We start from the raw sequence: 57,671 nt of genomic DNA, 5'->3' as shown, positions 1-57,671 counted from the left end.
ATCTTCTTCTGGAACTATAACCAATGTTGCCCCAGTTAATAAGGTAGGAAAGATTTCCATAACAGATCCATCAAAAATGTAATTAAAGAATTGCAAGACCTCCGTAGTTTCCGTATATTTACCTGTATTCTTTTGCCACTCAACTAAATTTATAACATTTTTATGTCCTACAATAACTCCTTTTGGCGTTCCTGTAGTTCCTGACGTATAAATCATATAAGCAGCGTCATCTGCGCTTGATATAATAGATAAGTTATTTTTATTACTTGAATAGCACTCCTCTATATCTAAGAAACTTATATTTTCAAATTTTTCTTTTAAATCTTTAATATGAGAACTTGTTATAACTAGTTTTGTATTACTATCACTTAGCATGAAGTTAATTCTATCCATTGGATATCCTGGATCTAAAGGTAAATAGCCAGCACCAGATTTTAAGATACCCAAAATTCCAGCAAACATTTCGAATGACTTTTCAGAAATAATCCCTACAAAATCATTCTTACTTATTCCTCTATTTCTAATTTCTTCTCCAATTGAATTTGCCCAATGATTAAGTTCCTTATAGGTTAATGTTTCTTCCTTGTATCTTAGTGCAATTGAGTCAGGATAATTAGCAACTGTCGCTTCAAATACTTCAATAATATTTCGATCATTCAAGTATGTCATCTGAGTATTATTAAATTCTGAAAGTACAATCTGTTTTTCTTGTTCCCCAATCATTTCAATATTTTTTATCTGTATATCCGGTTCCTCTATAATACTCAAAATGATCGAATGTAAATTTTCTAACAGCCTAGCTGAGAAAGTATTATTATATATTTGAGCGTCGTACATTAACTTCAATGTAAGATTCTCTTCATTCAATACATCTAGACTAAGTGGATAGTTTGTTTGCTCTCTTAGTTTCTCAAAATAAAGGGAGAAATCCTTAGTCTGCTCAATATTAGTCTCATAATAATTCTCGAAACCAACTATGGTAGTGATTAAGCTATCATTATCAGTACATTGGCTTTGAATTTTATTTAAAGGACAGTAATCAAAATTCCCACTTTCAAGTGCTTGATTTTGTAGACTTGTTAATAATTCAAGGAAAGTGTCATTACGATCTGTTTTTACCCTTACTGGTATTGTATTAATAAATAAACCGACCATTTTATCAATATCTTTTAGCTCTACATTCCTACCGGATACGACTTTTCCAAAGACAATATCATCTTGATTGGTATATCGTTGCAATAGGATTCCCCAGACAGCTTCAATAATCGTATTTAAAGTAACTCCATGTTTCCGACTCAATTCTTCTAATTTTTCTTTTTCATCTTTTCTAAGATGGATACTGGCCAATCCAGTTTCATCATTATTTTGTTCAACTTCCCCACATGGTAAAATCATTGCTTGGTTATCATAATCTTCTAATAACTCTTTCCAATACTCAATTCCTTTGCGAATATTTTTTTCTCGCATTAGATACACAAAATCTTCATAAGTTGAACCAATTTTCTCTAAATTATTGATTTGGCAAATTTCTTTCCCTGCACTAATTTCAGTATAGAAATTAAGCAAGTCATTAATAACAATTGATGTGCACCATCCATCCATTATTATATGATGGAAACTAAGAATCAAACGATACTCTTCCTCACTATATTTTACCAAAATAGCTCTAATTAAATTATCATCTTCTAAATCAAAGCCTTTTTCCATGTCAAAACGGCAAACCTTATCAAAATCACTATTTATATTTACAGATGTACTTAAATCAATTTCATTTAATTCTACGGATCTTCCTGTAATTACCGCTTGTCTATACTCACTTACTTCCTTATGAATAATACTAACTGATAGTGCAGGATATTTTTCTTGCAATAAATTTAAACTTCTACTTAGGTGTTCTTTATTTACTTTTCCTTCTAGTCTAAATATATTTTGAACAAAATAAACAGATGAATCAGGATTCTCTAATTTATGGAAAAGCATTCCTTCTTGTAAAGAAGTGAGTGGATAAATACGATTTAATCCTTGATTTTTGCTTTTCAATTTTCTTTCAACATTTTTATACTCAGATAGTGACCAAGATAATTCACCTTTATCTGAAGGTGTAGAATGTACATCAGAGGACATACAATGAGAAACAACTTCATCTAATTCATTCATATAATAATCTTTTAACTTATGAATGAAGCTCTCTTCAAATAGTCCAGAATTATATATTAATGTAACATTCAATTCCTTTTCGATGACTACACAATCTACTACTATAGGGCTTCCAAATCGATTAAACTTTGAAACTTGCTCACCGTGGTCAGTATCTTTAATTTTAAGAACTAACCCATTATTTTCTTGAGAAAAATTTCCTAAATAATTAAACGTAATATCTGGAATTTCATCTTTTAATACTTTATCGCCACAATATTTAAGTACCGAATAACCAAATCCATGATTGGGGATTTTCCTGAAATTTTCTTTCGTATTGCAAAGATCATCTGATATGCTCTTACCTATATCTTTTATAGAAACAGGATAAATTGTAGTGAACCAACCAACAGTTCTATCAATTGGTACGTATTTTCCAATCGACTCCCTTCCATGGCCCTCCATCAAGATAGAAATATCTGTTTGCCCTGTCAATTTGTTAACTGTACGGAAAAGAGCAGTTAACAATAAATCATTGATTTCTGTATTATATGCTTTATGTGAATTGTACAAAAGATTATTTGTAGTCTCTTCGGATATTTGAAATACTTCATACTCAGTTCCAACTTTTTCGGTAACTGCTTTATTATCAAAATGACTGTTTGGAATGTTCTTTTCCACTTCTAACCAATAAGGAATTTCTGAAGATAATTTATCTGAATTTCTGTATTTATGTAATTCTTCACTCCACTCTTGAAAGGAAACAGTCTTATTAGGAAATTCAATTTTTTCACCATTTCTAGTTTTTTGATAACCATAGTTTAAATCCTCAGCAATAATTCTCCAGGAAATACCGTCTATTACTAAATGATGAACACAGATAAGTACATAGTCTTTATCTTTAGTTCTAAAAATAGCCCCTTTTAATATCGGCCCTTCTTCTAGATTTAATAACTTTTGAATATTATTCCCTTCGCTTAATATCATTTCATTTATTTTATTTTGTTCATTTAAATGCATAAGGTCAAACAAAAGAAAATTAAAGTCATTTTCATCATAATCAGAAATAGGCTTTATAATCTGATTACCGTCTTTACTATACTTTGCTCTTAACATATCGTGATGTTTAACTAAGCAAAAAATAGTTTGACTTAAAATATCTGAATCAACTTGTTCTTCGCTCTCAAATAAGACAGACTGATTAAAGTGATTTGGCTCTTCCATGTCGGATTCAAAAAATTGACTTTGAATAGGAGTCAGTTTAACATTCCCCGTAATTTCAGATTGATTAATTGTATATTTTTGAATCTTTTCGATAGTCTTAGCAATATTCCCAACAGTTTTTTCCTTAATTACTGATTCCATGGATAAGTTAAAACCTTTTTCTCTTAGGCTGGATACCATACGAATCGCTTTTATTGAATCACCACCGTAATCAAAGAAATTTGAATTTAGGCTCACTTTTTCAACCCCAAGAACTTCTGAAAAAGCATTTGCTACACATATACTTTCAACAGAGTCTGGTTGAATATACTCTTCACCATATTCAAATATTGGTTTTGGTAATGATTTTTTATCTATTTTACCATTTAATGTAAGAGGGAATTCATCTAGTTTTATAAAATGTGCAGGAATCATATAATCCGGTAAATTATTATTTAATTTATCTTTCAAATCAGTAATAGCAATCTCTGAGTCTTCAATAATGTATGCACATAGATATTTTTCCCCTGCATCCTCAGTCAAAATTACAATTGCATTTTTCACCTGTGCAATCTCTTTTAATCGACTTTCAATTTCCCCGAGTTCAATTCTAAATCCTCTAAGTTTTACTTGATCATCAATTCTACCTACATATTCAATATTGCCATCAGGTAATTTTTTGACTAAATCTCCAGTACGATATAAGCGCTCTAAATAATTTTGGGGATGACAAACAAATTTTCCTTGAGTTAAAACGTCTTGATTTAAATAACCTCTAGAAATTCCTATCCCACCTAGATACAATTCACCAATTTCACCGACTTCACATTCAAATCCTTCTTGAAAGATATATGCAGTTGTATGGCTAATTGGTTGTCCAATAGGAGTTTTATTACTAGTTTTCTCCAATTTTTTTATTGGATGAAATAATGAAAAGGTAGTTGCTTCAGTCGGTCCGTATATATTGTAAAAAGCCAAATCATCACTTTTGTATGTTAAAAATAGCTTCACATGTTCTTCTGACACAGCTTCCCCACCAACGTATAATTGTTTTAATAAATTGAATGCTTCTGCATCTAAACTGACAAACTGATTAAATAGGGCCGTTGTAATAAACATAGTATTTATTTTTAAGTTTCTAATTACATCTTTGAATAAATTTATATCACCTAACAACTCTTTTTCAGCTATATGAACATGGCCGCCATTTAGTAAAGCACCCCAGATTTCAAAAGTAGATGCATCAAAAGATAAGGATCCTGTTTGTAAAATAGAAACATCCTCAAAATTACAATAATTAGTCTCTTTTACTAATCTAATAATATTCCTATGCTCAACCATTACTCCTTTTGGCGTTCCTGTTGTTCCAGATGTATAAATTAGATATGCCAAATCTTCTGGTCTCACAAGAGTAGAATTATTCTCATTAATCAAATCATCAGAATAATCGATTTTGTTCAAGTTTAATATTGGAGTTTGAAGCATTAAATGCTTCAAACTCTCTTCATGTTGCGTCAAAATATAATTGGTTCCACTATCTTTCAACAAATACTTAATTCTATTGTCTGGGTATGATTCATCTATCGGCATATAGGCAAAACCAGCTTTAATAATGCCTAATATTCCAATGATAGTTTCTGCTGTTCTTTCAGCTACAATTCCAATGTATTTTCCATCCCCAATAATTTCATTTCTGATTTTATTGGCAACTATTTCTGATTTCATATCTAATTCTTGATAAGAAATCTCAGTGTTTTTATCAGAAACAGCAATTTTTCCTGGATGCTTTTTTACTTCTCTTTCGAATAAAGTTATTAAATTATTTTGGAAAATAGACGAATTTTCTTGGCTATCAAATACTTCAGGATTTTGTATATTTAATGTTTTCTCGGACATTTTTTTCACTACCTTCAGTTTAGTTAATTTGTAAATATGGGTTAACTTTTTCCTTTAAAAGATCTTTGATATTTTTATTACAGTTCTCAAATACTGGGTAACGAACTATTAATTTATCTTCATATTTACTGAAAGTTATCTCTCTTGCTGCTTCATAATTATCAGAACTTATGTCTTCAATATATTCTTTGTAATTCATTTCATAGAGACCTAAATAATTAATTAACAAAACTCCGTCCATCAATTTAAAGTTTTCTCTAAAGATATTGAGCCAATTTAAACCAAAAACTTTTTTCATTACCTTAACTTGATTAATTTGGTCTAGTATTGAGAAATTTGACTTTTTCATTAATGGAAGCATATCAATTATAGGTCCAGTTTGATTCATAAACTTATGGTCAATACTGCTTCGTTCTTCTTGCACGAATTGCAATGGAACTACATCACTTCCATTAGTAAGTTTATTTTCAAAAACTATTACATCTAATATCCTTTCCATTAGACCCCATATTTCTTCATCAAAATTAGTTAATATCTCTTCTGGAATTTTTACAACAGCAAGTTCTGCACGAACAATTTTATTTTGATAATTTAAACGAGAATAAGTTATCAATGAATTCTCATACTCTGAAATAAATTTAGTTAGTTCTTGATCCTCATTTTCTACTAATTGATTAGAAAGTTGTGCATAATCAGAATACCTACTTCTAGAAATATTAGGTTTTAGTCCATTCTCTAGTATTTCGATAAGTTCATTTTTTAAGATCAATGAACTTGCCTTGTCCCAAACACTATGATGTGATGAAATGTGAATACTAAATGTAACTTCATCTTCATGAACAATAAAAATATTACTTAATACATCCCATTCATTCATATTTTTATAATGATCAATAGACTTAATTTTTTTCATTGTTTGATCATAAGTTTCTAAAGAACTGTATCTCAAATCAACATATTCAATACCTTGAACTTCATCACTTGAAATTTCACCTATTAGATTTAATCCATTAGCTTTTAGCAATACACTTCTTAATGAACCATGCTCTTTGATTAAATACTTTGTAGCTTCAATGAAATCTTCAGCATGATAAGCTCCTCGAATAGTAAATTCATCTTGAATAATTGAATAAGGAAATGTTAAAAGATACTCCTGTATTGGAGATGGCGAATAAAGATCAATTTTATCCATGTCAATTAGTTTTTGTAAGCTGTCTCTATCAAATTTCTTATACCTAATAATATTTTCGCTAATCTCATTATCAGAAAGAGTCATTTTAAATTCCGACCTTGACATATTGTCCTTAACTTTTTCATAGTCTTTCATATCTAGAATATAATTAGGAAAAACTTCCGGCTCCATATTCAAGTTTATCGCCTCTAAAACTCTGTTCTTTAAATTTAAGGTGATATTTTCCACAAACAGAATACGGTATTTAACTTTATCAACCAAAACGACTTTTTCTTTACTATGAATATATGTTCCATAATTTTTTGAGATATATTCATCTAAATTGAAATTTACATTTACTTTTGTTTCTTTTGTAAGTAATAATTTTTCATTTTCAAAGAATTCACTGATTTTTCGCGCTGATTTCCTATCCATTATCTCTCTAATGTTGCAGTCATAACCTTTTTTCCTAAGCATTGAAATGACTTTAATAGCTTTTAGTGAGTCACCACCATAATCAAAGAAACTATCAGTAACACTTATTCTTTCGGAAACCTCTAGAACTTCTTTGAATATATCAACCACTACCTGTTCGATACTATTTCTAGGTTCTTCATACTTGTTCTGTACGATCAATTGAGGAACTGGCAATGCTTTTTTATCAACCTTCCCTGACTTGGTTTTCGTGAATTCTGTTACTGTCATCATATAGTGCGGGACCATATAGTCAGGTAAATCTCTCTCTAAACTTTTACGAATGTAATCAAAATCAATTGTTTGTTCACTTAAAATATATGCACATAATTCATGATTGTTATTAATCATCTTAGGTATCACGATTGCATCTTTTACACCATTAATTAATCTGAGCTTTCCTTCAATTTCACTAAGCTCAATTCGATAACCCCGAATTTTTACTTGCTCATCAATTCGACCGAGATACTCAATATTTCCATCTGAAGTCCATCTCGCTAAATCTCCGGTTCTATAAATACGTTCTTCAGGGTTATACGGATTCTCAACAAATTTTTCTTCTGTAAGTTCAGGTTGATTGACATATCCTTCACTAACACCTTCACCTGCAATACAAAGCTCTCCTTCAATCCCAACACCACATAGTTTATTCCCTTTCAAAATATATAACTTTGTGTTACCGATAGGCTTACCAATTAATACTTCTTTGATTTTTTCTTTTGAATTAAATCTATAGTAAGTTGAACAAACTGTTGTTTCTGTTGGACCGTATACGTTAAATACATCATCAATCTTTCCATTAGAAATATTTTGATATTTTCTTATCACATCTAAAGGAAGACTTTCGCCTGCTAGAAATAATTTATCGAATGAATTAAATTGTTCTATCATTTTATTTTCAATTGCATAATCCATTAATGCTATAAAAAGAGACGGTACTATTGTCAATTGGCGATCTTTGAACATATTAATTAAAGATGAAGGTTCATTTCTGTACTCTTCGGGCACAATTTCTAAGGTAACACCTGATAATAAGGCCGGGAATATTTCCCAAACTGATCCGTCAAATATATAGTTAAAATACTGTAAGACAACCGTTTTATTATTAAACTCCGCATTATTTTTCTGCCATTCTACTAAATTTAGTACATTCCTATTATTAATTTTTACACCTTTAGGATTCCCAGTTGTCCCGGAAGTATAAATGATATAAGCTAAATCTTCTATATCATTTATATGTGGTAAGTTTGGGATACTTTCAACACTAATATCATCTATAGTAATCGATCTATATTTATTTAAAATTTCTGAACTCAATGTTTTTCCGGAACCTTGCAATATTACATTAACTGACGCATTATCAAGCATATAATTCACACGTTCATTTGGATGAGATGCATCAATAGGTAAATATGTTGCCCCCGATTTCAATATTCCTAATATACCAGCCACCATTGCATTACATTTTTCTGTCACAAATGCCACTACATCATTTTTACCTACCCCGGAATTTCTTAAACTATAGCCAATACAATTAGCCCAATTATTCAACTCTTTATAAGTAACGAGTTCGTTTTTAAATTTTAAAGCTACTTTATCGGGATTATTCTTCACTACATCTTCAAATAATTCTACAATTAATTTAGAATTAGCAAAATTCATCGTAGTATTATTAAAGCTATTAATCACCAGATTCTTTTCTTCTTCATCAATAAAATCAATTTCATCAATTAAAATATCATTTTTAGTGATTGCTTCTTTGATAATTGTTACGAAATGATTAGAAATTGAAATAATATCATTTTCTGTAAACTTATCTGTTTGGTACATGAAACCAAACTTTAAAGCTTCATCTTTATAAGCTGCTACAGTTAAAGGATAATTAGTCTCTTCTCTACCGCTTAATAATTCCAATTTAAGCGATGTTTCTTGTGGACTTTCTTGAGTGTAATAATTTTCGAAAGCAATTACTGTGTGAACTAAATCATTCTCTAAATTTGTACATTGCGATTGTATTTCTGCTAACGAACAATAATCAAATTCACTACTTTTAATGGCTTGTTTTTGTAGCCTTGATAGCATACTTAAAAAGGTCTCTTTGTTTTTTGTTTCAACTCTAATTGGAATTGTATTAATAAACAACCCAACCATATCTTCGATACCAGGTATATCAATATTTCTACCTGATACAATTTTCCCATATACAACATCATTTTGATTTGTGTAATGTTGCAATAATATTCCCCATGCAGCCTCTACAAAAGTATTTAATGTTAAACTTTCAAATTGACATAATTCTTCAATTTTTTGGGTGTCTTCTATACTTAAATGCACTTCATGTACTTGAATTTCTCCATCAATTGAATTGTTTTCTATAGATCCTTTGATTATAGACTCATTGTCATAGTTCTCTAATAATTCTGTCCAATAGTTTCGCGCGGCTTTTTTGTCATTTTTTTGCGTTAATCGAATATAACTCTCATAATCATATCTAGATGATAAATTCTCATGAATTGTATTTTTTTGTACCCCTGACTCCAATTGAGAATAGAACTGGATCAGATCATTCATCAAAATTGAAGTACACCAGCCGTCCATTATAATATGATGGAAGCTAATTACTAATTGAGGCGATTCATTTTCTAAGTGAATGAAAGCTACACGAATTAAACTATCGTTTTCTAAATCAAAACCTCTTCGAACATCCTCTTTTAAGAAGGCTTCTCTTTCCTTTTCTTGATTTTTTGACTGTGAAAGATCTATTTCATTAAATTCAATATCTCTTCCTTTTAACATCACTTGCCTTGGCTCACTTACATTCTGATAAGCAATACTCGTTTCAAGCACGCCGTGCTTTTCTTTTAATAAATCCAAACTCATTTTCAAATGCTCGACAGAATGTAAGCCACTAACAGAATACACACTTTGAACAACATACTCACTTGACTCTTCATTTAACAATTTGTGATACAACATTCCCTCTTGCATCCCTGTCATCGGGATAATGCGATCAACCTCATATCCCTTTTCCGCGTATTTTTGAACAACATTGTTATATTCTTCAAGTGACCAATTTTCTTCCCCAAGGTCAAAAGGCGTTCGGATCGTTTCTTTTTGTTCCAAACAATGTTGAATGACTTCTAATAATTCATCTTTAATTGTTTGGATGAAAACATCCATCTCCTCCTTTACGTACTCTGAACCATTGAAGCTTAAAACTACACTTAATTTTTTATCTGAGATTGCACCATCTAAAGATAATTTGGTATGGAAAGTATCCTTTTCTGAAACATCTCTTCCATGTGAAAGACTGCTCTCTGAAAAATCTTCTCCAGATTGACTAAATTGAAACTCGCCAAGATAATTAAAAGTTAAATCAGGTTCCACTCCTTCAAGAACAGTCGCTCCCAATTCATTAAGAATGCCATAACCGATTCCATGATGAGGAATTCTCCGTAAAGTTTCTTTCGTCTTACTAATATCCATTCCAATAGAATCGCCAAGTTCCTCTAAGACAACTGGATACGTACTCGTAAACCAACCGACAGTACGATCAATGACCATAGAATCCACAATTGCTTCACGTCCATGCCCTTCCATATGAATGGCTAAAGAAGTTTGACCTGTGATCTTGTTCACCGCACGACCAACTGCCGTTAATAATAAATCATTAATTTCAGTTGAATAAGCTGTGCCGGCTTTTTGTAGTAGGTTCTCAGTCTCTTTTTTAGATAAGGACATTGTTACTTTTTGAGGCTCTAAGTATAATCCCTCTTCTTTTACAGGTAATAACAATTTTCCTATATTCACCTTAGACTCAACAGTCTTCCAATAATTCACTTCAGACTGTAATTGAGAGCTTTCGCGATAAGATTGCAGTGCCAAGCCCCACTCCTTGAAGGAGTGAGTTTTAGGAGGTAACTGAATCTCCTTTCCATTTTTAGCAGCTTCATAGGCTACTTTAAGATCCTCTATCAAGATTCTCCAAGAAACTCCATCTACCACTAAATGATGAATACTTAATAGAAGATAATCACCATCTTGTAGCTGAAAGACTCCAGCTCTTAAAAGCGGACCGTTTTCCAAATCCATACTAGCTTGAATTTTAGTAGACTGTTCATCAACCATGGCATACGCTTTTTCCAATGGGAATGCGGTGTAATCATAGCTTTCTACCGCTACAAATTCACTATCCGCTACAGATAGAATGATTTGTTTCCCCTCTCTATAAGTAGCTCTTAACATATCATGATGAATGGTCAGCGATCTTAACGCTTGCTTCAAAGGTAGAAGCGCTAATCCCGTAGGGATTTGTAAGAAAACGGATTGGTTAAAATGATGCTTGTCCATTCCTTTGTGAGCCATAAACGCTTTTTGAATTGGAATCAGTGAAACTTCTCCTATAACTTCCGATTGGTCAATCTCTAGCACTTCCTCTTTCACTTGAACGCTTTGTGCGATTCTTCGAGGTGTTTTTTTGTCCATAATATCTGGAACTTTTAAGCTATATCCTTTTTCTCTTAACTTCGAAATAATTCGGATGGCCTTAATAGAGTCTCCACCTAATGAAAAGAAATTCGCATCGATTCCGATTAATCCATCAATATTTAACACATCTTGAAAAACTTGTACAATAGCTTCTTCTCTCTCATTTCTAGGTTCAATATATTCTTCTAGGTCTGTAAAACTAGGGTCTGGTAAAGCTTTACGATCTAATTTACCTGTTCGAGTTCGTGGAAATTCTTCCAACTGAACAAAGCATGCAGGTATCATATATTCTGGTAAGTTTTGACTTAGTTCTTCTTTTAAATAAGCAGGTTCTACAGAAGATTCTGTAATAATGTACCCGCAAATGATCTTCGATCCATTATTTTCTTTCACCAATACTGCAGCGTCTGACACTTCAGGTAGTGCTCTTAGCTTACTTTCAATTTCACCTAATTCAATACGGAAACCTCTAATTTTTACTTGTTCATCTATTCGACCAAGATAATCAATATTTCCATCTGGCGTCCATCTCACTAAATCACCTGTTCGATACATCTTTCGTCCAGGAAGATATGGATTTTCTACAAATTTTTCTTCTGTTAAATCCGGTCTATTTAAATATCCCCGGGTCATCCCATCACCACTAATACACAACTCTCCAGGAACCCCAATTCCGCATAGCTGATTCTCATTTAAAACATATAATTTTAAATTGGATATTGGTTTACCAATCAATACTTTCTCTACGTTATTCATGCCTGAAAAATCATAACAAATAGCAGAATCTGTTGTTTCAGTTGGTCCATAAATATTGTAGACCTGATCTAAATTCCTACCAGTACTATTCATATAGTCTTTTAGTAATTCTATTGGTAATGCTTCTGCAGCTAAATACAATTTGTCAAATTGTATTAATTTATCAATTAAATTATGTGCTTTTGCATACTCTAAAATTTCTCTAAACATTGAAGGGACACAACAAAGTTGCGAATTAACCAATAATTCCAAATACTTACCAGGGTTCTTTTTATCCTCTTCCGATAACATTAATAAAGTTCCCCCTGCTATTAAGGTAGGAAAAATTTCAGAAACAGAAGCATCAAATATATAATTATAATTTTGTATAACTCTAGTTTTATTATCAATCTCTCCATTTAAAATTTGCCAATAACTAACATTCACCACACCCTGGTTCTCTACCATTACTCCCTTAGGGGTACCAGTAGAGCCTGAAGTAAAAATGATATAAGCTAAATGATTTGGCCTTGATAAAAGAGGTAAATTAATACTAATTTCAGTTTTATCACTACATAAATCAATTGTTTCTAACTCATTAAACTCAACAAGTAATTTATTTAGCGTTCTGTTTCCTCCTTGGCCAAATAAAATTACCTTTGCCTCACTATTTTGAACCATATAGCTAACCCTATCTATAGGATGCTTCGGATCAATTGGCATATAAGCAGCTCCAGATTTTAATATCCCTAATATTCCGACAATCATTTCCACTGAGCTTTCACTTATTAAACCTACTATGTCATCCGGTTTTATACCTAAATTCCTCAATTTTGCACCAATAGCATTAGCTTGACCATTAATATCCTTATAAGAATAATTTTCCCCTTCAAAAACTACAGCTACACCATTAGGGTTTTGCATCGCTTGTTCTTCAAATAATTGTATGATTGTTTTCTCTTTAGGATAATAAGCTTCTGTTTTATTAAATTCTTCTAAAATTAATTTTTCTTCAACCCTGTTAATCATGCTTAGTTCACTAATTAACGAACCAGGATTATTCAAAACGTTCTCTAACAATGTTTCATAGTGCTCAGCCATAATCTCAATTGTTTCTTCTTTAAATAGATCTGTACAATATTCCCATCCCACTGTATACCCATCATTTTTTGATATCATAGTTAAAGATAAATCAAATTTTGCAGTAACTATTTCTGGATTCATTATTTTTGCCTCAAATTCATCGAGGTAAATCGTTTCAGAAGCACTCTCTTGAGCAAACATAATATCAAATATCGGATTTCTAGAAGAATCCCTAGTTAAATCAAGGTCTGATAATAAATTTTCAAAAGGGTAATTTTGATTTTCATAGATAGAAAAGCACTTTTCTTTTACTTGTTCTAAATAATTCAGGAAATTTTCGTTGCTCTCAACTACTGTCTTAATAGGAAGAGTATTGACGAACATTCCTAGCATATTCTGTAACTGAGCATTAATTCTTCCTGAAAACGGTGATCCAATAATAATAGCTTTCTGTCTAGCATATTTGCTCAAAAGGATATTGAACACTGCTAAAAAAAAGATAAACTCAGTTGAACTATTCTCTGAACAAAACTTAGCGATTTTAGGATTTAATACCTTATTAAGATATTTGATTTTTACTTTTCCATTGTAACTTTGTTTATTTTTTCTCGGGAAATCAGTAACTAATTCAACTGTTGGAACTTCTTCCATAAATTCATTTATCCAAAATTCCTTTTGTTTTGTTAAATCAAGCTTATTTTCCCAGGCACTAAAATCTTTATATTGAATTTTAGGTCTTTCTAATTCTTCACCTGCATATGCTTTCGATAAGTCCCTCCAAATTAGTCCAATTGATTCACCATCAGCGATTATATGATGAATATCAATCATTAAATAAGTCATTCCATCGAATTCTTCAATCAACTGAATTCTCATCAAAGGACCGCTTGTTAAATCAAACGGTCGAATAAAATCTGCATAATAGCTTTCTATATCTTCTATTTTTTTAATGCTACAGTAATCTAATGTAACTAATTGTGAGTCACTAACAATCTGAACAAACTCATTATTATGGATAGCAAAATTGGTTCTCAATAGTTCATATTTTTCGGAAAGGCCTTTAATTGCATGTTGTAACTTATCTTTTTCTATTTTCCCCTCAAAACTCATCATTACAGGCATATTATATGAAGTTCCGACATCTTGCGATTGATCAATTGCAAATAATCTTTTTTGAGCAGAGCTCATCCTATATTTTTTTACCATTTCTATAGCTCCTCCGCTTCACCAATTAACATATTTTCCATTTCATATGAAGTATCAACATTTCCTTTTAATACATCTTCAATTTTTTCACTAATTTTTCTAATAGTTTTCAGTTCTAAAACATCTTTTATGTTGAATTTAATATTGAAACTTGTTTCTATTGAATTTACTACCTGAATAGCTTTTAATGAATTTCCTCCCAAATTAAAGAAATTATCATCTAATCTGATTCGTTCTACACGTAAAACATTTGTATAAATTTCTTTAACTAATATTTGAGTCAAATCATATTTTTCTTCCACTGCATCATCTCGAACTGTTGATAAATTACCGAGCATTGATAAAGCTTTTTTATCAATTTTCCCACTCCCTGTTAGCGGATAGTTATCTACTACTAAATAGAAACTAGGAATCATATAGTCTGGTAAACTTTCTGATAAAACATCGTTTATCTGATTTATTAATATTTCTTCCTTTAGCAATAAATAAGCTGCCAAATATTCATTACCAGTATCATTGTTAATCATAACAATAGCATCTAAAATATGTTCTATTTTCCTTAATTTTTGTTCTATTTCACCTAATTCAATTCTAAAACCCCTAAATTTTACTTGATCATCAATTCTTCCAAGGTATTCAATATCTCCATTCTCATTCCATCTTCCCAAATCACCAGTTTTATATAAAATTTCTTTAGAATCAAACGGATTTAGAATAAATTTTTCATTTGTCATAGTACCTAGATTCAAGTATCCACGAGCAATCCCGATACCAGATAAACAGATTTCACCTACTAAACCGACTCCGCACCTTTGATTATTTTGAATTATTAAAACTTTCGTTCCAGTAACCGGTTTTCCAATTGGGATACTATTTTCATTTTTAAGTGAGCCAAGATTATAACCCGTTGCACATACTGTATTTTCTGTCGGCCCATATAAATTATAGATATCTTTTATTTTTTCTTTACTTAAACTTTTTATTTTTCCCACCAAATCTAGCGATAACACTTCGCCTGCTAAATAAAGTTTCTTAAACTTAAATAGTTCTTCTACCATATTATTATCAACTGCAAAATCAATCATTGTCCTAAACATAGAGGGGATAACTTGAAAATGTTTATTAACTAAAACTTTAATAAGCTCTCTTGGTTCTAATCGTATTGATTCAGAAATTACCTCTAATGTACATCCATTTAGTAAAGCTGAAAATATTTCTGAAACAGAGCCATCAAATATATAATTAAAATATTGTAAAACAACGTCTTCAGGATTATATCCGCCAATTTCAGCTTGTGCCTTAGCTAAGTTAACAACTCCCTTATGTTCAATCATTACTCCTTTAGGATTTCCAGTCGTTCCGGAAGTATAAATTACATAAGCAAGATTATTTGGATTACATTTTATCTTTTGATTCTCTTCTACTCCTTCGTCTCTTAAATTTTTCAAATTAATTATTTCTTGTATCATTTCAAGTTCTTCCACTTTTACATTTGATGAATGAATAGGTCCTAGAATTAGAGTCTTAACAGAACTATCCTTTAACATATAATTTACTCTTTTTGCTGCATGGGTTGGATCAATAGGCAGATAAGCTGCTCCCGCTTTTAGAATCCCTAGCATCCCAATAATCATTTCAATTGATTTATCTGTAACCAATCCAATTATTTCCTCTTTTTTCGTTCCAATATCATGCAATTTATTACGAACAATACTTGATTTCATGTCTAGTTCTTGATAAGTAATCTCTTCTTCACAATATTTCACTGCTACTTTATTTGGATACTTCTCAACAATTTTTGAAAATACATCGATAATTGTTTCTTCACTGTCTAAAGAATTTTTTGGATTATTAAAGACTTTCTCTAATAACTCCAATTCTTTTGTATTCGTTACATTAATGTCGTTTAATTTTTTAGAAGGATATAGAATTAATTCTTTAATAATTTGAATGTATTGTTCTGAATACCTAGAAATAGTAGAATTTTTAAATAATTCAACGCAGTATTCCCACGATAATTTATATTCTTCGGTTAAATCTTCTATAGATAAGGTTAAATCAAATTTTGAAACTGTATTTTTAATATCGAGCATTTCTAATTTTAAATCACCCAAAATATATTCAGGCATTTCATTATTTTGCAGCACAAGCATAGTATCGAAAATTGGGTTTCTTGAACTATCAGACTCAAATGGGATTTTTTCATATAATTTTTCAAATGGATATTCTTGATGTTCAAAACTCTCTAAGCAATTCTTATGAACTTGTTTTAAAAAATCAATAAGAGATACGCCCTCTTCAATCTCCATTTTTAAAGCCAATGTATTTACAAACATACCCATCATATTTTGAGTTTCAGGATGATTTCTTCCTGCTGTTGGAGTACCAACTACTATTTCCTTTTGTAAAGAATTTTTGTTCAAGAGAATATAGTAAGCACCTAAAAAGAAAGAATACTCACTAATTTTGTTCTCTTTGCAAAATCTCTTTATCGAAGAATAGATTTTAGTATCTAAAACAGTTTTTAACTCTTTCCCTTTATATGATTTATTCTGTCCCCTAGTATAATCTGTATATAAATTTAATACCGGTGCTCCATCTGAAAATTTATCAGTCCAAAACTTTTCATGCCTTAATTCATTTTGACTGTTTTTCCACAGCGTATAATTTCGGTACTGTATTGTTTGTTTTTTTAATGTTTCACCTTTATATAGTTGTGATAATTCATTGAAGAAAGGTCTCATTGAACCACCATCAAAAATAATATGATGAAAATCCAATAGTAGGTAGTCACATTCATTCATATGAAGTACTTTGACTCTAAACAATTTACTGCTAGATAAATTAAAAGGTCTAATAAATGATTCAATTTCAAAATCTAATTTGGAACAAATAGAACTTTCTTCAATAGAAATTTCATAGGGATTATCAATAACTTGATAGTACTGACCATTTTCAAATTCAAATGATGTTCTCAAAATTTCGTGTCTTTGAATTAAATCATTTAACGACCTTTTCAATTTAATGATATCTATTTTCCCATCAGATTTTAAAATCATCGGCACATTGTAAGTAATATTTTCATTTTGTGATTGATCGATAACAAATAACCTTTTTTGTACTTCTGACATTAAAGTTTTCATTCTTTTCCCCTCTTCAAAAATAATTAAATTTAAAACCAAATAATGATTTTTGTATAATAAATTCCCTATTCTACCTATATATGTAAGTATGCATATTTTTTTATGTTTTCAATGTTTTTGTCCCTTAAATGTATGTTTTTGTCCTTTAAAATTTACATATTCTAATGTTATTGACTGAGCTTTTAAGCGCATGGTATAAATACATACAACATGACATACAACATGTATCTAAACTAAGGAGGAAAGCAAATGGCAGTAATAAAAACCCTCAAACATACTTACAAATTGATTCTTGAAGTTGCATCTAATCTTTTTTTAGAAAAAGGATTTAAAAATGTTACTAGTGATAATAAATGAAGACCTAGAACTTTATTTAACAATCAATAACCGGCTTTTCAATTCTGAATTTTCAATTCTTTAATTCACTGTAACTGATGCCTACTTTTCCGATGGATCTACGTCAATATCCTGGATGCTAAAAAGTTAAGTCTTTAGGCAATCTTACGTGCTGCCGCTTCCATCGTTTGAGGTGTATGATAGCCAATGCCACTGTAAATTCGTCTTCTGTTGTACCAACCTTCAATATATTAAAGGAGTGCTGGTTTTGCCTCATCAAATGTCACATACCTTGTTTGGTACACTTCTTCTTTCTTTAAAGAGGCGTGAAAAGATTCGATGCAAGCATTGTCATAAGGGCTGCCTTTTCAACATCAATGAACTCAATTCATTGCGTATCGCTTATTTTCTGGCACATATGGTCATAGCCTTTTTTTAAATCTCATTCTCCTCTTTGAGACGAAACATCTCTTTTTGCATTTGTTTTACATCATTTGATGTCAGTTCCTTTTCGTCTACTATACAATGGGAGAATATTTGTGATCCATTTATAGACGGTCACCTCTGATACGACATATTCAATACTTATTTACTGTTCTTCCAGGACAATAGAATTCGACCATCATTGTTTGAAATTTGTTGTACTATGGACACTCCTTTGTAAGTACATTTTGCTGAATTAACTTAGTTGTGTCTATATGACGATACTAACTCGAGATGATAAAAAATAGTTAAAAGAAGAATTCAATTTCTCTGAAGAACAACTAGAATATATTGATAAATTCTCACAATCATTTGCTTTACTAATAGATCTCTGGTATAACTTATCAATTTATAAAATGAATCATACTAAATTTTATACTAGATTTATTTTTTTATAACATATCAGACACTCTTGGATTTCATATTATTAATATTACTTGTTCGTTATCACAAATTATATTAATTAAAGGAGATTAAAATGAAAAAACAAAATAATGCTCCATTAAAAATATCGAATGTTATTAAAACGTTCAATGGTCATGATGTAATTAAAAAAATTAATTTAACTATTGAAGAAGGCAGTATATATGGGTTGTTAGGACCTAACGGTGCAGGAAAAACTACCTTATTTAAACTCATTACAGGGCTGCAACAAGTAACTAACGGAAAAATTGAGGTATTTAACAGAAATATTGCAACGCAAAAAAAGGAAATATTAAAAAACATTGGTAGTATTATCGAAGTTCCTATTTTTATTGAACATCTTTCAGCTACTGAAAATCTTGAAATTCATCTTAAATATATGAATTGCTCTAACGGTGATATTGCTAAAGCACTTGAAGATGTAGGTCTTGAACCTACAAACAATCAACCGGTCTCTAATTATTCTCTTGGAATGCGACAAAGATTAGCAATTGCTAGAGCAATTGTTCATAATCCAAAACTACTCATTTTAGATGAACCTATTAATGGGCTTGATCCAATGGGAATTCGAGAAATGAGACAACTTTTCTTGGACCTAGTTCAACTTAAAAATATGACTCTCATTATTTCAAGCCATATTTTAAGTGAGATTGAACATATCGCTGACAAAATAGGAATTATTGTAAAAGGCGAATTAAAAACAGAAGTAACTATGAATGATGTAAGAGATGAGCACCCTGAAGGATTAGAGGAACTTTTCTTAAATATCGTAACAGGAGGAGCATTAAAATGCGCGAACTAATTAAGCTTGAACTGAAAAAAGTAGACTTAAAAACATATTTAATTGCTACTGTTGCTATAACTGCTGTTTTGCTTGGGCTAATTACCCTGTTGGGCTATGTTTCCCATAATGAAGGTGATGTTGAAATGCAAAATTTCACCTTTTACAAATCCTTAATTCCGCTTGGTCAATCAATGATTCTAGTTGCTTTTGGTGTACTAAGTTCAGTTATGTATTCCAAAATAATTGTTGAAGCTTACAATGCAAAACAAGCCACACTACTCTTTATGTATCCAATAAGCAGAAGAAAAATGATGATTGCTAAATTAGTAAGTGTTTATATTTTTGTATTCTGCGCTTACCTATTAAGCTCATTATTTATCTTTCCTTGTCTTATTCTTATAAATTCTATACTTCATTTTATGTCCGATTCATTCGTATTATCCTATCTTTTAAATAGTTTGATTCAATTTTCGTTGTTAGCAAGTAGTATTGGTGTCATTTCAGTAGGTATTGGTTTTATTAAAAAAAGTGTGCCAACAACAATTCTTTCTTCTGTGATCTTAGGTTCAATATTTTGCAACATTGTATTTAATCTAACTAATAGTGCCAATGTAGCAAATTTATTTAATCTCTTTTTGGTTCTAATATTAATTGGAGCTGTAGTATCAACTTTCTTCCTAACTAATAATGTAAAAAAAATGGAGGTATAGGGTATGGAAAACTTTATTGATAAGAAATTAGATGACTTTTTTGGAGGAGGTAATTCTACACTATTAGGTGCAAATATTATGTTTAGTATTATTTTAATCATTATTGGAATGGTATTAATTAAAAGTAGAAAAAAGGCTACATTTGGTTCTACCCTTATTGTCATTGGACTTGCCATAGGCGTATTTAATCTAATAAGGATTGTACTTTAAAAGTACGATCCTTCGAAAGGTGAAAAAATGAAAAAATACATTTTAAAGAAACCTATTATCTCTCTATTGACTATTCTGTTAACTATTATTAGTTCTTTGGCTACTGTATATGTCGCTTTACTCTTACAAGAAGTTATTGATCTAGCTACAAAAAAAGATTTTAATCAATTTGGAACGACAATCATTGTGGCGCTAATCTATTTCATTTTGCTTGGAGTATTAAAATACCTTAGTACACTATTTGGAAAGAAAATGATTCAAATTATTACACAATCTATGAGAACAGACATTTTTTTAGGCATCATGAACAAAAATACAAACGAGTTTGCCAAAGTTAATTCTGCTGATTATATCTCTTTATTAAGTAATGATATTAAAATAGTTGAAGAGAATTATCTGCTTCCTATGTTAGAAATTTTATCTAATATAGCTGTCTTTGTAGGTACTTTAGTGCTCATCCTAAAATTCAGTCCTATTGTCGCTGCATATTTATTTGTTGCTCTGTTTGTTATGTTTATAGTTCCAAGTCTGATTGGAAAAAATATGCAAACTAAACAAAACGAATTAGCTGCACAATATGCTTTATTTACAAAATCAATAAAGGATTATTTTTCAGGGTTTGAAGTAATTAAGTCCTATAATATGAATAAATTCATTAAAAATAAATTTTTGGATGAAAATAAAGAGTTAGCGCAAGTAAAATATAATGCTGATAAACTTCTAACATTAAATGCAACAGTATCAGACGTTCTTGCTACTGTTTCTATGCTATCAGTAATATTCATTGGTGCTTATTTAGTATTAATCGATAATATTACTGTTGGAACATTAGTTGCGCTTATTCAATTAAGCAGCTTTTTTGTAAACCCAATTATGATTATTATGCAAAGTGTACCTAAAATAAAAAGTACTAAGCCTATTTTAGAAAGAATTGAAAATAATGCTTGTATTCAAAATGACAATATCTCAGGAGCTCCTGCAACATATGAAAATGAAATCATTTTTAATAATGTATCCTTTTCATATGACAGTGATAGTGAGAAAAATATTTTGAACAATATATCTTTACGTTTTGAGAGGGGAAAAAAATACGCAATTGTTGGCCCAAGTGGATGTGGGAAAACTACTTTAATAAAGCTCTTAACGGGAAATTATCAAAATTATTCTGGTGACATTTTTTATGATGAAACTAGTTTAAAAGATTTAAACAAAACAAGTTTAAATAATCTATTATCAGTTTTACATCAAAACGTTTATCTTTTTGATTCTTCTTTTCATTTTAATATTTGTCTTCACAATAATTACAATATGGAAAAATTTAGAGAAGCTATTCTATTCAGTGGTTTAGATGGACTTATTGAAGAAAAAAACTCAGATGTTCACTTTTTGGTTGGAGAAAATGGCGCCAATTTGTCAGGTGGTCAAAAACAACGTACTGCATTTGCAAGATCCATTATAAAAAATCCGCAACTATTAATCTTAGATGAAGGTACATCTTCATTAGATATTAAGACATCTAGAGAGTTAGAATCAAAACTCTTAGCACTTAAGGATACTACTGTAATTTCAATCACACACAAAATTGATGAAAGTATCCTAAATCAATATGATGAGATTATTTATATTGAAAAAGGTTCCATCATTGAACATGGTTCATTCAGTGATTTAACAGTTAAACAAGGTTCTTTCTACAACTTCTATAATAACCAATTAGATACTATTCCTGAAAAAGTTTTAGTAACTAATTAGTCAGAAAATTTGGTATAAAACAACAAAAATAACATAATTGAAAGGATATAATTATGAAGTTATTTTGTTTACCTTATGCAGGTGGAAGTTCATCCATTTTTTATCATTGGGAAAAAAATCTATATCCTAAAATTGAACTCACCCCTATTGAACTTCCTGGTAGGGGAAGAAGAAGTAATGAACCACTAATTGAAAATTACAATTTACTTATTAACGATTTATTAGATTTTATTGATACAAATACTAAGTATGGTGAAGAAATCCAATTGTTTGGGCATAGTTTGGGTGGACTGTTAGCCTATTCAATAGCAAAATACGTTGAAAAAAATACATTTTCTAAATACAAAATTAAGCATCTATACTTGTCAGGTACTAGACCACCAAACGTTATTTGGGAGGATTCTTATTCTATCTCTTCACTTTCAAATAAGGAATTTATTTCGAAACTTACTGAATTGGGTGGAATGGATGAAGAAATCCTGAATTGCCAAGAATTAATTGACTACTTATTACCTTCAATTAAAGCTGATTTTCTTGTTTTAGAAACTTTTAACGATATTAATAATGATTACAAATTGAAGTGCCCTACTACCTTGATAAATGGAATCAATGACAGCTCAGTTATATTTCATGAAAAAAAATGGGGAAATTATTTAGAAAATATTGAGAATATCACCCACTTTGAAGGGGGACATTTTTTTATTAATGAATATCCTGAATTGATATGTAAACTTATATTAAATAATCCAATTCATACTTATCAAAAAACATCATATTGAAATATGATGTTTTTTGATGTTTCGCACAACAGAAATTCATTTCTCGTATAAAATAATTAGGTTCATAGCATCACTCTTTTTAGCATTACATCTCTCTTCATATACTTATTACTTTCTTTATTATAAAAATATATAAAATGTTTTCTATATCATGTTAAAGAATTATAACTTCATATTTAATTGATAAAGTGAAACTTCCATCAGTAAAGAGTTTTTCATCTCCTACTGACGGAAAGCTCTCACCAATAGGGCGCTTGCCAGCAGTAAGCCCCTACCTTTATTCCTCACTTTTCTCTGAATCTTAAGGCGGGGGCTTACTGCCCATTAATGTGGGATAAAATAAGTAATAATATCATCCAAAGCTATTTCACTAACTGTTTCTATTTCTGCTGCTAAATAACATACCGCAGCTTTATAATCATCGCTGATAGAAAGCAAAGCGAATTTTTCTTTTTTTTCTTCATTTGATTGAATCACTTTTATATTTTTATCTACTATTTCAAAGCAAAATGAATTAAGAGGAATTGTTAATCCTTTTCCAATATATTTTATATAACTTTCTTTCAAACACCAGTATGAATAAAAATACTCATATTTTTTTGACTCAGGTGCGGAAACAATTTCATCATATTCACTATCGCAGAAAAAATTGCGTGCTATAGCTATATCTATATCCTGAATTTTCTCTATATCTATTCCGATATTTTGATTACTAATAGCACATATGAGATAAGATCCAGAATGAGACAAGTTAAAATATATGCCATAATTACAATCAATATATGGTTTTCCAAATTCATTTTTTTTAAAAGAGATATTAGAGTTTTCAATATTTGAATTCTTACAAATTGTATATCTGACAAGTAACTCCCCTAAAATTGAGCGTATTTTATCTTCCTCAAATTTAAACTTTTTTATTTGATTAACTTTCTCAGATGAAATAAATTGTTTCAAAGCTAATAGCTTATTAATAGTCACATTCTCATTAATTTTTACGTAATTTATTATCAACATAATTTGCACTCCCCTTTAAATAAAGTGAAACTTCCATCAGTGGAGAATTTTCCCACCTCCCACTGATGGTTAGTTGAATCAATCGGGCACATGCCAGCAGTTATCCCCCACCTATCCTCCTCGCTTCTCTCTGCATCTTGAGATGGGGGTCGTACTGTCCTTGAATAGCGGGATAAATATGGAGGATTTGTCAGAAGACAGGAGGCGTTACTTAGTTACAGTAACACCTCCTGTCTTTTCTTAATTATGTATTACACATTTTCCTTGCAAAGACATGATTAATCAGTCGTTACAGCAATAAACATGGAAAGATTACCCGTGACTTTTTCCCCTACTCGTAAAAATACACCTGCTGCTTCTCCGCCAATTAAGTGGGAACCAATTAACAATTTCCCTGTATAATCTCCGTCCCAAGTATCAATTGTGCAATCTGGCATTTCTGTATATTTTTGATAAATTTTATTTTGGTTATAGTAATATTCCGTTATATCTTCTTCAATAATTGTTCCATTATTAATAATAGAAACACCCCCGCCTTCACGTCCAAAATATGCTTTAGATACATAATCCCCATTTTTGAGGGGTTCGTTCGTAAAATATGTAGGTAAAAAATATTTTTCAATTACTTGCTGTTCTTTTGTTGTAAACCATTCATTCTTTTCATACAATTCCCAAATCAATGCAAGTATTGCTTTATTTTGCATCAAAAATGCAGATGGTGGATTAATAATTTTAACCCTTCCTTGTGCAATGTGATCTAAAAATTGTAATCCTATTTTCTTTCCACCTTCATCCGTATCATCTACCAAATATTCTAATGGATATAATCGATACAAATAGTTAATTTTAGTACCGTCTGTTGTATATAACCCCTCTTTCGCTACAATAATACTTTGAATTCCAACGTAATCACTTTGCACAGGACAATGCTTACGTATAAATTGTACCGTTTGATAATCTTCTTCATGCCAATCGTAGCTGGTAAAATGAACTTTTTCATAGGACTGAATATTGTAATCCTCAACGATTTGTTCCCACGTTTGTTTCAATTTTATCTCAATTGTGTTCGGATGTGATACTCCATGATAATCACATAGTACTTTATTTGCAACAGATGGTTCTAAATAACCTGTAGGAGTATCTGAATTCATTTCAATTAGTTTAATATCATAATCATTAACAATAAAATCGAAACGAGTAAAATATGAAAATATATTTTTATGTTCCATTCTAGCCACTTCCCATGTTTCAATTGGGAACTTTAGCTTTAAAAAACTTTCCCTATGCTCACGTAAATATTCGTATGTCCTTTGAAAAATATCCCTTACATGAACTGTAGCAATTTGGATAGCTTCAAATTGGGTAGCTGACATTCGGTATATACCTGTAGACATGTATTGGCACCATTCATCACTTTCTCGTAAACTCGGCCATGTAAATCCACCTTCAGCTGCTTTTTCAGAAAGTGAAAACCATTTTTTCATATATTGTTTTTCTTCATATTCAGACAGCATCTGTTTTCCTCCTTAATTTAAGAACCAGCTGGTGCTTTCGAATTCCCTATACCACTCGAACCATTTGGTGTAGTCGCCCCAGGTGTTGATGTTTGCCCTCCTTTAGTAGTTGTCTCCGTACCGTTTGAAGATGATTGTGTAGATTTATTCAAATCTACTTTATTTCCATTAGAAGAGGTTCCCACTCCTCCTCCTGAAGAGGTACCCTTATCTTTTCGTTCCTTGTCATAGTTTAGAGCTGGATTCCAAGGGCTTTGGTTCTTCATGAGAGGAGTAAAATTATTCCCTCCCTGTCTATCTAGCATTTTCCCATTCATGAATCCATTACCACGATTCCCCATGTTCGCGAGCATGTAACCTGCTGCAAATGGTAAAATAATACCTCCCCAACTCATACCATTGTCTGTATATGTTTGATTATTATAATTAGAAGAAGTTTTATTTACAGGTCCTTCTTGCGGAAGGTTCTCAAAGCATTCCTTATCTTGATTTTTAGATTCAGGTGGACATTGCTTGCTATCTTTTACATCTTGATTTTGATTAGTATCTGTACTTGAAACATCTTGTTCTTCATCATCACTAGCACACCCTGCTAACAAAAAGGTCGAAATCCCTAAGCTGGCAGCGATTTTCACAAACTTTTTATGTTCCATCTTCATACAAAACGACTCCTCCTTTATGAAATATACAATTTTTCTATATAATGTAATTATATCGTAAAAATAAAATTTACTCTTTTTTATTTTGAACATTACTATCATATATTTATAGTTATTTGACTCGAAAGTTATTTCTAATGTCGTCCTATAATTACGTTTTCTTACGCTCAATACTTATGTGATTATTGATTGCTATATATAACGAATTCCTATAGGAAAAGATTATTTTTTGTTTAACTAACTATTTAAAATGGCACCTTCCTTTAAAAAGCTCTATTATCATGTAATGATGATTGTTATCCAATTAAGTATGTACTCAAATACCCTGCAATAGTAACAATGATCGACAATAATACATATGAATAGAGACAGCTACCTTTCATCTGTATTAAATGCCCTTGCCGCTGCTGACATCATACTAGAACTCCTCCCACAAAAACAAATACAACTAGAAAAAGAGACATTTCATTCACATGAAAAAAATGAAAAAAGCTAGCCTTCGATATCAAGGATAGCTAGAATGAACTTGTAAAAAATTATAAAATCAATCCTAAATAGAAAACACCATATCTTATAACTTAGATTTCAATTACTAGTTGCTGAAATTCGTCCATATTCAATAGTGGAAAAATCTTTGTTTCTACCATTCCTGGTAATTTTCCTGCTAAATCAATTTTCTTTACTGCTACTGTATCAGGTGCTTCAAAGGTGATAACCATATCATATTCACCTACGATGGCATAAGCCGTTAAAATACGTCCACCGAATCGTTCATAATTCTTATGTAAGTTAGAAAAACGTTCACTAATATTTTTTATATTTACATTTCCTTCACGAGTAAACTTTGCAAGAAGTATATATTTTTGCATAAGAACCTCCTTGAACCTTCCCATAGTGGGAGTCCTACTGCTCACAAATATCGGGATAAAAATAAAAACAGTTAATACTATATATTCATTACCTGATAAAAATATTAAATTATCATTCTTCAATTGAATTCATTTAACTTATGAAAATAACCTTTTTACACACTTCCAATCGAAGGCACTACATGATACATATATTGAATCAATCAAATTGACGAATACTCGAAACAGATAAAGCGGCCAGAACAACTACAATAGCCGCAATCGCTAAAATGATGATAGTCAAAATACCACCAATTATATTGGCCAACCATCCAACTATCAAATACCCTAACGGCAACAGTGCAAAGGATCCAAGCATATCGAGACTAACAACTCTACCAAACGCTTCTTCCGGCACAAGTTCTTGCAAACTCGTTTCCCAAATTAAACCGAAAATCATAATGCCAAATCCTTCAATAGCCATTAATCCAATTAATGCTGGTGCCCATGAGACAAAAGGCATTATTAAGAGCGCCAATCCACTAATTAAAACACCACCATAAGCCAATAACCCGCGTTTATACCATCTCTGCCTCCCGCCAAAAATGAGAGCAGCAACTACAGCACCTCCACCAGAAAATGCCATTCCAAGGCCGTAGACAAAAGGGTCGAAGTGATGATGAATATTAAATAGCCAAGGAATTAAGACAACTACAATACCCGCGTGACAAATATTAATAAACGAAAATGCTAGAATTGTAATCCATAACCACGGATGACTTTTTAATACTACAATTCCTTCTGTGAAATCTTTTTTTAGATTCACTTTATTATCTGCCGATTCCGGCACTTTTTTTGCTGTCAAATCTCTCAAAAATAGTAAGCATGCAAAAGAGAGCAAGTATGTCAATGCATCTAAGCCAAAACCTATACCTGCTGATGCAATAGAAACAATGATACCTCCAAGCGCTGGACCAATTAAACGCACACCCTGGCTACTCATCTGCGTTAATGCATTAGCTGCATTCCGAATTTCCGGCACAAACACCCTTGCTCGAATTGCTGAATAGGCTGGTTGAAATAACCCCTCCATAAGACCATACATCGCTACTAATACATATAAAATATGGATTGTTAAAGTGTCAGTAAACATGAGAGTTGCTAACGTTGTCATTACTATTCCCCGAACAATATCAGTAAGTAACATCAATTTAACACGGTTAAAACGATCTACAATTAATCCCGAAAATGGTAAAATAAGTACATTTGGAAGCATATACATCGCCATTGTTATCCCCATAACAACTGTCGAGCCTGTTAACTTATATACAACCACTGGAAGAATGACCATTGTGATTGAACTTCCAAGAACTGAAAAAAGTTGTCCAATCCATAAAAAAGTAAAATGACGTGACTTTGTAATAGGTAATAATAAATTACTTATATAACTTGAACTTCTTTGTTTTTGTATCTCTCCTTGCATATGTCCCCTCCTTACCTAAAATAAAACAATACTGCATTTCATTATAACATTTAAATGTAATTATTTTCCGAAAATTCAAATTCCATTAACACTTGTATATTGGATTATTAGCAATAAAAAACATTTGCTTTTTTCAAGCAATCCCCTTTTAATACCCTCGATTGATTTTCATTTTTCTTTCCATATACTTTCTCTACTTGATTTACCTCTACTACAGCACTTCACATTCCTTTACCCCCTATCTCTTAGCATCTGTTAGTATCTTCTCGGAAAGTTTTTAAGTTTCTTGTAGACAATTTCTTAGTGATTCTTAAGGTTCACTAAATTTCTAATAAAAACATTTACATATAAAAAACGAGCTTGGTATCATACCAAACTCATTTTTTATTATGAAATATTCTCTTTTCTTTCAATTTCATAATAAATCTCTAGAAACTTCACACCAAACATCCACATTTGATGATGTGCTGTTAACGTGATTTTATCCTTCTCACTTATCACAAACGTTTCAGCTAACGGTAAGCAAATCGTAAAGAAGCGGCTATGTAAATAAATCCCCTCATCCCCTTTTGTACTGTTCCGTAACCGACTCGTAATGATAAGATTTTTCTTATCATTACGCAGCTTTAACATTCCAGTCATATTCGCATATGGTAATGGCAACGCAATATTCATGTATGTTTCCCCATTATGTTCATGCTGAGAGTAAAGCGCTACAAAGATTGTTTCATTCTGTACATTTTTCCTAATCCATGCTCTGACATCATTTCTACCGTCTTTTTCATCTTTTATGGAAACAATCTCTCCATACAGTTGCCCAACCTAATAACGGACGAAATATGTATGAATCTATTAACCTTCCTATATTTCCAAACCTTGTTTCATAATCATACTGCGTTTCAAAGCGAATTTTGTTCCCATTCGGTGTATACTTCCAATAGCCTCTTCCTACTGTAATCAACGAAAGTTTACTATCTGTCCAAAATTTCAGTGAAGAGATGCGTTCCCCACCTTCTTTTTGTAGTTCTCCTATTAATTCTCCTTCTCCAGCAATTTTAAGTCCAAAACCAATTTTTGTTTTATAAAAAAACGCTGCGGTTCGCCTTCTTTCCTATCTAAATACGATATTTCTGTAAACCGTGTATCCCATTCTGTATGTATCTTTGGATCTTATGTATATTTCCAAAGTTCATTCATTGTTGTTTCTATTTCAGTTTGCACATAAATAGGTTTTTGCTTCCCCATTCACACCGCTCCATCCATATAATCTATATAACGAATTTATTTGCAAAATATTGTTATAAATTCTTCTTTTAAACATATTTTATATCATTTTCATTTTACCTTATAATAGATTTAATTTTCTGAATTATTTTATCCTACTTGATTTCTTCCAACATTTTGATTATTATGGAACAAATGTTACCAACAACTTCATACAACCATTCACTCTCGCCGAACGACGTGAGATAGAGGTTGCAACTTTTATGAATATTCTAAAGGAGACACAGAGATTGTCAGTGAGTTTAGAAGAAAGGAAAAGTTGCCGAAATTTATATGTTTCTCTGAACACATAAATTGGGGCTGTTTTCGAATAGAAACAGAACTGTCATATATACAGCAGTGTATATATGAAGAGCTATCTACAAAAAAGAGGGATCATGTTTCTTTATGATCATCTTCTTTTTTGGCGGTTTTTTATTAGCTCCGTTTTCTGTTTCCTTTTTCCTGTAACAGCACCATCCTCACCTATTTGAGATGGTGTTTTTTATTTGCTTTCGGTAACTTACAGGAATGAAAGGGATCTATATTTCCCATCTTATGTTTAACAACATTTTTCCTACTCTATTAACCAATATCAAATTGAAAGTGGGCTCTCATGATGGAATTTATTGTTCAAAAATTTGGTGGTACATCTGTTGGAAGTATTGAACGTATTCAGCATGTTGCGGATTTAGTCATTGAAGAATATGAAAGAGGACACGGAATTGTAGCGGTCGTTTCTGCGATGGGACATAGTACAGATGAATTAGTATCTTTAGCTGCTGGCATTACTGATCAACCTAGTAAACGAGAAATGGACATGCTACTTACAACAGGTGAACAAATTTCAATTTCTTTATTAACAATGGCTCTGCAAGCAAAAGGTTATGCTGCAATTTCACTAACAGGCTGGCAAGCAGGTATTACAACAGAATCTGTACATGGCAGTGCAAGAATTACTGATATTAATACGGAGCGTATTCAATCTTATTTACAAAAAGGAACCCTTGTCGTTGTAGCCGGTTTCCAAGGATTAAGTGCAGAGCAAGAAATTACAACGCTTGGCCGAGGCGGTTCTGATACAACTGCAGTCGCATTAGCTGCAGCATTAAAAGCAAAAAAATGTGATATTTACACGGATGTAACAGGTGTTTATACAACTGATCCACGAGTTGTAAAAGGTGCTTACAAATTAGATGAAATTTCCTATGATGAAATGCTAGAACTTGCCAACCTTGGTGCTGGTGTACTTCATCCAAGAGCGGTAGAGTTTGCGAAAAATCATAATGTTATATTAGAAGTTCGCTCAAGTATGAAACAAGAAAACGGAACAATCGTAAGGGGAGAATGTAACATGGAGCAACAATCAATCGTAAAAGGCATTGCATTTGAAGACAATATTACGCGTGTAACTATTAAAGGATTACAACAAGGAAAACTTTCTACAATCTTCTCTACATTAGCGAGTGCTCATATTAATGTAGATATTATCATTCAAAGTATTACAAATGAAGGAACTGTACATTTATCCTTCTCTATTCATTCGAATGACTTAAAAGAAACACTAGCGGTACTAGAAGAAAATCGTGAGGCTATGCACTATGAATCTGTAGAATATGAAAATCATTTGGCGAAAGTATCAGTTGTTGGATCAGGTATGGTATCCAATCCAGGTGTAGCTGCTCAAATGTTCTCAACATTACAAGAAGAGAATATTCATATTAAAATGGTAAGTACATCTGAAATTAAAGTCTCTGTAGTTATTGATCGTCTTAACTTAGTAAAAGGTGTGGAAGCACTTCATGAATCATTTATGGCAAAAATTGAGCCTCTCGTATCAGTAAATTAAATGAAACAAGGGATGCACATGCACCCCTTGTTTTCTTTTTAAAATAAGTGAATGTTTTGCTTTTTGCACTCTTCACGCATTTCATCTGGCCATACAGAAGTTTGAACTTCGCCAATATGTGCTTTGCGTAAGAAGTACATGCACATTCTTGATTGTCCAATGCCACCGCCAAGTGTAAGTGGAAGTACGTCCTCTAAAATACCTTTATGGAAATCATATTCACGTTTGAAGTCTTCCCCTTTTATTGTTAATTGTTCATCAAGAGATTTGCTGTCAACACGAATGCCCATAGATGATAATTCAAATGAAGACTGGAGTACTGGATTCCAAAATAAGATATCTCCGTTTAATTTCCAATCATCGTAGTCAGATGCACGTCCATCATGTTTTTCACCAGAGCGCAGCGCCCCCCCAATTTCGCTAATAAAGACTGCACCGTATTCTTTCGCAATCGCATGCTCACGATCTTTCGGTGTTAATTCTGGATATTTATCTTCAAGCTCTTGAGATGTGATAAATACGATATCTTCCGGTAAGTACTTACCAAGGAACGGGTATTTTTCAAATAAATGACCCTCTAAATCTTTGAATATTCCATAAATTGTTCGTACTGTTTCTTGTAAGTAATCTACTGTACGCCATTCTTCTTTAATAATTTTTTCCCAATCCCATTGATCAACATAAATGGAATGCGTTGCATCGAGCTCTTCATCACGGCGAATTGCGTTCATGTTTGTATATAAACCTTCACCAGCTTCATATCCATATTCATGCAGAGCAAATCTTTTCCATTTTGCTAGTGAATGTACAATTTCTAACTCTTCTCCTGAATGCAGCATATCAAATTCAATTGGACGCTCTACACCGTTTAAATGATCGTTCAACCCTGACTTTTTCGTTACAAATAATGGCGCAGATACGCGGAATAATCCAAGACGTTTTGATAATTGCTCTTCAAAAAATGTTTTAACTTCCTTAATCGCGATTTGTGTTTCTCTTACTGTCATTAATGTTTGGTACATGTTGTTTTCCTCCTAAAATGTTTTGATGTAATGAGGAAAGAAACCAATAAAAAAAGCCCTTCTTTCCCAAAAAACTGGGACGAAAGGCTTTGGTTCCGCGGTACCACCCAAATTAGCAACAGAGGTTGCTCACTTATCAGTACGGAGAGTAGAGATATCTCGATACTGTTCTTCTTGTAACGGCGAAGTTCCCGGCTAAGTCTACTTTCCTAAAAAGGATTTCGGTTAGCGACTCCAGGAGGTTCTTCATAACAGGCTTCGTATCAGGCTCACACCACCCCTGACTCGCTTGGACTACGTCCTATTACTACTCTTCCTTTCACAGTCGTTTTACTGTCACATCTCTGAAACATTTTATTAATGTTTATTCTATACAAAAAAATAAGAAAGTCAACAAAAAGTTTTTAAATATTTTTCAATTCTTTATTTTACGGTTTTTCAATAGTGTGTGATAAGAAAATATTTGAACGCAGTTCGATAAATACAATGTGTCACACACAAATGCATATAATAATCCTTATATAGTTAACTTTATAACTATTCTTTTATTCTTGCAGAAGATTTTTTTGAAATATTACCAAAAATCTATTTTCTGAAGAACATTGTATAATATTAATAAATTCAAGATTAAACACCTTTTACATAACACATTACTATCAGCAAAAATTAAAAGAGTCCTAACTGTGAAGGACTCTTTTTTCTACTTTAAAAAGATTTCTATTAGCGGGATAAACCTGAGGATTTTACGCATTACTGTCCATGTTGTGATATACTATTATATCCTGCTGTTCATTTTTATGAGCAACTGTCGGAAAGGAAAAAGTCATAAACCCAAATTTTATTTTAAAGATTTATTGACTACGGTGGAAATAGATTTGCTATACAATAATAACGGAGTGATTAAATTTATATGAGTAAAGCTAAAGGTAAAGGTGGAACAGGTAGAGGAACAGGCAGCAAGGGCTGGAACCGATGGAAAGCCAGTGCCAACAAAAAAAAGAGTGCCAAACCTTATACAAGCAAAGGTGTTAAAAAAGCGGGTGGCGCAAAGACAAACAGTAATACAGGTGACAAATCCGAAAGATAGGGACTGCTATTTACGCTTGGTATGTTTCGTGTAAGTGTAAGATAGATGTTGTGTGGGTTTATTTTGCGGAGAAAAGCAAAGATTTAAAACAACAAAACAAGTTGTTACTCATTGTAAAAAAACAACTTTTAAAATTCATTAATACGATAATCTATATTATGAAAAAAGCTATTCTTTTAGTAAGTACTTATACAAAAGAATAGCTTTTTTATGATGTGAATACAATTTTCTATTTACTCGATGACTATATGACAGAACCACTTATAAAAATTTTCAAGTTAAATTTAAAGCACAATATCGTAATCCTTTATTTTAATCGTTTCTATATTTCATGTTTATTTCTTTTGACCTGCACGAACCATATTGTATAATCCCTATAAGTTTTTATTAATTTCAAGTTTATTTAATTGAATTTTCAGAAAAATATATTTATACTTATGGACAAATAAAAAGGAGGGTGAAAAATGCAACCAAAACTAAAGCTTTCCATTGTGTTTATTCTTGTACTTTCTATTATCTTATCAGCATGCAATCAAAACAAATCAGAAACAGCCACTACTAACACACAAGAAAAACGAAAACCCATTTTAAATATTGTAGAATCAGGCGAGATTTCAACTTTAGATTCTTCTATCGCATCTGACGGCTTATCCTTTGGTGCCCTTAATAACGTCATGGAAGGCTTATACATGCCTGGCCTTGAGGGAAAACCGGTACCCGGAGCTGCCGAATCTCATACTGTGAGTAAGGATGGCTTAACCTATACATTTAAACTGCGTGATACGAAATGGTCAAACGGCGATCCTGTAACAGCTCATGATTTTGTATATGCATGGAAACGCGCTGTAAACCCTGAAACGGCTTCAGAGTATGCGCAAATTCTATTTGATATTAAAAATGCGAAAAAAATAAATAAAAAAGAACTTCCTTTAGATGAGTTAGGTGTAAAAGCACTCGACAACAAAACATTAGAAGTTCAGCTTGAGCATCCTGTACCGTACTTCCTTGGATTACTGGGATTTGCTACATTTTATCCTTTAAATCAAAAATTCGTAGAATCACAAGGAAAAAATTTCGGATTAGAAGCAAAAAATGCAATCTATAATGGGCCATTCGTACTAAGTGAATGGAAACATGAACAAGGATATAAAATGACGAAAAATCCAAATTACTGGGATAACAAAAACGTAAAATTAGAAGAAATTAATGCTCATGTCGTCAAAGATACTTCAACAGCTGTTAACCTATTTGAAGCTAAACAAGTAGACCGAGTAACTATTAACGCTGAATTCGTAGATAAATATAAAGATATTGATAGCTTAAAGAAATTAGCACGACCAACAACAGTTTTCTTACGTTACAATCAAAAAAATCAAGTTCTTGCAAATAAAAATGCGCGAAAAGCCATTAGCTTAGCATTTGATAAAAAAGGCGTTGCTAATACAATTTTAAACAATGGTTCTATTCCAGCCAATGCACTCATTCCACAGGGATTTGTAAAAGGACCTGATAACAAGGATTTTCGAAGTACAAGTCATGTAAAATTAGAGACAAATGTTGCAGAAGCAAAAAAATTATGGGAAGTTGCTAAAAAGGAATTAGGTACCCAAACTATAACGTTAGAAATTGTAAGCACTGATGATTCAAATGATAAAAAGATTACTGAATTTTTAAAAGGCGAACTCGAAAAGAATTTACCAGGACTAAACATTACATTAACCCAACTTCCCGTTAAAGTATATTTAGAGCGTGAATCTAAAGGCGATTACGAGATTTCTCTTTCTGGATGGGGAGCTGATTATCCGGATCCGATGACATTCTTAGACATGTTTATAACAGGTAGCTCATTTAATCGAATGAACTATTCCAACCCAAAATACGACGAACTTATCCATAATGCAGGTTCTTCTCTATTAACAGATTTACCTGCTCGCTGGAAGGCTTTCCAAGATGCCGAAAAAATTCTCATAGAAGATGATACAGCCATTGCTCCTATTTATCAGGCTGGACTTGTTTATCTGGAACGACCATTTGTAAAAAATGTTTGTATTCGACCTTTTGCTGGAGTGTACAGCTATAAATGGGCGTATATTAAACAGTAAAGGGTATTACATTATAACTAGATAATAAAGTTGTTTAAAAAATATTATCAAGACCTAATTCGTAAAAAGTCATAAAAAATAAAGGGTGATACATATTAGTCATATATAATATGTATTACCCTTTTACTTCTTGTTCAACAATCGGGCGCAATTTGCGCTTCATCTTCTATGTCTAAAAAAGTTTTTAATGGCATCAAGACGTATATTATGATGACAATCTTCACAATAAAATAAACGATTCTTATTTTCCTTGAACTGTTTATATTGCCTAGTTCCTTCATAAACTCTAAATTTCTTTCTACAACTACAGCAAATTACCTCATATGAAAACACTTTTATCCCCCTCACATGATGCATTACTTTCGAGTAGACTGATCATAAAACGTTCCTCCACAATCTGGCCCAATTGTTGAAAAACAAGAGATTTTTTATTCCACTAAATAAGATTTACTCTATCAAAGTAGACCTTTTTATAAACCTCTGCGTATGCAATTTTTTATCTTATTCCTCTAACTTCTTATTCTTACGTTTAAGCGATTCAATAAGAGCTTCCTTTTATTATACAATAAACGTAACAATATTCTGATTATTAATATTTATTCCATGTACTTTTAGTTTAGTTTATTTTATAGTTAAGTTAACTTAACTATTAAGCGAGGTGATTTAAGTGTGAAAAATAATCTTATTCAACAAATTAACAGTTTACAAAATCATTTAAACGTTCAAGTAGCAAGTAGATTTGAGCAGAAAATTGATAATCAACTGACAGCTAAGCAAGTTTTATTATTAGAACTAATCCGGACAGGTGTCACTTCAACGAAGGATTTAGCTACCCAATTGCATACTTCAACGAGTGCAGTTAGTCAACTGCTTAATAAATTAGAAACAAAAGAATACATTACCCGCAGTATTAATAAAGAAAATCGTCGTGAAATCATATTAAAATTAGCGACGAAGAGCGAGCGGTATTTCGAAGAATTGCAACTGCTCGAAGATGAAATCAATCACAATATTTATGGACAGTTGCCCTTAGAAGACTTGAAACATTTAGTCCGTATACTTGAAAAATTAAATACGATTGTAAAAGGGGTATAATCTATGTATGTGATTAAAAGAGGAAAGTATATTTGGTTATTATTGCTTTTCGCTATTTTATGTAGTAATTATATGCTCTATCACACGCACATCGGAAATAATCTGCTCCCACCAGAAACAAATATAGTAGTATTAGGATCATTATTAGACTTAATTATTATGTTGCCTTTATTCTTTATGTTGTATAGCAAGAAGTTTTCTGTAAAAACAGCGATTATTTTATCAGCGACAGGATGTATATTAGCTAGGTTTCTAATTCCAAATCAATTTTTAGAACCCTTTACAGCTATTACTTGGGCTGGAATTGTAGTAGAGGCTGCGTTAATCATCTTTGAAGTTATATTAATTGTTACATTTGTTCGTTATATGCCAAAAATCATCAGAAAAGTGAAAATGAGCACATTACCAGTGATTTTTTCGTTCCCACATGCAGTTGATGAATATATAAAGAAAAATTCAATTATTCATGTGATTTGCTCAGAGGCGATGATGTTTTATTATGCTTTCTTCAGTTGGAAAAAGACACCTCTTACAGGTATAACACTGTATAAAAACTCAAGTTACATAGCATTTCAAATCATGATGATTCATGCAATTGTTATTGAAACATTAGGTTTCCATTGGTGGCTTCATGATAAATCGATGGTTATTTCGATCATCCTATTAGTTCTTAATATTTATTCTATAATTTTTTTCTTAGCGGATATTCAAGCTATTCGATTAAATCCAATTTATATAAACAACGGATCTATGTTTCTCTCTCTTGGATTATTAAAGCGTACAGAAATTCAATTTGAAAATATTGAGTGTATGATCGAAAATTCAGCGATTTTAGAAAGTAAGTTATCGAAAGATACAATTGATTTTATTGTGCGAGATTTTGAAAAAGTTTATCCACATATGATTTTAAAAATGAAAAAACCTGTAAAAGTAACACTATTCATGGGAATTCAAAAAGAATATTCACAAATAGCTATTCGTTCTGACAACCCAGCACAACTTAAAGAAATTATTTTAAGTAAAATGGAAAATAACTAGCTCATTAAACTATTAATTTCATCTGTCAATCCTTCTTGAAGAAAACCAAAAGGGCCTTGCTACATAAAAATTGTAGCAAGGCTCTTACTTTTTCAGCTGAGAATCAAACGAACTTATTATCTCTATATAATTATTGTGTATACACAAAGATGTTTGCTACAAACGAGCAAACATCTTTTTTCTCAGAACAGTATTCATTTTAGTCTGCTTCGGTCAACCGCTTCGCTTCAAAATATAATACTTGAATAAATTTCTTCGTATTAATTCTCGTCTGTCCAGATGAGGCTAGTTCATCTTTTGTCAATTCTGTCATCCGTTTTCGTACAATTGTAAAATCAAAAAATTTTGGAGCATAACTTTCAAACTTCGGATTTGAAAAGTCCGTTAAACCGAGAGAAGCTAAGTGATTTAATGACTGATAAATCGCTCGCCGTACCCGTTGTTCAGAAGCTTTTCTTTCTTTATCAATGTCCACTTCTGCAGCCGTTTCTCCTAATTTTTTAACAGTAATATGGTGAAAAATATCTTTTAATGCTGGGAATCCATACTCAAAGGTTTCTTTCTTGTCTTGCGTAAATAAATATTCCAGCATACTCATTAAGTCTTTACTTCCGTTTTCTCCGGCAATTCCAAGTTCTGATAGTAAATATTGACCCGAATCGATAATTTTTTTCTCTTCTAACTGTGGTTCACTTCGTAATCCAGGCTTCTCCCACTGAAATACATTATTCAATGATTTTTGAATATCTTGAATCGATCGTTCTAAACGAATACGCTCTATCACTTTTCGTACAACTGACAAAACCTCAAGTTTATTCAGAGGTTTTGTAATATAATATTCAACCCCAAGAGAATAGGCTTCACCAATTAATTGCTTCGATTCTACTTGAGAGATCATAATCACTTTCCCTGTAAACGACGGAATAATGTTCCGAACAGTTTCAATCCCATCTCGAACGGGCATTAATAAGTCAATAAATAATATATCTACTTTTTTAAAGTTTAACTGATCTCCTTCTACGAAAGCACCATCTTCTGCTTCTCCTACTATTTCTCCAAGGTCTTCATCTTCAATGATTTGTGATAGCATAGAACGAAATACTTCGTCATCATCTACGATGTAATAAAACATCCCCTCACCCTTCCTTAGTCAAACTAGACTCCGGCAGTCTCACGATAAACTTGCAGCCTCTTTCATTGTCTCCGTCTTGTAGTATAACCTCTCCCCCGAGTTCAGTCACCATTTCTTTTATATAAGATAGTCCAATTCCTGTTGATGGCGTTCCTGTTTGATCATACTTCGAGGTAAAACTAGGCTTAAACACTAGCTCCTTATACTTCATTGGAATCCCCGGACCATTATCTATCACTTCAAATATGACGAATGCCTCTCTCTTCTTTACATGAATCGTAATAGCACCATTGCTATCAATTGCTTCTACAGCATTGGCAACTAAATTATTTAAAATCGACAAAACCGTGTATACATGATACTGCGGATGCTCTCCTTCTAAATGCTTAGAAAACAATATTTCTTTCTCTAATAGCTGCGCATACTTCTCGTTAATTCTTATAATCATTTCTGCTAGTTCATTTCCACTTATATATTCTGAAAGATTTTTATCTAAAAGAAGTTTGGATAATCCCGCAAAAATTCTTTGATTATCTTTTTTTATTTCGTGTACTTCTCCTGCAATTTTCAGCGCCTTTTTACTATGCGCTTCTATGCCATTTTCAGTATTTCCTACTTTTTTCTGTTGTAAATCCCGATATAATTGATACGCTTCTTGTGTAATCATTTCCGCATTTTGCAGCGTTTTCTTCAAATGAACAGATTCCACATATAAATTAGAAAGATGCACAAACATCTTTTCATTTTCTTTCCGAACCTGAGCTTCTTTCAATTTTGTTTCATATAAATTCATCATATTTAAAAAACCGAGGGCAAAAAAGCTTCGAAAAATAGCAATAATAATAATTTTATTAAATTCTGAAACTGTAATCATTGTACCAAGCACAAAAACGTGATACAAAGCAAGTTCTGACATACTCGAAATAATTTCAATCGTTATCCCAAAACATCCAATGAGAAATGGTTTTTGATGAAATCTGTTTACTTTACATAATGAAAAAAGACTTCCATAAACGGAATAATAAAAAAAGACTGGATAACGCATAGAAAAGGAGTCTGAAAAATGAAAAGAACCTTGTAACATCCAGTCAAGAACAATACGAAATGTTACAACAGCTGCACCAACAATTATACCTGCTAAAGCAGCTGGAATTTTCCTTAAAAATAATAATAAAAAGAAAAAAAGCGGTGTTCCAAAACTAACACGAAACGTATCATTAAATGGATGAAAATTCAGTTCTCCGGCGATCGGAACAATCAAAATTGCAAGCATTAAAATTGAAATATCTTTCTTCCATAATTGACGCCAGTTCAAATATGCCACTTCCTATTATTTAGTATTCTTATCTTGACTGGTAATATTGAAATATAATAAGGAAAGCCCGCTTATTATATAAACGGGCTTTATTTCTATAGTGTTACCTTTTCAACTGCTTTTATTTGACGATAAACAGGTTGCCACATTGCAGCTTGAACAGCCTTCCTGATATCGTTATCATTTAATTCCTCACGAGCAACACCTTCAGATACTGCCGCTTTTGCCACTGCAATTGCAACTATCTCTGAAATATTCCGTAGTTCTTCTACTTCTGGAAGAATCGGTGCACCAGGCTGACTTGTATCTACCATACTTGCTACCGCTTCTGCTGCTGCCGCAAACATACCATCTGTCATTACACGAGCACGAACAACATTTGTACCAAGACCAAGACCTGGGAAGATAAGTGCATTGTTAGATTGTCCAATTACATATGTAACCCCATTATATGTAACTGGATCAAATGGACTACCCGTTGCCACAAGCGCTCGCCCTTCTGTCCAAGAAATTAAATCTACTGGTTTCGCTTCCGCAAGAGGCGTTGGATTAGACATTGGTAAAATAATTGGTCGTTCCACATGAGCTGCCATCTCTTTTACGATTTCTTCTGTAAATGCCCCAGCAACTGTTGATGTACCGATTAAAATAGTCGGTTGTACATGTTTCACAACTTCAGCAAGACCAATCACTTCAGTTGTTTTCCATTCTTTCACTTCTGATTCCTCACGTGCATACGGACGTTGGAAATCAAGAAGATCCTCCATGTTATTTGTAAGTAAACCATAACGGTCAATACACCAAAAACGGCGACTTGCTTCTTCCTCTGATAAACCTAAGCGAACCATCGCATCACGTACTTGATCTGCAATTCCAATTCCAGCAGTACCCGCACCGAAAACAACAACGCGATGTTCACAAAGTGGAATACCTGAAGCTTTCACGGCTGATAACACTCCTGCAAGTGAAACAGCACCTGTTCCTTGTATATCATCATTAAATGTACATACATTATCGCGATATTTATCTAAAATTCTTCGTGCATTACGCGAACTAAAATCTTCCCAATGTAATAATGCATTCGGAAACTTGTTACATACAGCTTTTACAAACAAATCAATAAATGTATCATACGCTTCTCCCGTTACACGCGGATGACGATTTCCAATATAAAACGGATTATTTAATAATTCTTCATTATTTGTACCAACATCTAAAATAACTGGTAATACACGACTTGGATCAATACCAACTGCTGCTGTGTAAACAGCTAGCTTACCAATGGCAATATTAATACCACCTACGCCCCAGTCACCAATTCCTAAAATACCTTCACCGTCTGTTACAACGACTAAATCGATGTCTTCTGCGGTTGCACCAATGTTAGAAAACGCTTCTTCAATGCCGCTTGGATCGTCAATTGATAAATATACACCACGTGGTTTACGATACTCATGACTATACCTTTGAATCGCTACACCAACAGTTGGCGTGTATACAATTGGAAGCATTTCTCGCAAATGATCTGTAAGCAAACGATAAAATAATACTTCATTACGATCATGCAATGCTGTTAAATATACGTTCTTTAACAAGTCATCAGGCTGTGAACAAAATTGCTCATATGCACGACGCGCTTGTTCATCTAACGTTAACACTGCTGGTGGTAACAATCCTTTTAATCCTAGTTCTGCTCTTTCTTCTTCTGTAAATGCGACACCTTTATTTAAAAGTGGTGTTGCTAATACTTCTACTCCTCGTAATGTCGTTTTTAACGTTCCATCTGAGGAAACCATAAATTTACTCATACAATCCCTACCTTTATTTATAGATAACATTTCTATATTGTAAACAAAAAAAGGGGGAAAGTCCCCCCCTCTTTTAATTTTTCTTTAAAAGAGCTGCTCCCGCAATTCCTGGGTGCGTCATTTCATATGGATCTAAAATTAAATCTAATTCTTCTTGTGTTAATACACCGTTTTTCAAGCAAAGCTCTCGAACAGATTCACCAGTTGCAATTGCTTCTTTTGCTAGACGAGCTGCTGCTTCATATCCAATATGTGGATTTACAGCTGTAATAATACCAACGCTTTTTTCAACATACTCTTTTAAGCGTCCTTCATTTGCTTCAATTCCTTTTAGACAGTTATCTGTAAAAGCACGGAATCCATTATTCATAATGCTGATGGATTGAAGTAAGTTAAAGACAAGTACAGGTTCCATTACGTTTAGCTCTAATTGGCCCGCTTCTGAAGCAAGGCAAATCGTATGATCATTCCCAATTACTTGGAACGCAATTTGGTTAATTACTTCTGGCATTACAGGATTTACTTTCCCTGGCATAATGGAAGAACCAGGTTGACGAGCTGGAAGCATAATTTCACCTAATCCAACGCGTGGACCAGATGCCATTAAGCGTAAGTCATTTGCAATTTTAGACATATTCATCATACATACTTTTAACGCAGCTGATACTTCTGTATAAGCGTCTGTATTTTGCGTTGCATCTACTAAATCTTCCGCTCCAACAAGAGGAAGTTCGCTAATAGCAGCTAAATGTTTTACTACAGCCTCAATATATTGTGGATCTGCATTTAACCCTGTACCAACAGCTGTCGCTCCCATGTTTACTTCATATAAATGTTGACGAGATTGTTCGATACGCTTCATGTCACGTCCAAGTACACGAGCATATGCTTTAAATTCTTGTCCAAGACGAATTGGTACAGCATCTTGTAAATGTGTGCGTCCCATTTTAATTACGTGATCAAATTGTTTTGCTTTTAATTCAAATATATCGTGCATATATCCCATTGTTTGCAATAATTCTTCTAACGAATTTAACGTTGCAATATGAATTGCTGTTGGGAATGCGTCATTTGTTGATTGCGCCATATTTACATGACTATTTGGGCTAATATAATGATAGTCTCCCTTTTCCATTTCTAATAATTCAAGGGCACGATTGGCAATAACTTCATTTGCGTTCATATTCATAGAAGTCCCTGCTCCTCCTTGAATCGGGTCAACGATGAAATGCTCATGCCATTTTCCTTCTAAAATCTCTTGTGCTGCTTGTGCAATTGCTGAACCTTTCTTAAACTCTAATCGTCCAACTTCTGTATTCGCAAGCGCAGCCGCTTTTTTCACGATTGCAAATGCTTTAATTAATCCTTCATGGATTTTATAGCCTGTAATCGGAAAGTTTTCAACCGCACGCATCGTTTGAACACCGTAATACGCATGCATCGGTACTTCTTTCTCACCTAAAAAGTCTTTTTCAATTCGTACATCTTTTGTAGCTTCAGTTATTGTTGCCATGTTTGCTCACTCCTCAATCTATTTTGTCCCTCATTAACCAACAATGATTCCTATGCCTCGAAATTTTACGAGAAGTAAAATTTCGAGCATGAGGTATACTACTCACAAAAATCCAATTCGTCCAACTAATAATCAGCGAGAGATAAATATCCCTCACTGATTAAAAATTCGCTTTTTACGCAACTTTTGTTTGGTTTACAGTTTCTGCATAATGTTTTGCTTTCTCTTGATCAAATTCACCTTCCCATTTCGACATGACAATCGCTGCTAATGCATTCCCTAATACATTGACAGTCGTGCGAATCATATCTAAAATGCGGTCAATACCAGCAATTAAAGCAATTCCTTCTACTGGAAGTCCCATAGAACCTAATGTTGCCAATACAACAACAAAGGAAGCACCAGGAACACCAGCCATTCCTTTAGATGTTAACATGAGAACAAATAACAATGTAATTTGCTCCGTCAATGACATGTGTACATTATACATTTGTGCTACAAATAGTGCTGCCAACGCTTGATAAATAGCTGATCCAGTTAAGTTAAATGTATAACCAGTTGGTATAACGAAAGAAGCAATCGCCTTCGGACAGCCGAACTCTTCCATTTTTCGCATAAGATTTGGTAAAACTGCTTCTGAACTTGCTGTTGTAAAGGAAAGAATCAATTCTTCTTTTAAAATTTTCATTAAGGTGAAGATATTTACTCCCACCATTTTTGCATTTATTCCTAAAACAATAATAACAAATAAGATAACTGTTGCATAAACGGCAAGCACTAATTTCCCTAGCGGAAGCAGCGTACCTACTCCAAATTTCGCAACCGTTACAGCAATAAGTGCAAATACGCCAACCGGAGCAAGTTTCATAACTTGGTTTGTCACCCAAAACATCGCTTCTAATACACCTTCAAAGAAGTTAAAAACTGGTTTGCCTTTTTCCCCAATTGCAGCAACCCCTAAGCCGAATAAAACTGAGAAGAAAATAATCGGCAATAAATCCCCTTTTGCAAGCGAATCAAACACGTTTGTTGGCACAATATGAGTAATTGTATCTGCAAAGCCTTTTTTCTGCGTTGCCTCAGCCGATGCTTGGTATGATGAAATATCACTATGCTGCAAATGGCTCATATCAACGCCCGTTCCTGGATGGAACACGTTTGCTGCGATTAAGCCCATTAAAATTGCAATCGTTGTAACAATTTCAAAATAAAGTATTGTCTTTCCACCTAATTTGCCGAGCTTTTTCATATCGCCTACACCAGCTACTGCTACAACAAGTGCAGAAATAACAATTGGAACAACAATCATCTTAATTAAATGAATAAAAATATCTCCAAGCGGTTGAATATAAGAGATAGCAGTTTTATTACCAGAAAAGATTGCCCCTACTACAACCCCTAAAATAAGTGCCACCAAAATTTGTGTAGCTAATCCGAATTTTTTCATGTATTTCATCCCTTTCATGCGAACGCTTTCAATTTGAATGTATAAAAGCGTACTCACATGATATAGGTGAACCTACAAAATCAGACAAAAATCTACAGGTTTGTCACAAAACTTTCGAAAATTTTTCTTAAAATATTCATTGATGTCGTTTTCAGTATACAACTAAAAAATTAGATTGATAAAACAGTAGATTATTTTGTATAACCTAAAAATTACATCTATTAAAAACTGAGACGAAAAGGAGGAGATGTTATGAATAGACATACAATGCCTCTCATTATAAACCTATTTTTTCTGTTTCATTTTCTCGTAAAGGAACAACGATGAAGCCGTATAAGCGAGTATTAATCAAACTAAGTGGAGGCGCTCTTGCCGATCAAGATGGAAACAGTTTTTGTTCTAAACATTTAGAGCATATCGCAACTGAAATTTTATCTATTGTCGATTTTAGAATTGAAGTTTCATTTTATAACACTACAATCACAAATTGTTAAATACAACTACCGGATCTTCTATATTATTATTAATCACAATTGCATCCGCACATTCCTTTGGTGCGTGCTCTTCTATGTACATGTGACAAGCCGCATGGTATCGCTTTAAAAACATTTCCTCAGCCTTCTCTTCACTTCCAAAAGCTTGCGCCTCTCGCTTGGAACCACGTTCTCTAGCAATCTGAAAATCTGTTTCTACAAATATTTTATAATCAAACAACTGCTTCAGCTCTTGCTTAAATAAAAATGTTCCATCTACTATAAATATCGTATCTTTTAAAGCCAATATTGGTTCTGAATGAATATACATATCCGTCTCTAAATCATGTGTTTGTATTTCATAGCGCATCGTACCATTTGGCCCTAATGGCATTAATAATCGTTCAGACATTGCTTTATAGTCATGAGCATCTTCATAATATCCTTTCGCTGATTCCTTACCTTGTGAATATCTAATTGCCCTCGGATGATGGAAATGATCTATACTTGTTCGAATTACTTTTCTTCCTTGATTTTGAATTTCTTTTGCCAATTCATTTGCAAATGTTGTTTTCCCTGAAGCAGTAACACCACTAACACCTACTCTTACAGGATGATTAAGTTCAAGCATACATATATGCTCTGCAATCTCACGAATAGCAGTTTGGCGTTTCACTCGAATTCCTCCTCATAGAATCTCACTACATATCCCCCTATATTATCGGAAAATATTTCCTTCCTACCATTTTAGTTTATCACCCAAAATATATGTTGTAAAAATATGTTTTCGTTTCTCGAGGAATTATTATAAATGAGAAAAAATGCCGCATTACGCCGCATTTTTTCTCATTCATATTTCTGCTCCTATAAATAATAATTAAACAGCCCTGCTACCTTTTCTTTACACCGATCCCAAAAAGATAACTTATTAAAGAATGATATCGTCATTTCTTTTGAATTTTGAACATCTTGTGCTAATGCCTTATTTACTTGTTGAAGAATAGGACCACCCTTTATATAGAAATTTATCTCGTCATTAATATGAAAGCTACGCGACGTAAAATTTGTTGTTCCTATAACTGTTGTTTCATTATCAAACACCATAGCTTTACCATGAAACATTCCTTTTTTATATCCGTATACAGAAATGCCATTCTCGATAGCTTTACGAATATAAGGATATGCAGCCTCTTTTATAAGAGGGATATCTGGCTTGAAAGACCAAAGTACCTTAACTGAAACGCCACGCTGCCTCGCTTGAATTAAAGCATTCATAAGCTTTTCATCTTTTGGTATAAAATACGGTGTGGCAATAACGATAGATTGATTTGCCTGCTTTATTAATTCGATGTACTTTTCTATTACATCATGACCATTATAACAAGACAGTGTATGTAACGTTTTACCTGGGACAGTCTGCTGAGAAGTGCTTATTATTCCTTCAGAAGTATCTCGTTTCCAATCTGATACAAACTGTTCTTCTAAATCTTTCACTCCTTCTCCTTGTATTCGTATATGATAATCTCGCCAATATCCAAAATGCTTGTCTTTTCCTAAGTACTCATCACCTATATTGAAACCACCGCTATATCCTATTTTCCCATCGATTGTTGTAATCCGGCGGTGATTCCGATGATGTAATGAATAAAAAAAGAATGGAAATTCAGGTTTTCTACTATATGTAAAATGAACACCACTCGCTTGTAATTCATTTTTCATTTTTCTTTCGAAAGATAAATCATTAATCCAATCAACTGATAGGTATACTTGTACACCTTCTTCTGCTTTTTCTTTTAACAAATTTAAAAAAGAATGACTGCTTGTATCATTTGAAATAATGTAAAAATAAGTGAGAATGGAATGTTTCGCTTCTTTTATATCCGAAAATAACTGCTCATATAAAGATTTCCCCTCGTCATATAATTGGAAATCACTATAGTGAATTTCATACTCTTTAGATTGATTTTTTTTTGCTTCGATTTTTCTTCCTAGTTTTACATCAAAGTGCATCCAAATAAGAAGAAAAGCCAATATAGCAATAATAATAGAAATAATTCGAAGTATCTTTTTCACCATTTCGTTTTCCTTCCGCACAAAATAATTGTCTCTACGTAGTATTTCAATAGAAATTATTTTTAATGCTCGTTTACATGCAGTTTTATATTTTTTTACTATTATTTATACATACGAGGAGGAAATATGAAAAATCTTAAAATACAAACACCTATAGTCTTTGTGCCAGGACTTTTTGGTTCTATGAGTAATATCATTATTCCTGGTACAGGCGATTGGAATTTTGGAATCTCCGCATTTGTATATGAGCCTTTCATTATGATGCTAGAAAGTATGGGATATCAAAGAAATAAAAATTTATTTATTTCTTTTTATGATTGGCGACAAAAAATTAAAGAATCTGCTCAAAATTATTTAACAAAAACCATTACTTTAGCTAAACAAATAACAGGAGCTAATAAAGTAAATTTGATTTGTCATAGTATGGGTGGACTTGTTGCACGGTCTTATGTTCAAAGTAATATGTATCACAATGATGTTGATAAACTCATCATACTATGTACACCAAATACTGGATCACCCTCAAACTATAGTTACTGGACCGGCGGAATACTTCCTGTACATGTTTCGTCCAAAATAAATATCGTTTATTTATATATGGATCAGTACATTAACTACTTATGTCATCTCTATAAAATGAATAGAGTCGAAGCAATTCATACTCACTTTAAAGGATTACAAGATATCATCCCTTGTAAATATTATGGAAATTATTTATTTATGAAAAACGGATCTTCTATCAAATTCATACCTTACAAAAAAATGAAAACACAAAACCACTTTCTCGATGAATTAAATCAACACAGAGATATAATAAATAGAAGAAATATTCATATCACATTAATCTCAGGGGATGGAGAAGAAACAATTAAAGATTTACAGGTAATCCCCTCTCATTCCAAGGTGAAATGGATAGATGGCAAAGTAGTAGGAGACATAACTACAAAACGCGGGGATGGAAATGCTACTACGAATAGCGTTTTTCTTTTAGAGGGAGACAAATACATTGTGCAAGGAAATCACAATGAAGTTTTATATAAAAGTATGCCCATATTACAAAAGATACTTTAGCTAGCCTATGTACAAAAGGGATACAGCATCGAACTGTATCCCTTTTGTATCTTGAATTAAATAAAATTTCTCGTATCATTATTTCGACCAAATTTATAAATAGCAATTAAGAAGAAGGAAGTTGCAAAGGCGAATAAAATTAAAATGTTTAAATATAAATCTGCGAACTGCGTTCCTTGCTGTAATTTTGCCATTGTATCTAATAGCCAACGCTGCGGAAGAAATTCAGCAATTTTTTGCACTGATGTTGGCATAATTTCAAATGGAAAGAAGCACCCAGCAAGCAAACATGTTGGTGTAATAATGATATTTTGCATTGCATTAGCAGAAGTTGAATTTTTCGCAAAAGATACAATCGCTAACGATAAACCAATTGCGATTAGACCAAATATCATCAGTACTCCAATCAGAACAATTAAAGGCATATTTGGATCAATATGAAATACACTAGTCATAAATAATACTGTTACAACAATTTGTACGATTGAAACAAGCACATTAACAGCAACATTAGATAAGATATACTTCCTTCCATCTATTGGTGTTGACAACAATCTAAAATACGTTCTATTCTCTTTTTCTTTCAAAATTAGTTCTGAAAAGCTCACCGCTGAAAATAGCATAAACATCATAAGGTAACCAATTGTTTGATTCGTCATATCTTTATTTTTGGAAGTGTCCTTAAGCGTCTCGGCCGTTAACTTAAATGAATTTTTTTGATAACTTGCATACATTTTATCAAATGTATTTTGATCATTTTGTGCTACTTTACTCATTGCCGTTATATTATCAATATAATTATACAAATATGATTTTATAAAACCTGTGATTTGCGCACCTTTAATTGAGGAGATTTCAATATGACTCGGCTTACCATCTCGAATACTTTGTGAAAAACCTGAATCTAACGTAATCACTGCATCAAGTTTTTTCGAGGCAAGCTTATCTTCTACTTCCGATGCTTGAATCTTACTTACTTTTACATGGTCTAATCCTTCTATAAATTTCACCGTATCATTTGCTATATAATGATTCTCCTGATTTACAACCCCAATACGTAATGTCCCCTGCTCTGCATTTCCATAAATCAGAAATGAAATTAATGCTCCAACTATTGGCAATCCAATAATAATAAGTAACCCCTTTTTATTTTTCAAAAGTACGGATAATGTTTTTTGTATGAGCCATAAAATATCTTTCATATTATAGCCCCTCCCGTCTGCGTAATGCGATAATCGCAATCAATAAAAACAATGCTGAAATTCCAAGATTTAAAGAAATTACTGGAAATGCTGCTCCTAAATCATTCGCATAAATAATTTTCATAATCGCTGTATTTGCCCATGTTAATGGCGACATATTTGTAAGCATATTTTCTTCGACTACAAAATATGCTCCGCCAAAAAAAGAAGCTAATTGTACAACAACCATAATGATCGCCTTAGATGCCTCACCTGTTTTCGTAATATATCCAATCCCTAATCCGAAGCTAATTGCAAGGAATACTTCTGTTAGTAAAATCAGAAAGACTACTCCAAAATGGTCCCCCCAATTTGCCCCATAAACAAATTTACTAAAGACAACGACAAGAAGAAGACAAAGTGCATTTACTACAAGACTACCAAGTATTTTCCCAACGAAGATTTCCGCTTTACTAACAGGCGCGGCGATTAAACGATCTCCCGTTTTTCGTAATCGCTCTCCGCGAATCAAATAGCTTGCTCCCATCGCTCCATACAAGGCAATCATTGTCGTCATCGCAATCGCATAATAGTCCATAGAGCTTGGTTTCTTAACCGCTTGCAAAGATGTCTCTTTTATATAATCATCATGATTTCCACTTGAAATAACTGTACTCACTTTTCCAGGGTCTACTTTCGCAACTTCAACCGCTACGTTGTACTTATCGACAAATGTAGTAAGCATCCCCTCAACAATACTTCCTTCAATGCTATTTCGATCACTCTCATATAACTTCACGCCATCTTGATTCATTTCTACATAGCCAGCATATTTATTTTGTTTCACTTCTTCTTTCCCATCTACATCCTTTACTACTTTTTTAAAGTGAATGCCCGATTTATCTGTTTCCTTTATCAATGCTTCAAAGGCCTGAGAGAACTTACCACCTGCTTCATCTTTGTATAACACCTGAATATTTTTAATAGAAAGATTGTCACTATTAAATGCATTTGTTAAAGCGGTGCCCAAAATGAGCATAAGCACAACTGGGAATGCTAGCATAAACACTAACGTTCTTACATCTCGAAAGTCACTTTTGATTTCCTTTATGGCTATATTGAAGATGTTCAATCGATGAACCTCCCTTTTTTTGCTAGTAAATTTTATTTATCTCGTAGATTTCTTCCTGTCAATGTCAAGAATACTGTCTCTAAGTTGGGTGCTTGCTCTTCAAGTGAACGTATTTCTATATCATTATTGATAAAATGCTGAACGATTTTGTTTAAATTGTTGACCCCTGTATCAGAATTCACTTTAATTACGTTTTCTTCTATTTGAACAGCCTTAACACCACTAATTTCTTTTAATTTGTTCACATCTATATTTTCAACTGACTTTACTTCAATCCAAATATCTTTTGTATCTGTAATAATAGCTTTCAATTGTTCTTTTGTACCTTCTGCAATAATTTTCCCGTGATCAACAATTGCGATTTTCGTACAAAGTTCTTCTACTTCTTCCATGTAGTGACTCGTATAAATAATGGTGCTACCCATTTCATTTAATTTCCGTACAGACTGAAGAATATAGTTTCTTGACTGCGGATCAATTCCAACTGTCGGCTCATCCATAATAATTAAATTTGGACGATGCGCAATCGCACAAGCAATGTTAAGCCTTCGTTTCATTCCACCAGAGAAATTTTTCGGATAGCTTTTATGTTTATCACTGAGCCCTACAAACTGGAGCGCTTCTTCTACTCTCGCTTTCAATTCAGCTCCTCGTAATCCATATAATCCTGCAAAGAATTTCACATTTTCATAGGCGGTTAACTCCTCATAAATTGCTATATCTTGTGGTACAATTCCAATATTCATTTTTGCAAATCGATTATGTTTCTTTATATTTTTTCCTAGTATGCTAATCTCACCTTCATTACTTCTTAACAATCCAGCAATCATATTAATTGTTGTACTTTTACCAGCACCATTCGAACCTAAAAATCCAAATATTTCTCCTTGTGCGATAGATAAAGACATATTATCAACTGCGATGAAATCACCAAATTTTTTCGTTATGTTTTTTATCTCTAATGCGTTCATCATTTCACCCCTATTTCGGTTTCTATGCTGTTATTATAAACAAAAAGAATGAACCTGCTCAGTGCATAAGTTCATTCTTTTCACATGAGAATATTCACTTTTTTCCTGTGAGATCATTCATCTTATCTATTCCTTATTGTATCGGCAATAACATTGTTACCGAAAAACCATTTGTACCATCTACAATAATCGTTCCGTTAATCGATGCAGTACGTTCTTCCATGCCGATAATGCCAAGTCCTTTTTTTACTTGAGGTACACCTTTTCCGTTATCTTTCACTTGCACCTTCACAACCGTATTGAGAACATGTATATCGATTGAAATAACAGTTGCCTCTGCATATTTCATAGCATTCGTTAACGCTTCCGTTACATTTTCTCCAATGATTTTCCACTGAATTGGAGAAATAGCATCCAAATTCCCTTTATATAAAAATGAAATTTTCATATCATGTTTCGCCGCAAATTCGTCTATGAATAATTTCATACGATGAATACCGATTTGCTCAGTTGGTGGTTTCATGTTCTTTAACGTAATTCTAATACTTTCAATTCCATCTTTGGAAATATGAATAGCATTTTGAAGCAACTCTGCCGCTTTCTCCTTGTCAATATTCATCAATCTTTTTGCTGCTTCCATTTGAATTAAGGCACCTGTCATAGAATGACCAATTTTATCATGAATTTCTTGTGATAATCGATTTCGTTCTTCTAGCTTAAAAGTGTATTCTGATTGTCTGATGTATTCTTTATTTTCATTCAAGTTTTTTGTGAGCCTTTGCATATCTTTTCGCATGATGTCATTTTGCGTTTCAAATTTCAACAACCTTTGCGTATATAGCGTTGCCATTGTGAAAATAACAAAACTAAATGTAGCGATTAAACCGTATGTCATACGTATATTTTCCTCAACAAACAAAACCGGAAGGAGCATAATAAAAAACATCAGCCATTTTTCATATATGTAATAAGAAGTAAATTCATATAAGTTCAGAGGTAAAAATAAAAGTAATAACGGATGAATCTGTCCATATGAAACGACTGTATTGACAATTGATACAAATATAATCACTTTCTTCGCTGCTTCTTTTTTCAAAATATAAATCGTAACGTTTATACAAAGATATAGCAGTAAAGCAAATATAATCCATGGTAGATTCGTAACGTTGGAATGAACATAACTAAACACAATATATAGGAAAACTATAAGCTTACTAATAATGATCCAAAACTCCATATTTCTAATCCACTGTTCCCGTTAAATAGTAAATTGCGATTTGCGTACGATGCTCAAGCCCCGTTTTACTAAGGATAGAGGTAATATAGTTCGCAATCGTCCCTTCTGATATAAAAAGTTGCTTTGAAATCTCTTTATTCGAAAAACCTTTAGCAATAAGAGCAATAATACTAAGTTCTCTTTCTGTGAAAAGGCTCTTATCTATTTTCAACTCTTCTTCTTTATTTTCTTGTAAGTTTAATTTAATTTTATCGAGGACTACATCTTGCATCACAGTATGTCCGTGATAAACACTTTTTATCGCATCTCTGATTCGCTCTGGATCATTATTTTTTAATAAATATCCTTTTGCTCCATTTTTCACCGCATCTAAAATGTATTCGTCATCATCAAATGTCGTTAAAATGAGCGGCTTTGTTTTTGTTTGTTCACAAATTAATTTCGTTGCTTCCACGCCGTTCATATTCGGCATACGTACATCTAAAAGAGCAATATCAACATCATATTTTTTGCAATACTCTAGAGCTTCTTGACCATCATTTACCGTTACTAACACTTCAAATTCCGCATATGTACTTAAAATAATCTTCATACCTTCTCTAATAAAGGAATTATCATCAGCTATTATCACTTTTATTTTCATAGTTGTTAGTAGGTGTTACCTTACTAACATTCACATCCTTTCAATATACATACAATTTTACTATTTTATTCGCTTCTTTATAGGCGATACCTTACATTTTATATCTACTCTTCAGCTATAGAAAAAATCTCTTTCTTATTCTATTTAAATTTACCTTTGCGGTACCCTTACTATGAAAATATTAACAGATTACCATTTGAATTAAATATATTCCTCGGCTAACACTCTAAAGTTATAAAGGAGTCTGTTTTTGAAAACGTATTTTCAAAACAGACTTTAGATATATTTAACAAACCCCACTGTTTCATTATAATTTTTTATTTAAAATTATAATGTGCTATAAACAAATTAACTGGCCGATCTGATTACATTCTTGTGCAAACCATATTGCTCCGTCTGGCCCTAGTACAATCCCATGCGGTTCAGAGTTTTCCGTAGGAATTTGATATTCCGTCATTTCTCCATTTACGGTAATTCGTCCAATCTGATTACTTCCCCATTCGGTAAACCAAAGTACTCCATCCCTCCCTGCAACAATAGCATGTGGCCTAGCATTTACAGTTGGGATAGGATACTCGCTAATTTTTCCCGATGTAGTAATTCTTCCTATTTTATTCCCGTTTATTTCTACAAACCATAGCGCTCCATCAGGTCCATTTGTAATGCCTACTGGAGCAGAATTTATTGTAGGTATAGAGTACTCATTAATTTGACCAGATGTAGTAATTCTCCCTATTTTATTGCCTTGATTCTCCGTGAACCAAAGTGCCCCATCTGGTCCCGATACGATAAATGACGGATAAGATTCCGAATTAGGTAATGTATACTCGGTAATCTCACCTAACAATGAAATTCTTCCTATCTTATTACCTGTTAGTTCAGTAAACCAAATTGCTCCATCAGGTCCTTCTGTTATTCCATAAGGGGCTGATTTTGTAGTAGGTAGCTTATATTCAGTAACCTCACCTTGCGTTGTAATCTTTCCAATCTTATCGGTCTTGTATTCTGTAAACCACAGGTCCCCATTTGTCCCAGATACGATACATGAAAGCCCAGCATCTGATGTAGGAACGAAGAATTCCTGTATTTCACCGGTTACAGTCATTCTTCCTATTCTATTTCCCTTATGTTCTGTAAACCAAAGCGCTCTATCATCCCCTACTGTAATTCCATATGGAGCTGATTCAGCCATAGGAAGACGATGTTCAGTAAACCTTATTTGCACTGTACTAAAACCTCCTTTTTGTTGATGCATGTACTTATCATATGAAAATAAATATTGTAAATATTTCCGTGAATATAATTCATATACCTTCATTACTTAGAAGAAAAAACTATAAAAAAATTGCACTCAATAAAACATTGAAGGCAAAACGGCATAAAAAAACCTTTCACTGCTACAATTTCAAGCTGTGAAAGGTTTTAATTCCTATCTTTTATATGTAGGAACATGATATATATTTTTCCTTATCACTATTCAAGTTGTTTTTTATTATATAAACGCTTTTAAGCTTTCCAAAACCAATCCAATCATAAATCCACAAACAGCACCATTTACACGAATCCACTGCAAATCTTTTCCTACGTTATTTTCAATCATCTCAATAAGTGTTTTATCATCTAATTTATCTAAATTTTCCTGTACAAGTTTTCCGATTTTAGAATGATTGCTTTCAACGACGTTTACAATTTGTTTTTGTAGCCAATCTTCCATACGCTCAACTGTTACTGCATCTTCTTTTATTTTATTCATTTGTTTTGTCAGAAACGGCAGAAGATATTTGTCCGCAAATTCATCTTTTTGAATAAACTCTACAGATTTTTGCTTTGCTTGCTCAAGAAATTCGGTTATCTTTTCAGCTGCCTGCCAATTCACAATCCAATTTTCTTTCCAATTCTCTAGTTCTTTTAATACCGCTTCATTCTCCTTAATATGTAAGATTTCTTGGCGAACTTTCATCAATAGGGCTTGTCTCGTGCTATTATCAACGTTTTGCAAACTACTAACATTATTAATAATAAACTTTTGCAGAATGCTGCCGACCTTTTCTTCATCGACAATGCTCATAAAGGATTTAAGCGTAAACTGTAAGAAACCATCTACTTTTATATTTTCCAGCGCCTTCATACCTAAACTACCAAGTTGATATCGCGCTGCATCTTGTGCTGTCCATTCTTTCGCTTTGACCAACAGGTAATCTAACGTCTTTTCATCATATTGGTGCGTAACGATTTGATCGACAAGTACTTGAAGAATATTACCTACGTTAATTGTATGCAAGTACGTTTTTAATTCTTTTTCAAGAACAACAGCTAACTGTTTTGTATTCATTTGCAGAATCGCCTTTTCAGCAATTGTAACAATCCTTTTCTTTAACGTATCGGAATGCAGCTCTCTTTCCGCAATATGCAATACCATTGCAGCCAACTTCATTTCTTTTATTTTATCGGTAATACTTTCTTTCGTAAGCCAATCATTTTCCAGCGTGGAAACAAGTCCTTTCGTAACCCGTTTCCGATTTTTGGGCAATAGAGCTGTATGCGGGATCGGTATCCCCATCGGGTGACGAAACAGTGCTGTAACTGCAAACCAATCCGCGAGTCCCCCTACTAAACCAGCTTCAAATCCACCTTGTATAATATTCCCTGCTATCATTCCTTGAAACGGGATTGTTGCAACAAAACCAACTCCCATTATTCCAAGTGAAATTCCTGCTAAATATTTTGACTGTAATGACATTGTATTTCCACATCCTCTTATTATGTAAAGTAAACTTTTCAATTTGTAAATTCATTGAATCATTTAGATCTTTATGTATAGATTCCAAATTTCCTTCAACAAAAGCATATATATATACTATAATAAACCACATTAAAAATAACAAAGAAATTCATAACAAAAACGAGAGACTTATATGCCTCTCTCGTTTTACAACATTATAATATTGTTAAAAATTCAGCAATTGGCCCAAGTACAAGTACTGGTAAAAATGTTAAAGCACCTACTACAAATATCGTACCAAGTAAGATTCCTCCAAACAAGCGATTATCAGCTCGGAACGTACTAACAGTTTCAGGTACAATTTTTTTCTTTTTCATTCCAACTGCAACGGCAAGCATCGTAATGATACTGAAATAACGACCAATATACATGACAATACCTGTTGAAATATTCCAAAATGGTGTATTATCATTTAATCCCTCAAATCCAGAGCCATTATTTACAGCAGACGATGTATATTCATATATGACTTGTGTTATACCGTGAAAACTTGGATTTGAAATTGCATCTGTTCCAAAAGGTGTTGAAAAGGCAATTGCTGCGGCTCCAAGAATGAGTAATGGCTGGGATATAATTGTAATAGCAATTAATTTCATCTCTCTTCCTTCTAGTTTTTTATTAAGAAACTCCGGTGTACGTCCTACCATTAATCCAGCTAAAAATACTGCTATCATCGCATACATGATTACATTCATAAATCCAACTCCAATCCCGCCAAATACAGTTCCTAGAAGCATATTTACAAGCGGAATCATTCCCCCAATTGGTGTTAACGTATCATGTGTTGTATTTACGCCCCCTGTCCCTGAAGCGCTTGTAACAGTTGCATATAAAGCAGAAGATATCACGCCAAGACGCATTTCTTTTCCTTCCATATTTCCTTGAGAACTATCTATACCAATTTGATTTA

35 protein-coding genes, 4 pseudogenes, 1 riboswitch and 1 other annotated feature (2 of these 41 only partly in view) are annotated in these 57,671 nt (G+C 32.6%); of the genes and pseudogenes, 12 read left to right on the top strand and 27 right to left on the bottom strand.

What is annotated here, in order from left to right:
- From AB1284_RS07095 to AB1284_RS07080, 4 genes and pseudogenes are all read right to left on the bottom strand, one after another.
- Positions 1 to 5,235: the 5' end (the start) of an amino acid adenylation domain-containing protein gene (locus AB1284_RS07095; RefSeq protein WP_429750579.1), read on the bottom strand. The gene continues 5,646 nt to the left of window position 1, outside the view; 5,235 of the gene's 10,881 nt are visible here — the first part of the coding sequence; the start codon lies at positions 5,233 to 5,235; its stop codon lies beyond the left edge, outside the window.
- Between the two features lie 19 nt (positions 5,236 to 5,254).
- Complete coding sequence (locus tag AB1284_RS07090; RefSeq protein WP_429750580.1) at positions 5,255 to 14,392, bottom strand: amino acid adenylation domain-containing protein; 9,138 nt, start codon at positions 14,390 to 14,392, stop codon at positions 5,255 to 5,257.
- A gap of 2 nt (positions 14,393 to 14,394) precedes the next feature.
- On the bottom strand, positions 14,395 to 17,535 hold the full coding sequence (locus AB1284_RS07085; protein WP_429750582.1) for a non-ribosomal peptide synthetase: 3,141 nt from the start codon (positions 17,533 to 17,535) through the stop codon (positions 14,395 to 14,397).
- A gap of 491 nt (positions 17,536 to 18,026) precedes the next feature.
- Positions 18,027 to 18,239 (bottom strand): annotated as a pseudogene (locus AB1284_RS07080) (integrase core domain-containing protein); the annotation flags it as partial.
- Between the two features lie 593 nt (positions 18,240 to 18,832).
- On the opposite strand from AB1284_RS07080, the gene AB1284_RS07075 reads away from it, so the two are divergent.
- Genes AB1284_RS07075 through AB1284_RS07055 form a run of 5 tightly spaced genes read left to right on the top strand, consistent with a single transcriptional unit; the run spans position 18,833 to position 23,009 of the window.
- Positions 18,833 to 19,579 carry an ABC transporter ATP-binding protein gene (locus tag AB1284_RS07075; RefSeq protein ID WP_429750584.1) on the top strand — a complete coding sequence of 249 codons (747 nt, stop codon included), beginning with the start codon at positions 18,833 to 18,835 and terminating at the stop codon, positions 19,577 to 19,579.
- A complete protein-coding gene (locus AB1284_RS07070) occupies positions 19,567 to 20,271 on the top strand; it encodes an ABC transporter permease (RefSeq protein ID WP_429750585.1) in 705 nt (234 codons plus the stop codon). The genes AB1284_RS07075 and AB1284_RS07070 overlap by 13 nt, the downstream gene beginning before the upstream one ends.
- Positions 20,272 to 20,274: 3 nt before the next feature.
- A complete protein-coding gene (locus AB1284_RS07065) occupies positions 20,275 to 20,481 on the top strand; it encodes a hypothetical protein (protein WP_429750587.1) in 207 nt (68 codons plus the stop codon).
- Between the two features lie 27 nt (positions 20,482 to 20,508).
- A complete protein-coding gene (locus AB1284_RS07060) occupies positions 20,509 to 22,230 on the top strand; it encodes an ABC transporter ATP-binding protein (RefSeq protein ID WP_429750589.1) in 1,722 nt (573 codons plus the stop codon).
- A 53-nt stretch (positions 22,231 to 22,283) separates the two neighbouring features.
- Positions 22,284 to 23,009 (top strand): thioesterase II family protein, encoded by a 726-nt coding sequence (locus AB1284_RS07055; protein WP_429750590.1) that lies wholly within the window; start codon positions 22,284 to 22,286, stop codon positions 23,007 to 23,009.
- Between the two features lie 324 nt (positions 23,010 to 23,333).
- Here the strand turns inward: AB1284_RS07055 and AB1284_RS07050 are convergent, their stop codons facing one another.
- The 7 genes and pseudogenes from AB1284_RS07050 to AB1284_RS07020 all read right to left on the bottom strand — a co-directional run.
- The gene (locus tag AB1284_RS07050) at positions 23,334 to 24,023 is read right to left on the bottom strand and encodes a 4'-phosphopantetheinyl transferase family protein (RefSeq protein ID WP_429750591.1); all 690 of its coding nucleotides are present in this window, start codon (positions 24,021 to 24,023) and stop codon (positions 23,334 to 23,336) included.
- Between the two features lie 278 nt (positions 24,024 to 24,301).
- Positions 24,302 to 25,537: a glutathionylspermidine synthase family protein gene (locus AB1284_RS07045; RefSeq protein ID WP_429750593.1), complete on the bottom strand. Its 1,236-nt coding sequence runs from the start codon at positions 25,535 to 25,537 to the stop codon at positions 24,302 to 24,304.
- Positions 25,538 to 25,554: 17 nt separating this feature from the next.
- On the bottom strand, positions 25,555 to 26,196 hold the full coding sequence (locus tag AB1284_RS07040) for a hypothetical protein (protein WP_429750595.1): 642 nt from the start codon (positions 26,194 to 26,196) through the stop codon (positions 25,555 to 25,557).
- A 578-nt stretch (positions 26,197 to 26,774) separates the two neighbouring features.
- Positions 26,775 to 27,065 (bottom strand): GYD domain-containing protein, encoded by a 291-nt coding sequence (locus AB1284_RS07035; RefSeq protein WP_429750597.1) that lies wholly within the window; start codon positions 27,063 to 27,065, stop codon positions 26,775 to 26,777.
- A 199-nt stretch (positions 27,066 to 27,264) separates the two neighbouring features.
- A complete protein-coding gene (locus AB1284_RS07030; RefSeq protein WP_429750598.1) occupies positions 27,265 to 28,527 on the bottom strand; it encodes an MFS transporter in 1,263 nt (420 codons plus the stop codon).
- A gap of 387 nt (positions 28,528 to 28,914) precedes the next feature.
- A pseudogene (locus tag AB1284_RS07025) lies at positions 28,915 to 29,328 on the bottom strand (YndJ family protein); the annotation flags it as partial.
- Positions 29,329 to 29,332: 4 nt separating this feature from the next.
- A pseudogene (locus AB1284_RS07020) lies at positions 29,333 to 29,772 on the bottom strand (hypothetical protein); the annotation flags it as partial.
- A 217-nt stretch (positions 29,773 to 29,989) separates the two neighbouring features.
- Positions 29,990 to 30,177, top strand: a riboswitch (Lysine riboswitch).
- A 232-nt stretch (positions 30,178 to 30,409) separates the two neighbouring features.
- Between AB1284_RS07020 and AB1284_RS07015 the strand changes: the two are divergent.
- Positions 30,410 to 31,639 carry an aspartate kinase gene (locus AB1284_RS07015; protein WP_429754336.1) on the top strand — a complete coding sequence of 410 codons (1,230 nt, stop codon included), beginning with the start codon at positions 30,410 to 30,412 and terminating at the stop codon, positions 31,637 to 31,639.
- 38 nt (positions 31,640 to 31,677) lie between these two features.
- Here AB1284_RS07015 and asnA read toward each other — a convergent pair whose 3' ends face one another.
- Positions 31,678 to 32,661 carry an aspartate--ammonia ligase gene (asnA, locus tag AB1284_RS07010; RefSeq protein ID WP_429715125.1) on the bottom strand — a complete coding sequence of 328 codons (984 nt, stop codon included), beginning with the start codon at positions 32,659 to 32,661 and terminating at the stop codon, positions 31,678 to 31,680.
- Positions 32,662 to 32,733: 72 nt separating this feature from the next.
- Positions 32,734 to 32,993 (bottom strand) — a binding site (T-box leader).
- A 578-nt stretch (positions 32,994 to 33,571) separates the two neighbouring features.
- Here asnA and AB1284_RS07005 point away from each other — a divergent pair.
- From AB1284_RS07005 to AB1284_RS06990, 4 genes are all read left to right on the top strand, one after another.
- Positions 33,572 to 33,748, top strand: coding sequence for a DUF3934 family protein (locus AB1284_RS07005; RefSeq protein ID WP_020060606.1), 177 nt, complete (start codon positions 33,572 to 33,574; stop codon positions 33,746 to 33,748).
- 464 nt (positions 33,749 to 34,212) lie between these two features.
- A complete protein-coding gene (locus tag AB1284_RS07000; RefSeq protein WP_429750600.1) occupies positions 34,213 to 35,850 on the top strand; it encodes a peptide ABC transporter substrate-binding protein in 1,638 nt (545 codons plus the stop codon).
- 669 nt (positions 35,851 to 36,519) lie between these two features.
- Positions 36,520 to 36,945: a MarR family winged helix-turn-helix transcriptional regulator gene (locus tag AB1284_RS06995; protein WP_429750602.1), complete on the top strand. Its 426-nt coding sequence runs from the start codon at positions 36,520 to 36,522 to the stop codon at positions 36,943 to 36,945.
- Positions 36,946 to 36,948: 3 nt separating this feature from the next.
- The gene (locus tag AB1284_RS06990; protein WP_429750603.1) at positions 36,949 to 37,983 is read left to right on the top strand and encodes a beta-carotene 15,15'-monooxygenase; all 1,035 of its coding nucleotides are present in this window, start codon (positions 36,949 to 36,951) and stop codon (positions 37,981 to 37,983) included.
- 199 nt (positions 37,984 to 38,182) lie between these two features.
- On the opposite strand, the gene AB1284_RS06985 is transcribed toward AB1284_RS06990, so the two are convergent.
- From AB1284_RS06985 to AB1284_RS06965, 5 genes are all read right to left on the bottom strand, one after another.
- On the bottom strand, positions 38,183 to 39,115 hold the full coding sequence (locus tag AB1284_RS06985; RefSeq protein ID WP_429750605.1) for a response regulator: 933 nt from the start codon (positions 39,113 to 39,115) through the stop codon (positions 38,183 to 38,185).
- Positions 39,116 to 39,119: 4 nt separating this feature from the next.
- Positions 39,120 to 40,430 carry an ATP-binding protein gene (locus AB1284_RS06980; protein WP_429750607.1) on the bottom strand — a complete coding sequence of 437 codons (1,311 nt, stop codon included), beginning with the start codon at positions 40,428 to 40,430 and terminating at the stop codon, positions 39,120 to 39,122.
- A 95-nt stretch (positions 40,431 to 40,525) separates the two neighbouring features.
- Entirely contained in the window at positions 40,526 to 42,259 is a 1,734-nt protein-coding gene (gene malS / locus AB1284_RS06975) for an oxaloacetate-decarboxylating malate dehydrogenase (RefSeq protein ID WP_429754337.1), read from the bottom strand.
- A gap of 52 nt (positions 42,260 to 42,311) precedes the next feature.
- On the bottom strand, positions 42,312 to 43,751 hold the full coding sequence (gene aspA, locus AB1284_RS06970; protein WP_429750609.1) for an aspartate ammonia-lyase: 1,440 nt from the start codon (positions 43,749 to 43,751) through the stop codon (positions 42,312 to 42,314).
- Between the two features lie 175 nt (positions 43,752 to 43,926).
- On the bottom strand, positions 43,927 to 45,198 hold the full coding sequence (locus AB1284_RS06965) for a cation:dicarboxylate symporter family transporter (protein WP_429750611.1): 1,272 nt from the start codon (positions 45,196 to 45,198) through the stop codon (positions 43,927 to 43,929).
- Positions 45,199 to 45,521: 323 nt separating this feature from the next.
- Between AB1284_RS06965 and pyrH the strand changes: the two are divergent.
- A pseudogene (gene pyrH / locus AB1284_RS06960) lies at positions 45,522 to 45,662 on the top strand (UMP kinase); the annotation flags it as partial.
- Positions 45,663 to 45,678: 16 nt separating this feature from the next.
- Here the strand turns inward: pyrH and AB1284_RS06955 are convergent.
- Positions 45,679 to 46,347 (bottom strand): hypothetical protein, encoded by a 669-nt coding sequence (locus AB1284_RS06955; RefSeq protein ID WP_429750613.1) that lies wholly within the window; start codon positions 46,345 to 46,347, stop codon positions 45,679 to 45,681.
- Positions 46,348 to 46,535: 188 nt separating this feature from the next.
- Positions 46,536 to 47,747, bottom strand: coding sequence for a phospholipase D-like domain-containing protein (locus AB1284_RS06950; RefSeq protein WP_429750615.1), 1,212 nt, complete (start codon positions 47,745 to 47,747; stop codon positions 46,536 to 46,538).
- A gap of 123 nt (positions 47,748 to 47,870) precedes the next feature.
- Here AB1284_RS06950 and AB1284_RS06945 point away from each other — a divergent pair, with 123 nt between their 5' ends.
- Positions 47,871 to 48,815 (top strand): esterase/lipase family protein, encoded by a 945-nt coding sequence (locus AB1284_RS06945; RefSeq protein ID WP_429750616.1) that lies wholly within the window; start codon positions 47,871 to 47,873, stop codon positions 48,813 to 48,815.
- A 56-nt stretch (positions 48,816 to 48,871) separates the two neighbouring features.
- On the opposite strand, the gene AB1284_RS06940 is transcribed toward AB1284_RS06945, so the two are convergent.
- From AB1284_RS06940 to kdpA, 8 genes are all read right to left on the bottom strand, one after another.
- On the bottom strand, positions 48,872 to 50,017 hold the full coding sequence (locus tag AB1284_RS06940) for an ABC transporter permease (protein ID WP_429750618.1): 1,146 nt from the start codon (positions 50,015 to 50,017) through the stop codon (positions 48,872 to 48,874).
- Position 50,018: 1 nt separating this feature from the next.
- Positions 50,019 to 51,128 carry an ABC transporter permease gene (locus AB1284_RS06935; protein ID WP_429750619.1) on the bottom strand — a complete coding sequence of 370 codons (1,110 nt, stop codon included), beginning with the start codon at positions 51,126 to 51,128 and terminating at the stop codon, positions 50,019 to 50,021.
- 32 nt (positions 51,129 to 51,160) lie between these two features.
- Entirely contained in the window at positions 51,161 to 52,099 is a 939-nt protein-coding gene (locus AB1284_RS06930; RefSeq protein ID WP_336482974.1) for an ABC transporter ATP-binding protein, read from the bottom strand.
- A 133-nt stretch (positions 52,100 to 52,232) separates the two neighbouring features.
- Positions 52,233 to 53,336: a sensor histidine kinase gene (locus tag AB1284_RS06925; RefSeq protein WP_429750621.1), complete on the bottom strand. Its 1,104-nt coding sequence runs from the start codon at positions 53,334 to 53,336 to the stop codon at positions 52,233 to 52,235.
- A 4-nt stretch (positions 53,337 to 53,340) separates the two neighbouring features.
- Positions 53,341 to 53,979, bottom strand: coding sequence for a response regulator (locus AB1284_RS06920; protein WP_429750623.1), 639 nt, complete (start codon positions 53,977 to 53,979; stop codon positions 53,341 to 53,343).
- A gap of 337 nt (positions 53,980 to 54,316) precedes the next feature.
- Positions 54,317 to 55,204: a virginiamycin B lyase family protein gene (locus tag AB1284_RS06915; protein WP_429750625.1), complete on the bottom strand. Its 888-nt coding sequence runs from the start codon at positions 55,202 to 55,204 to the stop codon at positions 54,317 to 54,319.
- 267 nt (positions 55,205 to 55,471) lie between these two features.
- Positions 55,472 to 56,719, bottom strand: a complete 1,248-nt coding sequence (locus AB1284_RS06910; protein WP_429750627.1) for a DUF445 domain-containing protein — start codon at positions 56,717 to 56,719, stop codon at positions 55,472 to 55,474.
- Between the two features lie 197 nt (positions 56,720 to 56,916).
- Positions 56,917 to 57,671, bottom strand: partial view of a potassium-transporting ATPase subunit KdpA gene (gene kdpA, locus AB1284_RS06905; protein WP_429750629.1) — the 3' end only. 913 nt of this gene lie beyond the right edge of the window; the window shows 755 of its 1,668 coding nt (coding positions 914-1,668); its start codon lies beyond the right edge, outside the window; it ends in the stop codon at positions 56,917 to 56,919.

The organism is Bacillus sp. S2(2024), assembly GCF_050474045.1.
Lineage (GTDB): Bacteria > Bacillota > Bacilli > Bacillales > Bacillaceae_G > Bacillus_A > Bacillus_A yunxiaonensis.
This window is presented reverse-complemented; position numbering and strand designations above follow the sequence as displayed.

Excerpts from the sequence above, each read along its gene's own strand:
- AB1284_RS07015 (WP_429754336.1), top strand. The coding sequence starts at position 30,410 with ATGGAATTTATTGTTCAAAAATTTGGTGGTACATCTGTTGGAAGTATT.
- AB1284_RS07030 (WP_429750598.1), bottom strand. The coding sequence starts at position 28,527 with ATGCAAGGAGAGATACAAAAACAAAGAAGTTCAAGTTATATAAGTAAT.
- asnA (WP_429715125.1), bottom strand. The coding sequence starts at position 32,661 with ATGTACCAAACATTAATGACAGTAAGAGAAACACAAATCGCGATTAAG.
- AB1284_RS07050 (WP_429750591.1), bottom strand. The coding sequence starts at position 24,023 with ATGTTGATAATAAATTACGTAAAAATTAATGAGAATGTGACTATTAAT.
- AB1284_RS06930 (WP_336482974.1), bottom strand. The coding sequence starts at position 52,099 with ATGAACGCATTAGAGATAAAAAACATAACGAAAAAATTTGGTGATTTC.
- AB1284_RS06945 (WP_429750616.1), top strand. The coding sequence starts at position 47,871 with ATGAAAAATCTTAAAATACAAACACCTATAGTCTTTGTGCCAGGACTT.
- AB1284_RS07035 (WP_429750597.1), bottom strand. The coding sequence starts at position 27,065 with ATGCAAAAATATATACTTCTTGCAAAGTTTACTCGTGAAGGAAATGTA.
- AB1284_RS07060 (WP_429750589.1), top strand. The coding sequence starts at position 20,509 with ATGAAAAAATACATTTTAAAGAAACCTATTATCTCTCTATTGACTATT.
- AB1284_RS07085 (WP_429750582.1), bottom strand. The coding sequence starts at position 17,535 with ATGAAAACTTTAATGTCAGAAGTACAAAAAAGGTTATTTGTTATCGAT.
- AB1284_RS07090 (WP_429750580.1), bottom strand. The coding sequence starts at position 14,392 with ATGGTAAAAAAATATAGGATGAGCTCTGCTCAAAAAAGATTATTTGCA.
- AB1284_RS06910 (WP_429750627.1), bottom strand. The coding sequence starts at position 56,719 with ATGTCATTACAGTCAAAATATTTAGCAGGAATTTCACTTGGAATAATG.
- AB1284_RS06950 (WP_429750615.1), bottom strand. The coding sequence starts at position 47,747 with ATGGTGAAAAAGATACTTCGAATTATTTCTATTATTATTGCTATATTG.
- AB1284_RS07045 (WP_429750593.1), bottom strand. The coding sequence starts at position 25,537 with ATGCTGTCTGAATATGAAGAAAAACAATATATGAAAAAATGGTTTTCA.
- AB1284_RS06920 (WP_429750623.1), bottom strand. The coding sequence starts at position 53,979 with ATGAAAATAAAAGTGATAATAGCTGATGATAATTCCTTTATTAGAGAA.
- AB1284_RS07070 (WP_429750585.1), top strand. The coding sequence starts at position 19,567 with ATGCGCGAACTAATTAAGCTTGAACTGAAAAAAGTAGACTTAAAAACA.
- AB1284_RS07040 (WP_429750595.1), bottom strand. The coding sequence starts at position 26,196 with ATGAAGATGGAACATAAAAAGTTTGTGAAAATCGCTGCCAGCTTAGGG.
- AB1284_RS06965 (WP_429750611.1), bottom strand. The coding sequence starts at position 45,198 with ATGAAAAAATTCGGATTAGCTACACAAATTTTGGTGGCACTTATTTTA.
- AB1284_RS06985 (WP_429750605.1), bottom strand. The coding sequence starts at position 39,115 with ATGTTTTATTACATCGTAGATGATGACGAAGTATTTCGTTCTATGCTA.
- AB1284_RS07065 (WP_429750587.1), top strand. The coding sequence starts at position 20,275 with ATGGAAAACTTTATTGATAAGAAATTAGATGACTTTTTTGGAGGAGGT.
- AB1284_RS06925 (WP_429750621.1), bottom strand. The coding sequence starts at position 53,336 with ATGGAGTTTTGGATCATTATTAGTAAGCTTATAGTTTTCCTATATATT.
- AB1284_RS06940 (WP_429750618.1), bottom strand. The coding sequence starts at position 50,017 with ATGAAAGATATTTTATGGCTCATACAAAAAACATTATCCGTACTTTTG.
- AB1284_RS06990 (WP_429750603.1), top strand. The coding sequence starts at position 36,949 with ATGTATGTGATTAAAAGAGGAAAGTATATTTGGTTATTATTGCTTTTC.
- AB1284_RS07000 (WP_429750600.1), top strand. The coding sequence starts at position 34,213 with ATGCAACCAAAACTAAAGCTTTCCATTGTGTTTATTCTTGTACTTTCT.
- AB1284_RS07005 (WP_020060606.1), top strand. The coding sequence starts at position 33,572 with ATGAGTAAAGCTAAAGGTAAAGGTGGAACAGGTAGAGGAACAGGCAGC.
- AB1284_RS07075 (WP_429750584.1), top strand. The coding sequence starts at position 18,833 with ATGAAAAAACAAAATAATGCTCCATTAAAAATATCGAATGTTATTAAA.
- AB1284_RS07055 (WP_429750590.1), top strand. The coding sequence starts at position 22,284 with ATGAAGTTATTTTGTTTACCTTATGCAGGTGGAAGTTCATCCATTTTT.
- aspA (WP_429750609.1), bottom strand. The coding sequence starts at position 43,751 with ATGGCAACAATAACTGAAGCTACAAAAGATGTACGAATTGAAAAAGAC.